The organism is Terriglobus sp. ADX1 (assembly GCF_036877645.1).
Lineage (GTDB): Bacteria > Acidobacteriota > Terriglobia > Terriglobales > Acidobacteriaceae > Terriglobus.
Map to the genome: position 1 here is coordinate 1 of NZ_JAEDXV010000026.1, position 57,671 is coordinate 57,671.

Here is a 57,671-nt window from a genome sequence, read left to right on the forward strand (position 1 = left end):
ACGCTCCCAATCCTGTTCAAACACATGGATCATCTTGTGAATGGCGGGCGCATTTTCGAAGATAACACCGATCTCTCGGCGTGCCTCCAGCTCTAGCTTGCGGAGACTCTGACTGCCTAAGAAGGCGGATTTCCCGTCGCGAATGATGACACGTGTATGAAGCCGCGTAGGCAACAGGCGAAACGGAAGCGAGTAAGCCTTCGGCGAAACGCGACCAATCACGCGCACATCAACCCCCTGCGTCACCTTATCGCGCAGCAGCGAAATGAAGTCCGGGTCGCTGATCTTCATCTCGTACATCAGGATCTGCTTCTTGGCGCCGTTAATGAAGTCCATCAATTCCTTACGCGCATTGATCGGACTCACGATTAGCTTTTTGCACGTAGAGACATATGCTGTGCGATGTACATCGCACTCAAACAACTTAATGGCTTCAGCCACGACGGCAGGAGTAGTGATGGCAACAGCAAAAGAACGGCTTAACGTGATGTCGAGATGCGTGTAGTTGAACGCAAGCAGATAGAGTTCCTTGCGATCGATAATGAACATCTTGCCGTGATAACGCACAAGATCATCCGCAGTCCGAGTAACGGTGATGCCCTTTTCGAGCAAACGCATCTCCAGCTTACGAAGATTTTTTTCTTCGCCTCGGTTTGTAAACGCGATCAGCGCCTGCACGGACACACCGCGCTCCACAGCTTCTACCAGTGCACGTTCAATCTCGCTGCGATCAAAGCGGAAGATGAGTATCTGAATACTCTTCTTCGCTTTGTGGAGCGCATCCAGGATCGGTTCGATCCCGTCTTCCGGCTGTACCATCAGCTTCACGTTTGCAGTCGTTCTCCTGCCGGCTGTCACCGGATGATTTCTCTTACATGATGAGGATGCAAATGTAACAGAGGAGGATGTTTTTTCTTACGGTTTGCGCATCTGAACTTCTATACATCCGGTTTCCAAAACCGATGGGAGAACTTTCATGCGTTTGAACCGCCTTTCCCAGTGGGCGCTGCTTTGTACTATTTCTATTGTTCCTGTGGGCTTTGCTGCCCATGCACAGGACGACGCTGCTGCCCAGACCAGCCACAGCAAGACGAAAGACGATGATAAAGACAATGATCGCGACGTTCGATCGAACGCAGCCCTATGGGCGAAGATCCAGAACCCTGTTCTGTGGCATGACCCCGGCAATATCGCCTCGCTGGACCTGTACTGGGGCGCCGGAGGAAAGGCAAAACAGCCGAAGCCACCCTTCGTATTTTTGAGCGAGGACACCAACGGAACCAACCCCAAATTTGATGCACGGGATGCCAACGGAACCAAGTGGCGCGTGAAGGAAGGCGAGGAAGCACAGCCCGAAGTGGCCGCTTCGCGCCTGCTGTGGGCAACGGGGTATTACACCAATGAGGACTATCTGATTCCGGGTGGGCAGGTGCAAAACGTCAAGATGAAGCGCGGCTCGCAAGATCTGAAGGAACGCGGAACCCTCGTCAATGTACGATTCGCACGCAAGCCGGATGGACAGAAAAAGATTGGAATCTGGGAATGGAAGACAGCTCCGTTTTACGGCACGCGTGAGTTCAACGGTCTTCGCGTGATGATGGCCGTGATCAATAACTGGGATTTGAAAGACGTGAACAATGCGGTCTTCATGGATTCCAAAAATAACCGGCAAATCTTCCTGGTAAGTGATATCGGTGCGAGCTTTGGATCGAACGGAGTCTCGTGGACGCAGTCGCGCTCCAAGGGCAACATTGATAGCTTTCGTTCCTCAGGATTTATTCAGAGCAAGACGGATTCCACGGTGAGTTTCTCCACACCGAAGAAGCCGACAGGAATGCTGCTGGCAACTATGGGTGCGACTGCAAAATCATTTGCCATGCGCAAGGATTTAGATTGGATTGGAAACGACATCCCTCTTCAGGATGCGCGATGGATCGGCCACCTGCTGGGGCAGCTCTCGCATCGACAGTTAACAGATGCGTTCCGCGCAGCGAATTTCTCTGAAGAAGAAGTGCAGGCTTATGTAGAAGTGGTGGAAAGCCGCATTGCAGAGTTGAAGAAGCTATGAGAAGGCAATGATAAGAAAGCCGGGCTTGGACGCCCGGCTTTCTTATGGAAACATTTAGGCCAGCAAGGCAGATCGTTCTTCGTCATTATTTTGGAGGTCGTTCAATTCCTGATACAAACCGCCTGCCTTCATAAGTTGATCGTGTGTTCCGCTCTCCACCACACGTCCGTCCTGAATGACATAAATGTTGTTTGCTTTGCGTACCGTTGCCAAACGATGCGCAATCACAATGACAGTCTTGTCCTGCATCAAGCGATCCAGCGCCTCAAATACAAGGTTCTCCGTGTTGGCGTCCAGCGCGGAAGTAGGTTCATCGAGAATGAGGATGCGGCTGTTGCGTACCATCGCTCTGGCAATGGCAATACGCTGCCGCTGTCCACCAGAAAGCAGAATGCCTCGTTCACCCACTACGGTGTCATACTTCTGCGGAAGATTATCGATGAATTCTGTGGCATTCGCCGCCTCCGCCGCGGCAACGATCTCCGCGTGTGAAGCCTCTGGACGTCCATAAGCAATGTTGTCCCAGATACTGCCGCTAAACAGCACAGTGTCCTGCAATACGAAACTTAACTGCTCACGAAGTGAACTCTGCTGCACCTTCGTAACATCCTGCCCATCAATGCAGATTGTGCCGCTCTGCGCCTCGTAAAATCTCGCAATCAGATTAATGATGGTCGTCTTACCCGCGCCCGTGGGTCCCACTAAAGCAATGACACAACCTGGATCGGCGTTCAGCGTAACATCGTGCAGAATTTCATGTTCGCCATCGTAGGAAAAGGAAACATGTTCAAAGCTGATCTGGCCCGCTGTTACACGTAATGGCTTTGCGCCTGGAACATCGCGCATTTCGTTGTTGTTGCCAATGATCTCCTTGATGCGCTCGTATCCGATATCTGCTTTGGAATACGAATCCATGATCTTGGAGATATCCTGCATCGGCTTGTACATACTGGCAATGTAAGCGATGAAGATATAAATCTTGCCGCCGGTCATGTCAGAATCAAGCGCTAGATTTCCACCAAAGTACAAGACAAGGCATGTACCAATGGCAGTAACAATATTGACGATGGGAACCAGCTTTGCCTTGAGAGTTCGCGCCCGCAACGCGGCATCCACAGTCTCCAGGCTCTCACCTTCCAGACGATGAAGCTCATATTCCTCGCGTGAAAATGCCTTCACCACGCGAATGGAACTAATGACCTCCTGAACGACGGAGATCATCTTGCCTTCACGCTTGCGCACCTCACGCGATGCCTTCTTCACGCGACGCGTGTAGGTGTAAACGATGGCGAAGAGAATCGGAACAACTGCGAGCGCAATCAAAGTTAATTGCCAGCTCAGATAAAAGAGCACGCCAATCATGCCCAGGATCGTAGCGATATCGACAAGGATGCTGAGCAGACCGGAAACGATGAAGCTCTGAATGGAATCGATATCAGTTGTTACGCGGCTGATCAGATCGCCTGTCTGGCTGGTGTCGTGGTACGAGAGTGAGAGGCGCTGCACCTGTGCATACAGCTTGCGGCGAAGGTCATGCGTGACCCATTGCCCGACACTGGTGGTGGTGTATTTTTCCCAATACGAGCAAAAGGCATCGACAACGGCAATGAGCACAACCGCACCGCATGCGAAGAGAAGTATCTGATGTGGCTCAGTTCCCACCGTGCGCTTAATGAGCGCAAAGAGCCAGCCATGTGACTCCTTTTTCGCGATGACGTTATCAAGAACAATCTTCAGCGGCCACGGCTGGGCAACGTCGGCAATGCTTTCGCCCGCAATAGCCGTGAGCCCCAGGATGAGAGCGCGACGATGCGGGCGCAGAAGATCCTTGATCTTCAACTGCCGGTTCGGCTGCTGGTCTTTGCCCGTTGCCATTGAGGCGTTATCTCCGTGCTGCACTTAGTTCTTCTTGATCTTGTGGCGAAGGTACTGCCGAATGTCGTCACCAAATTCTTTAAACTGCTGCGTTGCCATGCGGCTTGCGATACTGCCTAAGGAACCTGTCGCCACACGGGTCCAATCACGATCCTGCTCAGGATAAATACCATTGGCAAGAGCTTGACTGGCAACAATGCCGGTGATTAACGGAATGTTTGCCGTGTCACCGCCGCTGTCCTTATGCGTGATCAGCACCCGCTCTGCCGCATAGATCACGCGCGACTTAAATGGATGTCCTGCCCCCAGCACATAATAACGAGGATCATCTCGCAGGATTGCCGACATACCACCATTCATGATGGCCTGCGTGCTCTGGCGTGCATAGTCAGCGCCCATACGCTCACCATAGGCTGCGCTGTCGGTGCCATAGTGCGGACGCGTATCCAGCAGTTGTTGTCGTCCTGCAGTAAATGCAGCGGAAAAGACGGCCCCGAAAGTTCCCATCTTCAGAACAGAAGCAGTAATCTTCTCCTTTGCTCCCCACGGAACCGCGGTATATCCGGGCTTGATGGTGTGAGCATACTTCCTCGCGACCATTGGCGTTACTGTAGGCGTCTGCCAGTCTTTGGTATTGTCCACCGCAGCAAACGAAGATGCCGGTGCCTGTGAGCTGCTGAAGCCAGGAGAATCCGGAAGCGATTCTAGCGAGGCAGCATCCACAAGCGCATGCACCTGTGGCATGTTGCGCTGCGCGCTACACGAGAGTGAGAGAATACCCGCAAAAAGAACAGAGAACCTATATCGCAAAATTAATGACATCATTTGTTTCAAACGGATAAGACGCCACACTGCAACTGGCTGTTGCATGAGGGGCATAGAGGAATCTGGCCTTCGTGAAGTTGCCTGCGGAATATGAGAAAGCCCGCGAAATTCGCGGGCTTTCTTTATATGCTGAGAGATCTTTTACAGCGAACTCATGTTGTGCAGGAACTCCTGGTTATTGCGAGTCTTGCCCAGCTTGTCCGTGAGCAATTCCATGGCTTCCACTGGCGACAGCGGATTCAGCACCTTGCGCAGAATCCATGTGCGCTGCAGATCTTCCTTGGGGATAAGCAGCTCTTCCTTACGCGTACCGGAACGCTGAATATCAATGGCCGGGAAGACGCGCTTGTCGACCAGCTTACGGTCAAGGATGACTTCCATGTTGCCTGTGCCCTTGAACTCTTCAAAGATCACTTCGTCCATACGCGAACCGGTATCGACGAGGGCTGTTGCCATAATGGTGAGCGAGCCGCCTTCTTCAATGTTGCGGGCCGCGCCGAAGAAGCGCTTGGGACGCTGCAGAGCGTTGGAGTCCACACCGCCGGAGAGCACCTTGCCCGAAGGCGGAACGATGGTGTTGTAAGCGCGTGCAAGACGCGTGATGGAGTCCAGCAGGATAACCACGTCGCGCTTGTGCTCAACGAGACGCTTCGCCTTTTCGATGACCATCTCGGCCACCTGTACGTGGCGTGCAGCGGGCTCGTCGAAGGTGGAGGAGATAACCTCACCCTTCACGGAGCGCTGCATGTCGGTGACTTCTTCCGGACGCTCGTCAATGAGCAGAACGATCAGAACAACCTCAGGATGGTTCGCCGTGATGGAGTTCGCGATGGACTGCAGCAGCACGGTCTTACCGGTACGCGGCGGAGCAACGATCAATCCACGCTGGCCCTTACCCACGGGGGTGAGAAGGTCCATCACGCGGCCGCTGATGTTGTCGCGAACGGTTTCCATCTTCAGGCGCTCGTCAGCATAGAGCGGCGTCAGGTTGTCGAACAGAATTTTGTTGCGTGTCTCTTCCGGAGACTCAAAGTTGATCGCCTCAATCTTGACCAGCGCAAAGTACTTTTCGCCCTCGTGCGGGGGACGAACGTTGCCGGAAATGGTGTCACCGGTCTTGAGGTCGAACTTGCGGATCTGCGAAGGAGAGACGTAAATATCGTCGGGGCCGGGGAGGTAGTTGTAATCCGGCGAGCGGAGGAAGCCATAGCCGTCGGGCAGGATTTCGAGAACGCCTTCGGCAAAGATGTGGCCCTCTTTTTCGCTCTGAGCCTGGAGAATCTTGAAGATGAGGTCCTGCTTGCGCAGGGCGCTGGTGCCTTGAATTTCAAGGCCGCGTGCGAGCTTTCCGAGTTCGGCAATGCTCTTTTCTTTGAGTTCGGTAATGGTCATGGGTACCTGTGTACGTTCGTTCCGTAATGTATGGGAAGCGGTGAATCTAAGGCGGGGGTTGCGGTGCGGAAGGGTGATGCAGGCTGGTACGGGTAAAGCTTGGGTGCAGTAATTACTTCAAAACTGCAAGTTCTACGGTACAGCGATTGTATTGCAGGAGCGAGAAAACAAGGGTGCGGGGGAACCGCACGGCCAGTTAGGCCGCGCGGCGCTCCTCGATGGTCTCCAACACTGCTGCCGGCTCAGGGCCAGTCTTCAGATCGCTGGGAGCGGCCTCGCGGAAGCGATCCAGCACTTCGTTCGTGGTGTCCTGCAGACGGGTGTTCGGCTTGTGCAGCTTGCGCGTCGCCTTGCTGGCGAGCTGACAAAGCTGGTAACGGTTCTGGACGTGGGTAAGAGCGCCAAAAATCAGATCAGAGCGCATGATTCTCCTTCTTCAATCAAGTCTCGCGGTCCTTCAGGATCCGCTGACGGATAGATCGCGGCACGCTGCCGCAGCTTTACATTTTGCGCAGCATGTCCTCATTTAAGAACGAGGTACACACCACAGGTTTCCGGCACAGAACTGCGCAGCTCTTCTGGCGGCGCTTCAGGCTCCGTTACCTTCACTCTTGAATCTCAGGGACGATTCGGGATCGTTGCGCCGGCCACCCGCGCAGCTTTGAGAATCGGATGTCCCAATGTATGGGATTCACCAACGCCCGGCCTGGATGCGTCGGCAGGAGGGAGATTCGCCGGGTTTCGTTCCCAACCGGCCAAAATCGGCTCCAAAAGCACCATAATTGCTTCAACCATGATTATCAATACTTATTTTCGGAAGAAATCGCGCCAAAGCTTCCAAATTGTGGAGAAAAATTAGCCCCCTTCTGTAAGTCCTGATGACTCAGTCTCATGCCCAGTAACTGCGATCCAGGGTCCGGTACTGGATGGCTTCCGCGATATGTTTTACGGCGATGTCCTGAGCCCCTTCCAGATCGGCAATTGTGCGGGCAGTCTTGAGAATGCGGTCATGAGCACGGGCGCTCAGTCCCTGCTGCTGCATTGCGCGCTCCAGAAGCCGTTCCGCGTCGCTGGAAAGCTCACAGAACACTCGAATCTGTTGGCTGGACATCTGTGCGTTGTTGTAGACAGGGCGATGCCGTTTCGTGGTCTGCTGGTCGCCCACTTTTCCAAAGCGCGCCGCCTGGCGCTCCCGTGCGGCCAGGACGCGGTCGCGGATCTGGGCGGAGGTTTCTCCTTCACTTCCCTGCCGAAGCTCCTTGTACTGCACAGCAGGCACCTCAATATGAATGTCGATACGGTCCAGCAGGGGGCCGCTGACCTTCGAGACGTATCGCTGGATCATGGGTGGCGTGCAGGTGCAGTCGCGGCTTTTGTCGTTGAAGAAGCCGCAGGGCTGCGGGTTATCTCAGTGCCGAATCTGTCAGCTATGTCCCGCTCCCTATCAAACCCAAAAAACTCAATCCATGAGGGCAAACGCGCCACAAAGCGAAGTTGCTGATGACAAGCTGCAGCGAAAGTGAGTTCGTCGGAGAACCGTCGTACACCAGACTTGTCGCCTCGAGAGCTGAGGCCAATCGGTAACTTGCGGCCGCTGATGGTAGCAGATCGAAACGGTAGTTCTCGGGCCAGCTTCGGAAATATCGCAAAAAATTAGGTTTAGCTGAGCCGTTAGGGAGGGACAGATATGTTGTTTTCCGAATCGGAAATTACCTAATCGTAAAAATGTCTACATAAATTGTCCCCTTTCACACTTATAATTCGCCTACCCGTTTGCAGTGATTGCCTATTTGAGGTGCCGTACGATGCGCCCTGCTTTCTGCCGCATACCCAAGCCGTTTCGCCTTTCCTCTCTGCTCTTGATGAGCGTGCTTGCTTTGGGAGAGACTAACCCCGGTGACACGGCACAGACTCCGCCAAAGACGGCGGAAGCAGAAACACCAAAGGTCACTGACAAGCAAAATATTGAAAAAGGTTGCGGCTTCAATCCGGACGAAACGGACGTCAAGAAGATTCGCAAGGCCAACGCCTGTATCGAGCGGGATCTTCGCGTGCGTCAGGAGCGGCTAAGACTCAAATTGCGGCTGGACGCAATGCGCGAGGCGGAGGCGCGGCTTCTCCGCGGGGCAGCCTCCGAGCTGCCGCAACCCAAAGGCGCTGGATTTGCAGCAGAAGCAGCGGCTATTGGCAGCGATACCCCTACCGCACCAGGAGACACACCGACCAACAACTTCGTCGGCGGCTCGCTCTCCGGAACCCCTTCTACTTGTATCGTGGGCAACGGCATCAGCAATCCTGCCCTCATTCGCGTCCATCGGGAAGTGATGACGCCGCACACCACTGCCGACGACTTCGGGTATCGTCTCGGTCGGAGGTTTGTCGTCTACCAAGTCACCGTGGAAAACGGCAGCAAGGAATACCAGTTCATGCTGCAAGACGTGAGTGTCGATTTCAGCCGACTCTTCCACGCCCCTGCGGGCACCTATCGCTATAGCGCTTCTGGGCAGGATCTCGGCTTGCTGCGCGGTGTGCCCGAGAAGGGACAGGACCTAGACCCTCGCAACAAGATTCTTCACGTACTGCAGGGTGTGGGCTCTGTGGCAGGCGCGGTTAGCGGCCTAACCAGCTTCGCGGACGTGATGGGACCATCCATAGCCATCTTCAACGGCTCTTTCATTCAGGGGTACACCACCCTTGCTCCGGACCATACGGCTACCCAATTAAACCGGTTGAGCGACAATGCGTTTACCGTAAACACCGTGATCGATAAGCAGCGTGGTAAGTCCATTGCCCTGTTCATTCCGGCGGACGAGCTCATGTCGAACGACGAACAGAAGCGGTTCCGCAACGACCCATTCGAGTTCCTAGGCTTCGACGGCGCGGACGGCCGCCTGAATCAGGCCGACATCTGCGTCGATGGCACCTTCATCCAAGCGGTGACGGTGAATGCACCGACCCTCAGTACCGTGACGTTTGCTTCCGGCTCGCTCACGGCCGGAGCGAACGCCGTCTTCAATCTCACCGGCAGCAACATGATAGGCGGAGATACAGTTCTGGTGGTCGGCGGGTCCATACCTGCAACGGTGCCGGTCACCGCGATTTCAGATGGCACCCGCGCGACGGCCCAGGTTCTCCTGCCCTCCGATTTCGATCCAACCGCTACGACCTTCACGCTGAAATCGAAATCCAACCCGGCCCTCAGCAGCGGTACGGGCATCAAGCTGCAGGTGCTAGCCCCTGCTTTGACTGCGGCCCTTCTCGAGAAGAACCCTCCTCCAACCAAAGGGGCGCAGGCAACGCTGAACCTAGTGGGAGCTAACTTCGTGAACGGTGATACGACGGTCATCCTCAACGGCGCCGCACCGGTCACGGTCCCTGTTCCGGTCAATGCGGATGGGGTCTCCGCAACCTTGACGGTTACCCTTCCAGCCGATTACGCCGATGGAACGACGACCGCAACCTTACAGTCCAAGTCGGCACCCGCGTCGAAGAGTGCACCTGTCGTCGTGCACATCAAACCGTAATTCCTCAGGAGAACGACGATGGTATCTGCACTGATGCAGAGCGCACTGGCAGACGGATTCGTGAGCACTCCGGGAGGCTACCGGAAAACAAGTGACGTCCATCTTGTAACGGCCGGGCAGGCTGTAGTGAAGCGTGGCGGAGCCTCGTTTGTCATGAAACTTAGCACGGGTGCTTTGACCGGCAGCTCCAGGGAGGGCTCGTCCCGCACGCACCCGGCCTCGCAGATAGGCGCGTGGGTAACCTGGGCAAATTGGCAGAACACCACCAGCGTCGCGATTTCATCGTTCGCGACCCGTTGGGTGGTGCCTCCTCCTCCGCGGGCCTCCGGCGATCAGCTTGTTTATCTCTTCAACGGCTTGCAGGATCCCCATGGGACCGAAATCCTTCAACCCGTCTTGCAGTTGGGTGTCTCGGGGGCCCGCGGCGGTCGGTTCTGGAGCATTGCGAGCTGGCACGTTGACTCGCAGGGGCACGCATATTGCACGCCCGCTCTACCGGTACAGCCAGGCGATCAACTTAAGGGGCTAATGACCCTCGTGAGTAGTTATTCGGACGGAACCCACAACTACCGCTGTGAATTCGTCGGACGGGAGGAGACTTGCCTGATGGCCCTTGGCATTCCAGAGCTGACAGATACGGTCGAAACGCTCGAGGCTTATGGTTTGACCGAAGCTGCGGAGTATCCGGCCATGCGAGATCTGAGCATGAACGAAATCAGCGTCGAGACCGACACCGCCCCTGCTGCGCTTGCCTGGTCCAGCCACACGATGCAGAATCCGCTCTATGGGGAGGACACCGTGATCGTCAGCAACGCATCTCCCGGTGGAGAGGTTCAGATTGTGTTCTGAAGGGCTCATCCATTCATCTGGAGCAACTGGTTCGAGACCAAATTTGTGCAGAATGGCGTTCGCTACACTCGACTTGAGAGCCGGAATGCCATCCGAGGGCAAGGCCATTTCCTTGTATGCAGACTCGTTCTTATTGGTTCTATTGCCTTCACGGTTCAGCAAAAGGCGAATAAAAAGAGAAAATTATAGTATGATGACGAGAAAGATCTGTTGGGCCAAAACTGGGTGCCTTATGATTGCGAGGGCCCAGTTCTCAACCACATCCAATGCGGAACAATCAATTAAGGTTCTGCATCGAGGAGTTCAATGGCATTCTTGCAGGCAGAGCAACTGGAATCCCTGACTATCGAGCGGATGATCTTCCATGTGGTCGGGCCTGCATCGGACGAACTCGTTCTTTTGGAAGAAATTGATCCCACACCGCACGCCGACTTTTTCATCGAACGACTCCAGAGTGCCAACACTGGCATTATGTTCGACTTTCTTCCTGGATCAAGTGTCCTAGCTTCGTTGTCGTCGATCGACCAAGACCCTAAGAAGTTCCCCGAGGAAAGTAGGCGGATGGCGGCCCTCTTCAACGAGGCTCACGGGAAAAACACTAGTCGAGGAGTGTTCTTCGTTTTCTCGTTACGAACTGCGAATGAGCGATTCTATGCAGTCGTGAAATACGACCATGAAACGGTACTGTCCTACACGATCGAAGAAACCCGTACAGGTGCTCGCCCGCTGATCGAAAGGCTGCAGGACACGTTTGTGCAATCACCACAGGCGCTGCAAAAGACGGCAATCATAAAGCTGTCTAATACAGGTGGCGAGCTTTGTGTGAAGGATAGAGTCGCTCCCACTCTAGTGACAAATTACTTCAGAGGTTTCTTAGGCGCCCATCGCAGATACACCGAAGCTGACCTCACTACAACGCTCGCTGAAGTTACGAAGAAGGTTGCCAAGGAATGTTCTTCTGATCTCAGCGGGGATGCCAAAAAAGCGGTCACCCAGCGGCTGTATGACACGTTACAAACTCAGACAAGCTTCGATCCTGGAAATGCTGAGGTCTTTTTGACCTCGGTGTTTGGCCCCTTAGAAGCCGAGTCCAATCTGAGGAAGTCTTTCGAGCGTCATATGCGGGCGCGAAGAGTCGATGGCGAGGCATTCAACTTTGACCGGCAAGCCATTCCTCGGCCGTCAAAGAGACGGATCGTAACAACCGAAGGAATCCAGGTCATCTGGGACCGGGAATATAGCGACATCGTATCGGTTCAATCAATAGCTGGAGGACAAACGCGGATCACCATCACCACCGGCGGCGTCGAGGAAAATGATGACTACACCGAGTCAAATTCGCGCAGGCGCTAACACCCTTTCGAATAGCGTAGAGGGGTTTAAGAACGAGACTCTGACGACCCTTGATGCTGGAGGTATCTTCACTCCCGAAGCGCTGGAGCAATGGCGAAGCATGGCCACAGATCTTGCACAATCCGGCTATGGTGCATTGTCTGCCATTGACAGCATCGGCGAAGAAATCGATTTGACCTCTGCACAATTCGATCAAATCCCGGATGCGGTTCGGGTGAGACTCACAAAAGCTCATGTTCCTGGGGCCTTCCATTTCTTTTTCGCCTCAGCGTTAGACATTTTGTTGACCGACCGAACGGCAGCATCAGAGGCACGGCGGGTTCTTGTCGCAGAACAATTTGATCCTTTTGCGACACAAAGTTGTAGTTTCGCGATTTGGGATGAACTGGTCGATCCGCCGTCGGAAATCACTGAGGCTCCGGTTGAGCCGACTAGGCTCGTCCGAGATCTAACCGGCGATGGTGTGGTTCCGATCAATGTAGGGATATATCTCCTGAAGGGCCAGATGCCACAAGACTCCACAGTCTTTCGCCAATGGGCCCGGACAGCTGTAAACAAGCTTCTGATCTGCCTGTCGAATGAAGTTTGGCTAAGTGATAACGGACTGATGGTCAGTTTAGTGGGACCGCGTGTTCAACGCATTTCGGTCGGTGCTAAAGCGGGCTATGATCCCCAGTTGCTGCAGGCAGTGACAGAAGCGGCGAGCTGGGTTTATTCCTCTACACGCGATCTAGAGGTCAGACACACCCTTTTCACGAATGAACTAGCTCGCGAATGGCCTGAGATGGCATCGCTTGAATCTTCATTTGCAGCACGAGCCCCTCGCGCACTCGATGCAGCGAAGACAGCCTACAGAGCTCATATTCGGGAGGGCAGCAAGGAGACCCTCAAGTCTCTCAGTGAACTACGTAAGACTTTGAATGAGGAAGTCTCCAAGGTGTCTACGCAAACAAGAGATCTCATCTCAACCCTTTGGAAAGACTTCGCTATTGCGGCAACGGCGTTGCTGAGCCGTGTTGCTTTGATCTTTGCTGACAAGAAGCCGACTGCGGACTCGATGCCCATGAGGATCATTCTCCTAGGGACGGCGGCTTTCACGATTGTGAACTTGTATGTGACTCTGCAATCGAATAGCCGCTTTATGCGGATTGCTGCTGACAATCGTAGCGTTTGGAAGCAGAAACTGTTCGGTTTTCTCGCTCAGGACGACTTGCAAACTTTGGCAGATGAACCCGTCAAGAAGTCGGTGGACGCTTACAACGCAGCAAAACGGATAGTGATCGCGATCTATGCTCTCGTTATTTTGCTGCTCATTGGCACGGCCTTGTCTCCATTCCTAGCTGGCTTCATGGGCTCGATTAAGTCGTTGGTAGAGGAGATCGGAAGCTGATGGCGAGAGATTAGATCACGAAAGATGGTCAGATGTGGGCGGTCTTGTTCGACCTCGACGAAACTCTGGTTCTTAGCGCTACTCGGGTGCTCACTTCGAACCCTTGAACGAGTAGGCTGGAAGCACGTGAAGATGCGAGAAGGACCGAGGGGACGAATTCACAAAGACGCGCCCGATGCGCAAGTTAAGAACTACATCACTCCCGGCGGCCTCGACCGCCTCAAAGATGAACGCCATTTCTTACTTACGAAAGATCGTCCGGCGGTTGTTGAGGTTGTGGCTTGGGCAGCGGGTAACGGGGACCGAAGCGAAAATGCCGACTACCAATATGGCAAGCGGCGGTTACGGCAGATTGATGGACGTATTCGGTTCCTCACTAAGAGGATCGAGTGCGCGGAAGTCGTGGATCCAGCGGCACCGAGGACGGGGCAGCGGGCGACGCGAGCATTCTTCGGAGCAACGATTCGCTATGCCAATGAGTCAGGGACAGAGCGGGTCGTACGCATCGTCGGCACGGATGAAGTCGATCTTGAACGCGATCACATCAGCTGGGTCTCACCATTAGGCCGAGCGTTATTGAAAGCCAGCGCCGGCGATGAAGTTGTTCTTCGTGCGCCGCGTGGGTCCGAAACCTTATGCGTGCTTCAGGTGTGGTACGAACCCATCGCTGTGGAACCGTTCCACGAACCAACCGCGTCGCACGTTGGCCCATAGCGAACTGGACAGTATCCATGCCAATCGTTCAAGGTACTGTTCGCTTCGTGGAGAAGATGAGGATTGAGCGAGGGTATCGGAAAACGCGACGTCGAATCCCCCAACATTGTGCTTCCGTCAAGAGAGTGAACTGGGGTACTTCTGGTAGCCACTGTTGAACCTTTCAGACGCCCCCTCCGACGGTCTTAGTGCCCTACTTCAAAAGCTCATCGAAGTAGGCGTCTAACACTGTCCGAATATAAGTCAATCGTTCCGGTTCGAATGGCCATCGCGAGGTGCGGATTCGTTCTGCCAACTTGTCGACAAAATTGTCTTGGTTGACAATCACTCGTAGCTTTTCGAGTGTGCCTTCTCCTGAGATTGCGCGACCATCCTCACCAGCAAGCGCAGATCCGGCGAGATCCAGTTCGAATCCAAACTTTTCCAAGTGCGAGCTTGCGGAATCATAAAGTCTGTCCTCATTGCTAGCGTCCGCATACTTCGAAAGGATGCGAAACAGGTCGAGAGCGTCCTTGTCCGTCGTGTTCCGGTCTTGCCAGGCGAAGATCTTTAGGATCGCCAAGGAAGCCAGCGAAACGACGGGGACTGCAAGCTTGGGGGCGATCTGAACGTGCACGGAAGATTCAAGTGCATCCGTGAATCCAGCAACCGACATCACCGTATCGTGCGTTGGTGGCCAAGCGATGATCTCATTTTCGGCTAGTCCGCCAAAGGGAATCAGGTCGACTGGCATTCCGGCTTTTGCGAAGTAGATTCTATGTCCAGTTTTGTCCGGTGTGAATTGTCCCCTGCTGAGGAAAGCATCGCGCAGGCTATGGAACTGCTCCCAGTTTTCAACGGCGATGGCGAGGTCAACGTCGCGGGTAGCGCGACTCACGGGAATACCAAAGACATGGTGGAGCAAGAGATCGCGCGCAGTAGCTCCCACGACGACGTAGGGACATCTTTGCGCCATCGTAAGCTCGTCCACGATGGCAAGAATTTCAAGTAGGAGGCCAGGGATCGGACGATCCTTAGGAACGCTATAGATCTTCGAGATATCGTTCATATAGGAGGCGGGCTGTCTCGATATTACGTCCGTCTTGCGTAGCCATTAGGTCTGCATAAACCAGGAGCGGTGGCACAAGATCTGGATGTTCCTCGGCCTCAGGCAAGTCCCAGAAAACCTGGAGCAGTTCAGTATTGCCATTGAGATCTAATCGCGCTCTAGCTTCAGTGAGTACTGCCTTCGGATCATCGCGGACGTAGAGGGTAAAGTGTTCTGGCCGGAGGTATCCGGTTAGACGTGCGGCAGCGACCTCTGCTCCCCAATATGCCTTCAATTTCGTCATCTCGAGCGCAAGCAGCCGATCGACATCGCATTCGTAACGGTTTCGGACAAGCTTTGGCCTAAGCGTGTCTGGATAGCGCGCCACCCAGGCTTCTACGAGTTCGCGCGCGCCGGTGAGAGTCCTTCTTCCCTCTCGTTGTACCAGATGGCCTCGGGCTTCAAGGTCTTTGATGACGGGACCGAGGGTGCCCAGTGCGACTTTGGCGGCATGCGCTAGATCTCGGTATGTTGCGTCGGCGAGTTCCGGTTTGCATAAGAGAGCAAATGTGACTTTCATGCCCACTTCGGTATAAACCCGATATTGTGGATTCTCGGCCAAGGTGGTAGGACGGGGCTCACCCGTTATAAACACGGTCAACCCCGGAATGGCGACGTGCGCGTTCCCAGCTGTGTCGATAAAGGGGAGGTTTAGTTCCCGGCACCGTTCTGCGAGCGCACGAGTGATATAGGGTGCAACGAGCAAAGGACGCGTGTGAGGCGGGAGATGGGCATGTCTTTTTGCAATCATTCCGAGGGTAGCGAAGTTCCTGACCACTTTGATCTCCGCGACGAACTGAGCGTGAGCTGTGGGACCATTCAACTCCAAGAGGGTATCTCCGATTGGGGAAAAACCTGGAACGATTCGCAAATCTAAGTGCGCCGTTCGCTTTACGGCCTCAAGGGCATCATTCAAAATGACTTGCTGGCGATGATGATCGGGATGGGCCATGGATTGCCTCCTCTCCTGTTCGCAATTTAACACTGTTCGGACGATACGAACAACAAGGATATGCGAACAAAATCGAGACGGAGATTTACTAGTCACATTGACGACAGGTGCCTGAAAGTCTGCCGTCCTTGGCCCCCGCTCGTGTCCATCATTGGGCTGAGTTACTAAAGGTCTTGTTAGAACCGATTGGTGACATAGACAAGAAACTGTTCCACAGCCGCGTGGCTCCTGTCGCCTACATAAAAAGCGCGAGTGCGTTAGATATTCTGGCCAAGAATCACAACAACCGTCGAGACGTTTTGACGGTCGCTTATCTCGCGGCGAACTCATACGCAATCGTGAAGGTAGGAGTGTTTGAGTTAGCTCTTCCACGCAAGCATCTGCTTCTCTATGGCGTCGCCTTCATACTGTGGGGCTCTCTCATCCTATTGGGATGCAATGCCGTTTTGATGAATGGGCCGCCTGACAGTCATACCTAGGTGAAGAAAACAGGCCAATTCGCAGATTGAGTTTGGATTCTGCCCCATAAACGCCATAGCCGTAAGCGATCGCAACTTACGAAGCCGACTTGCCGTTACTAATCCTAAGTCGGTGAGTGACTCGGCGATTTGACGTAAATCCGGAGTGATGACACCGATAAGAAAAGATTCCGCAACGCCTAGTTTGCGGGTCCAAGTTAGTGCGGCTGCTCAATAGAGGTAAGCCCAAATGTATGTGGGTGATTGTGCCTAGTCGACGACGGACATTTCCTATGCGGAACCTCCTGCCGTCTAAAATCAGTACGAAATTCCGGGAGCACAGTAGTTGGCACTCTTTCCTGACGTCGTCCGACGAAGGAAAGTGCCGGAATGGGCGCCATCCACCGTCCATGTGACATGCCGATTTTGCCTCCACGCGACATTCAGGTCAGCCTGGAAATCTACGTACAACGCAGCGGCAGCCTTTCCTGCTTGCACGAGCGTTGCCGGGATCGAATAGATGCCATCTTGTCTGCTCTGCCTCCACAGCATCTCAGCGTTGGGCCAAATGACAATCCGTTGATGAGAAATCGTGACACGAAGACTTGGACGAACATCCTGGATGTTGTACGGACCTATGAAATTCGCCTCGCCAAAGTAGGCCCCTTTCGGAAACAAAGCATTGAACGTACCAAATGCGCCTTGCGTTGGGTTGTGATTGCAGCTTGCAACGCCTGCATCAAGCCCCACACGATAGTCGATCTCCCGTCCCTTTTGAGACCTGATCGTGTAGCCCGAATTGGTGGTCACTGTCTATGCTCGAATCGGGCCGGTAGGCAAATGTGCCGAACTGAAAAACTGCTTCCGAATCAGAATCCCAATGCCCTCACGTGCCTGCAAGACGGACTCCTATAATTTGCCTTTGCTCTCGCCCTGAACCAGCCTGAAAGGTCGCGTCTTTGGTACTACGCTCTTTGCAAATCTGGCCGACTCATTCCGCGCGCACTTCAACCTCTTGTCCCGATTGGACAGTGACATCCGCCCAAGTGATTGTGATACCCTCTGGCGTGATCGAGCGTTGGATAGGAGCATTGTGATCTCCAACCCTCAGCCTTGATGCTCTGCCCGCAAATTCGACGCGCCACCGCAATGACGGCCCCGAAACATTCTTCAGCCGGGTCACGTGAAGACCGTTGTGGCTTACAGTGATTTCGTTGTGCTTGATCGGGATCGCGCTCAACGTAGCCTTGTCCGACTCATGCGGCAACCTCGATAGCGTCGAGATATCGTAGGGTGCGGAGGTTGGTGCTGCAACGAGCCCCATCACGCCACTTGCGATTGCATCGACGACCGAAAAGGAAACCTCGGGATACTCTCGGCGGGCTTTCTGCGGGCCGGTGATGTCTTCAAGCACCTGATAGGCCGTCGCGATCCTTCCATACCGGAACAAGATCAAGGCAATGTACGTTTCTTCTTCAATGTTGATCTGCTTCCAATACGTTGGCGACGAGATGTAATCGAGCGCGCCACGAATCCGTTCCGGATTCTTCGTAGCTCCGAAGTACAGTACCATCGTGTCGCCCGATCCATAGGCGCTCAAATCACTACGGACCATCCCGTAGTAGTGATGTCCCTGTTCCGACCATGACACCCGTTCAAGTAAGGCTTGCATCGCTGTCGCATTTCGTTCCGTTGCTTGCAGGAGTTTGCGATCGGCAGAGACTTCCCGGAACGACTTCATGGCGCGATATTCCGCGGCAAGGAGATCGGAACCAAAAAGAAAGTCAGAAGTTCCTTCGCTGTAGCTCGGAATGCCTCTCGCATTGACGAAGCGTCCTTCGCGCAGGCGTCGGTTTGCAATGCGTGGACGATTAAGTAGTCTTCCGGGTTCAAGTTGCCAGGCCTTCAGATAGTTACTCATCGTCAGGGTTGCGAACGTCTTAAAGGCTGGATCATGTTGGTGAGGCGCATCTCCGCTCCATCGCATCATGCGAACGAACGCGTCCAGCACATCGAAGTTCGCTGGCAGGTTGAACCAGAAGTCGTCGTCGGAAACGTAGTCATCAGGAGAAGGCTTGCCTTCGCCAGTGATCTCCCAGTAGGCCGCCCAATCACGCGATTCCGCTACTGACGCTGCGAATCGTTGCAGCATATTCTCATTTGCTTCGGACAAACCTAGTACGGCCGCACCCTCCGTCTGATGAGAGACATCCCGCATGCAAAATGCATTGCGGCCGGGCAAAGCGGCCTCGTACCACGGACCGATCGAGCCGTGAGGACGTACATAGGCAAGAGCCTGTTGCTTGGCCCAACGAAAGGACTCATTCAACCATGGCGTTGAGCTGGTGAAGGCAAGCGCGGACGAGGCAGCGGATTGAGGTTGGGCAAGCGCTGTCGGTCCGAGAATAAGGGCAATTGCCAAAATGAGTCTGGTTCGCAATGGATATTCTCCTGAAAGCAGATCAACGAATCGCCAAAACAAATCCTGGCGAAGAGAGGTCCCCGCTGGACGCGGCACTGAGCCCGAACTTTCGCATGTTCGCTTCCGCAAGGTGCAAGGTGTTGCCCTTGATGGTCACCTGCGTGGTGACATCTAGGGCTGTGTCTGCCAGCAAATCTTGCACAAACACTCTTCTGTGCACAATCGAATGGGCGAAGACGAGACGGAGCGAGTTGCAGGCGCCGAAGATACCATACGGGCCCTTCGCGTCTCCAACCTGTAGTTCGATTTCGGCAGAGGGCATAAACCAGCCGTTTTGTTTGTGTGTCCGCTCCTGCACGCCGATGCCGACCGCTCCATTGGGAAACCTGGCTGCGAAAACAAACGGCTTCTCCCCGTGCGCTTCAACCTTTGGAAGTGCAATGCCACGCGCCATACACGCCGGTGCCCCTTGATACGCGACCTTCCCCACCACATCCTTATCCCAGGTCTGTCCTCGCTCGAACAGCCAATCATCGGTAAGTATCTCCTCGCTTGCAGAGAATGTCCCAAGCCCCACGCGAAAGGGAGGTGCGATCCGTTGCCACCGTAACGAACGGACGACCTCATCCATACGTCCTTTCGCCTTGCGCGGTCCGTTGAAAAACAGATCCGCATCGTTGCCCGGACGCAGGCCGACCAACGGATGCCGCAGGATTCCCATCGTGCAGCCCATTACGGCCGCCACGTAGACTTCGTCCTCCACATTGAGGAACGTTCGAAGCTCGGGACGGCCCTGGGCGCTTTGCAGCATCTCTGTCATGCGGTCCAGCGTGGTTGGAAGAGACAAGATCGACGTAACGTCGTAGGTGCGGTACACATCGGTATGGGCAAGGATCTGCTGGCGTTTTGAACCCTGCGGTTGCGCTCCAAAGCGGCCACCTCGGTGCCAGTCTCCGTTGAGCGCTGATTCTCCATGCACATGTTCGAATTGCAGGGGTAAGTGATCCGCATTGCGCGTTTCGATGAGGTGAAAGGTCGGATCGCCGATGTCGACTTTCCAGTAGTCGATTGCTGCGTCTGCGCTGATCCTTTCCAGTCGACGATCCTCCGTGCCACCGGGCGTGTTCCGACACCAGAGCGCAAGGCTACGCCAGCGTTCGTTTCGGACGGCATCGTTCAACGTGCGCAGTCTTTGGGCTGCGGAGCCGGTGTACGAGGGGAATTTTTGCTTGTCGAGTTCAAACGTGGACATGCCGCCCGACTCCCAGCCATCGTCGAGCATGAGGTATAAGTCTTCACGGACACGAGGGTAGAACGACCGCGCCCAGCCATGCGAGCCGAGAAGAACCTCCTCGTTCATGGCATCGTGCGCAAGCCGACTCCCCGAATCTCCTTCGAGGTCCTCGATGGACAACGAGGATGCGTGTTGTCCGTGCATGTAATTCTGGACCGCCCACGTGCACCAATAGTTGGGGGCTCCGCTGGGCGTCGTTGGAATGAGATTGATCGGTGTGTTGGTGGCGGCAGAGGGGGCGGGCAGCAATCCGTGAGCAGACCCCACGGTCATAGCCGCAGCTCCGCTCAAGAGAAACATCCTTCGATTCACATTTCATCCTTTGGTTCTAGGAGCAAGGGGGAAAGTCGTGGGCACCCAACGAGCGGGTGCCCAAGCGACGGAGGTCAGAAGGTGAAGTGAGCCCCAAGCTGCAACTGTCTCGGATTGCCGTTGGTCCCATTGATCTGGCCGAAGTTTGAATCCGCCAGGTTGGTATCCGGGTTGGAATAGTGGGGTGTGTTTGTCAGGTTAAACGCATCCACTTGCAGAGTTATCTTCATCTCGTCGTGGATCGCGGCTGTCTTCGACAAGGAAAGATCCGAGTTGTAGTAGCCAGGGCCATGGACCTTGCCGAATCCTGAGTTGCCAAGCTGGAACGGGGCTGGCGTCGTGAAGCAGCTTGTGTCGAACCAGCGCGATACGGAACCGATGGTGCGCACATTCGCGCACGTCACATTGGCATGGTTCGTGACACCGCTGCCGAGGTTATCGTAGGCCGCATTGAAGCTCAGAGGAGAGCCGGATTGCAGCTTGGTGACGGTGCTGAACTGCCAGCCTCCGAAGGCAAGCTCGATCGGTCTCTTCGCGTTAGGCATCCACCGTTGACCACGACCAAAGGGTAATTGGTACGTGAGGCTGGCAATAAAGTTCTGCGGAATGTTTGGGGCTTGATTCGTACCTTCGCCACGGTTCAAGCGATCGTCCAGCGGCCACCACACATTCATGTTGTCCAGTTCCTTTGACCAGGTGTAGTTGAAGCGTCCTGTGAGGGAATGAGAGAAACGCACTTTCACTTCCGTTTGCAGTGCGTGATAGATCGAAGATCCGTTCGCACCCGCAAAGCCGATGTTCGTCGCGTACTGATCGCCCGCGGCATTGAAGTACTTGTAGGGCAACCGGGAGTTGAAGGGGGTTGAGCCCGGTACGGGAGTATTCAGGTTGTAGCGACGGAAAAGGTGGAGGCCTCGCGTGCCCACGTATGTCATGCTGAAGGCCACCGCATCTGAAAGCTTCTGCTGAACGCCGAAGTTCCATGCATATGCCACGTCGGGTTGCATGTTCTTGTCCATGTAGCTGACCGAGATGCCCGGAGGTGGCGCGATGGACACATTGGTGGACGTAGGAATGTACTGCGGAAGCCCCGAGACGCTTAAAGGAGCGAGCGGGACGTTACGCTGTTGTGCTGGGCTGGTGAACACTTCAAAGAACGGATAGTTACGCTCCAGGAAGCCGCCGATGGCGCCAAAGTTTCCAGGAAAGTGAGTGACGCCGAAGGCTCCACTGACGGTGGTATTCGCACCGCCCGGCGTATAGGCAAAGCCGACACGGGGTGACCAGCCACCGTAATACGTATTCACGTTCGGAGCGCGATTGCCATCTTTCGCGAAATCGAGCAGGCCCGTTTGAAGATTGAAGTTCGACTGGCGATTGCTTTTGTCTATAGCTGGTGTGATCACATCCCAGCGGAGTGCGAGGTTCAGTGTGAGGTCGCGGCGCACCCGATACTGATCCTGCGCATAGATGCCGATAAGGTTTGCGCGGGTCGCCGGGATGGTCGCGACGAATCCGCGATCAGTGTTCGAAGGCAGGCCAAGCAGAAAGGTCGCGAACTGATTGCCGCCCGTTGGGTTCACGCAATTCGGGTCCATGGTGCAGCTGCTGGTGTAGTCCGAGATATAGGTGAAGTCGCCGTTTTTGTTTGCATCCGAGTTGGTGAGCGATGCCTGCAAGCGCCGGAAATCTTCGCCAACGGTAAACGTGTGCGGTCCCCAGATTTTTGTGAGATTATCCGTGATCTGGAACGAGTTGGTGATGCGTTTCGAATTCGTCCAGCCCTGCGAGCCGGTCGAGACCAGGTTGCCGATGCTGAAGTTGCCAAGGCCCGTGGCGCCAAAGGCCGCATTGTTACCATTCGGAATGCCAAGGGTCGTGTTTTCGTTCGTCCCAAGGTCATTGCCGAAGTCGTGCGTCGCAAACCGATTGAAGCCGAAGCGCAACTCATTGAGCATCGTTGCCGAGAAGGTGTGGTTATAGCCCAGGGCCGTATTGTGATTGCGCGATTGGGCATTGACATCATTGACCTGAACGAACGGCGTTCCCGGCGAAGGAGCCGACAGGTCGCGCCGTTGGTAGGATTCGCGACCAAACACGCGATCTCTCGACGTCAACTGATAGTCCACCTTGACGTCGAACTGATGGTTGTTGTCGGGCTCAACGGTGTTGGCCTTGTAGTTGTTGCTCGTGTTCGACTGATCGGTCGCTGCGGGCCAAATCGTATTCCCGGCGACCATCTTTGCAGAGACGGGGTCGAAACGATTGGTCGGAATCTGCCATGCAGGTCCCTGGGACGTGTTGACCGTCGCGAAGGGCTGACGCGTTTGGGGATCATAGATGGGGCCTGGGAACTGGGTTTTCAGGAATGTTCCCTGCGTCATCAGTTGTGTTGGAACGGTGAGGATATAGCTGATGCCGTTGCGAAGCAGAAGTCCCTGGTAGTCCACAAAGAAGAATGCCTTGTTGCGGATGATGGGACCACCAAGCGAAGCTCCAAACTGATTGGCGCGGTAGGGGGCTTTCTGGGTGGCTCGCCACTGGTACGCGTTCAGGGCGTCATCTCGGAAAAACTCATAAGCTGACCCGTGGAAGGCGTTCGTGCCGGATTTCACAAAAGCGTTGACCTGGGCTCCGCCATAGGTGCCAACGGTGATGTCGGCGTTATTGGTCGAAATCTTGACTTCCTGGATGGAGTCCAATGGCGGAGTCACATTGATAAACGCATTCAACAGCTCCATGTTGTTGACACCATCCAGCGTGTACGTGGTACCTCCCCACGGCATGCCATTGACGCTCGCGGTGATCGATCCGAATGAGCCTGCACCCGCTGCCGCCTCTGGCGCGCTGCCAAAACCAGCAGCGACCGACCCTGGGACCGTCTGGACGAGCTGAGAAAAGACGCGACCATTCAGAGGGAGGGTGGTTACATCCCGGCTGTCCAGAACCTCACCGAGCGAGGAGTTGCTTGGATCGATGAGGGCGTTTGTGGTGTTCACCACGATCGATTGGTTCTGCGAGCCAATCCGCAACGTGAAGGGTACTGGAGAGGTCGCATTTACGCTCACGATGATCCCTTTGGAGACGATCGTCTGCATGCCGGCAGCTTCGACCTGAACCTGATAGGTTCCGGGTGGCAGGTTATTCGCCTGGTAATCGCCGCGTGCATCGGTTGCAATTGACGTCACGATGCCGGTGTCTTGATTGGTTACCGTAACCTTGGCGTTTGGAATCGCGGCGCCTGTAGGGTCTAGAACTGGGCCGGCTATGCGGCCGGTGACGCCCTGGGCCATCGCGATCGGTGTTATCGCAAGTACAGCCGAAAGCGCCAACGTACTGCCGATGCGGCTGGATGTTGTCTGCGTCCATTTCAAGCCAGAAATGATTCTGATCATAGTGTTGCCTCCAGAACACGGCCTTGGAAGACCGTAAAACAGACGCAACCCTAACGAGCCTGTAAGAAGACCTGCTAGTTACGGGGGGATACCGTGCGGCAACATGCTCTTTTTTGAGCATTTTGACATGTGTTTCAACAAAGTTACAGCGTGTTACACGGGAGAAAATGCGGATTACACGGATTCGATTCCAGCTTGCGAGCGCGAGATCCCGTTCCAAATCCTATGTCTCGGAAGACAGGTTGGCATGGGCGAAGCAGGATCTGAGTGACCTGATCCTAGCGAGACTTTTGAGGTAATGGATGCACTGATACCAGATCGGATCCCAACACCTGGTAGCCCTTCGCGAGCCGGACATGCACGAGAGCCTGGAATTGCCCCGTAGCGGCCTTGGCCACGGATTTGTTTAGCTGATCGATGCCTGTCTTTGAGGTGGCGAACATCGTGGCCCCCTGCGTGCCTTTCGTGTCCAAGCCTCCCAGGATGATGATGCGTCGCCCGGGAACCTCTCCATTGGCCATCATGACGAGACTATAGTCGCCCAGAAGCACCTGCGTTTGCGGGTCGCGCTCCGTCTTGTAACTGCTCGCTTCGCCCTTTTGGGGGTGGGCATTGGCGATCTCCGCGCCCCAAGCGTGATGGTTTCCCAGGTTGTTAAACCGGAAGTCTCCCACGGTGAGCAGCTGTTCCACCGCCGGATTCTGGAAGGGAGAGCCAAGAAGAATCACATTGTGCTGGCTCAAATCATCGGGAGTAATGTCGCGGCTGGACTTCACAATGGGCTCGACGCCCATGTGCCCAAACAAGCGCGTAAGCATTCCAATCGACTCAAGCTCTCCTGTTCCGGTGTAGCCATTCTCGTAATAGAGCTGTTTGTTCTCAGGAAGAGCGGCAGAAGTCGAAGAAACTTCATTGGCTACGTGAGGATCGACCCGGGCACCACGACTGTCGGTTGCGCCGTGACTGAACCAAAAGAGGTCGTTGGCATCATCAAGAAGGAACACTGCGTCTGGATAGGCAATCACTGGCGCATGGTCGTTCCCCAAAAATCGGGCCCAGAAGAGCTCGACCGGATCGTCATTGACGGATGGCTTCGAGCCGGAAGCAGCCCGGCGTTCGGTGTTCCAACTGCCCAGCAGATACGACAACGCGATCAGTCCGATTACGCCAATCGCCAAAAGAAAGATTCTCCAGGATGGCTTGCGTGAATCGCTCTTCGGGGCAACGGTTAGGTTCACATCTGGCGTGATGTCGCGGTCATCCGGAATGGGTTTGGAATCATTGTCTTCGGGGTGCGGCAAGAAAACGGGCTTCGTTTCGAATCGAGGGGTATAGTGCCCCTTTGGAAGCTCGATCAGAACCGTATCTCGGCCGCCCTCGAGATCGTAGTATTCCTTGAGCTTCACTCGCAGCCGATGACTCTGGACCCGAACGATCGGATCGAGCTTCGGATCGAAATCCTGCTTACGCCCCAAGGCCTCCACGCCAATCGTGTATTCCTTCAGAACATCTGCGGAACCATTGAGCGTTCGGTCGGTGAGAAATTGAAGGAGTACCTGAAGCGTCGAAGCGTTGCGGAAGGTGGAAGAGGAGATGACACGGCGAGCCTGCTCTTTGCAGTCCTCAACTGTGGGGCCGGTGGTGCCCGAGTAAGTCGACTCCTTCCTGCTGCCGAGTTCGCTAATCAAGAATTCCTCGAAAAACAGGATCGTAGCACCCGGTTGATGTCACTCGCAAGCGCGTTGATCCTGCGTTTCCATGGTCCGGCAACAAATGATCCGAGGGCGTTTGTCCGCCGCTAAAACGAGCAACATTGTGCGGAGACCTTTAAAGCATCGCAACCCTGGCGTGCTTTGTTTGTTGACTGCGACGCACTGCACCTTCGCGACTTCATCAATATTCGTCAAAGGGTCCCCGCCCACGATGAGGGCGGAGCTTTGCCCCGCCCTCTTGGTTATTGTGTAGAGGTTCGTTAAAAATCCAATCGAAGAGCTACCGAATGGTTGTTTTTCCTCTGTGTTGACGAAGACCTGGATGGACGCGCTCCCGTTATGGGATTGGGCTCGGTTGTGAACGCGGCCCAGTAGAAGCTGTTGGAGAGCAGGAGCAGTTGCCGGAGCCGCTGTGGACTTCGCTGAATCCGAGGGAAACAGATTCTAACAGCCGTGCTGATCTTATCGCTCGGGTTCGAAACCGCTGCTTTTCCCGAAGGCAAACTAAGATACACGACTGGTGCTGTTACTGTTGCAATCGCTGCTGCTTGGCCGCGCGTAGCCCGACCGTATGCCCCATGATGCGTGGTTTCTTGGAGGCTGAGCTTTAGCTATGCTGACAGGTAGGCTCACCGCCAACAATCACGTGCTCGCCTGGTGATATCAGACCATGTGCTTATTCACGTTTGCTCAGCGAGTGCATTGGCGATTATGCGCTTACCGAGATCCATCGACGCCTACAACTCGGGCCGGCAAGCTCGCCGTTTCGAAACTCATACAACAAAGCCCATCCTTCTGGGGCAGTCACTGCATATCCTAAGGACCTTCTCAAGAATCCGCTGGTCTATGCCCGAATTCTTCTCGCTTTGTATGCTATTGGTTCAAAGTTCCAGCGCTCTAGGGACCAGGGGCTCAGGAGTTCCACAGTGCCCCCGGTCGCGATTGGCCCTGTTTCCTCGCGTTTGAGGTGGATGTCGTGCGCGATAACCAATGCAGTGAAACCTGCATTGGTTTGATGAAGCGTCAACTCAGCAGCCGTAAGAAGAATTGACTCAGCAACTGGGCTCGTAGTGCCTTTGACCTCTATCAACCACGGAACGCCGTCCCGAGTCGCGCTGAAGTCGAAGGATTCCGTCCTTGATACGTCTTTGATCTCCGTAAACCCATCATGTTCCAGTGCATGGCGTGCGAGCTCCATAGCGCGGAGCTCGATTGCAGACCGTTCAGCAGCGGAGAGACCGCGACCTTGGCCGGTAGATTTTCGCCCACGTTCCGAAATTGCATCCTGGACCTCCGCCTCAACAACTAGGACTTCAGGTTGTTCCGACAGGGGGACTTTGCCCATACGATCCTGCTCATACAGTTCCAAGAGAATTTGGCAGAGGCTAGCAGTTTCCTCCCAAAATTCCGCATCGGTGAACTGCTCAACCTGCAACATCTTCGCAAAAGCGGTAGCTCGCTCGAACTGAGTGGAGAGGTCATTGCCCTCCAGTTGAATCTCGTCATCGAAACGGTCAACTGGAATGTTCTTGGAACGTATAACAGACCGGGCCCACTCGACTTTTGCGGCTAGATCAGTCTGAGGGAGATTGAACAGGCTCCCATCGCGAAACACAGTACCTGCACAACCCACAGTGAGATATAGGTTCCGACCGTTCCGCGAGAAGTGAATCACCAGGTACCATCCCTCTCTAGCCGACGGAGACATCAGTGGATCGAACATTCTGACCCAAGGAGACTCAACTTTTCGGCCGATGCCATCAGACCCTTTTACTTCGAGGGAATAGCCGGCCGAAGTGAATAGGGGTTCAAATCGTTCGATGTTTGCTCGGAGATGAGCGGGAAGGACATTTCGAACGAGCTCACCCCTCCGCTGCATAGCGTCGGAATTACTGGACGAATAGACCGTCTGGAGTGAAAGCACCTCTGCGATAGCATCCGTAAGAGATTGGGCTACGCTACTCACCTTAGGGGTCACCGTAAAGCCGCAGCGTCGTAATGCGCGGAAACACGAGGATTCTTCGCCCCCCTTGAACGACTGCGGTCCAAATGAATCGCCCGTCATAATTCCGAGGGCAAGTCCTGCGACACGCTTTGGAGGGTACCTCTTGCCTTGGAACACTAAGTCGTAGTTGGTTGAGTCGGCGAACTGCGTCTCCGCTCCAGCATCTAATCGGTGTAGTGCGTCTGCAACATGGCCGGGTTGAAGTTGGTTTAAAAGGTCCGTGGTGGTCTGCTCAATTATGTCTGGCATTGTCTCGCGACCAACATATCACTGGGTGCTTCGGGGCGTTGGCTTCCATACAACAGGCCAGGTTGCGTTCCTCGTGCGTTTAGCTCTGCCTTCTGAACCAAGCAGGCTGAAAGAAATCAACGTGGCTACAGGAGACGTCCGTCACAAGATGTACTAGGTCATCCTACTGTGAGTGTCTAGGCGTTGTTACTCTAGCCTGTCTTCCTGCGATCCCGCAGGGGGTAAGTGGTGTGAACCGCGATTCACATGAAGGGGCTTAGGCTCGGCGAACTGAAGCGGCCCGGAAGATCAACTATTGATTCCGGGCCAATGCACTCATCGAATCTGGATTAGTCCTCATAAACTCCCTCCCGTTCATAGACTCCTGACGAAAAGCCAGGCTGTCATGGCACTTGCCATCCGCAACCCTTAGCTTCTGAGAAGCTTGGTAAGGCCTGACAATGTATCGAGCCCGCGGGACCTTACAAAAACGAGAGCTTCTTCGAGGATGTAGGGTGTGTGTTCGACAGCTCTGGTAAAGGATTGGACCGTAGACACCAGACGTGACTTTCCAAAGCTGGAGCCGTGCAGACCTGCTACCCCAGCGAGTAGCGTCGTCATCCAGGAGTAGCGAACAACTAAAAGGATGGCCTCCTCAGACATCGTGTGGGGGAAAAATCTGTTGCTCCCAGATCTGCCGAAAGGGAAGAGGTGCTGGTAAATGTAGTTCAGCAGGTAGTTTTCCAGCATGAATGGTGCCTCGCTGAGCAGCGGTTCCAAATGGTCCTGGTTCGCGTTTCGGAACCGATACACGTCTTCATCTGCTCCTGAGGAAGTGGTTGACCCGATCGCTTCAATGAAGTCCCAAAAGACATCCTTGAATCGGGTGCCACAATCTGGATCCTGGCAACGCTGAGTGCTGAGAAATATAGCAAGTTCAAGACGACATGCGATGTCGGGCGACGTCCGGTCGAACTCCGAGCCAGATCTCTGTCCCAACGAATTCCTGAAGCGCGTGACGATGTCTGAGGCGACGATCAAGTCCTGGTCAATAAGACTGTCCAAGCGAATACAAAGATCGACTATCAAGAGCAGGCGTTGCCACACAGGACGCGTCCGGTCACGGATCAGTTCGACGATCAAACCTCGAACTTGTAGATAAATCGCTCCCAGACCTTTGGTCTCACGTACTCCGAACACATTATCTGTTCGGAACTGACCGGAAAACAGATCTCCCGTTTGCTCAGTAGAATCGTCTTCCAGCAGCACTTGGCGTGCGGCTTCAGGACACGAAAGGCTAAGTGAACCTTCAAGGACTCCATCTACGACCGCGAGCGAACGAGGATATATCGAACAGGTCGAAGATAAGAGCTCGGGGCCGTACTGTTTTTGGATCGCGCACAGACGGTCTGCACCAAAGAAGGGACACGCCCCATCCTGCTTGCGAAGGATCGAACCATACCAACTGTCGTGCGGCATTCCTTCGCGCTTTATTACAAAGTGCGACACAAGAGTGCGAAGTTCTTCGGCTGGAAACTGCCGGTACTTTAAATAGGTAATCTTATCGAGCGGAATGTCCCAATCACCGCAGCATGTGTCCTCACAGTCTGAGCCGATGCAGCGGAACCTAGCCGCAAACGTCGGCCGTTGCCCCGCATTTGTTTCAAGCGGTCCATTTTGAGACGCTGTGGTATCTGATCGCTCAAACAGCATAGGATTTCGGAGCGTTTTCTTCATGGTTCGCGTGATCCTCGCGAAGGTTGTGGATCAGAGAGGGATGCCCTTACTCTGCAAGACGGATGAAGGCCAAAAGCGCTCATCTTTTTGCGAAGTAACTGGAGCGAATCTCGGCCTTGGCTTTCTACCGATAGACGCTCTTCCCTTCGGTCATGCAAAAGTTTCCAAACCGCGCTTGTTCTTCGCCGAGTTTCCAGAGAGCTTCCGGCTTTACGCCTAACCTCTTTGTCCTTATCTTTCATGAGTTATTTTGAGTGGCTCTTCAGTCCATCAATGAAAGCGGAAACACTTGGATCGTTCCAATCAGCTCCGCCTGCATGCTGGGCGGCAATTCTGCCGTCTTGGGAATAGAGAAACGTTGCCGGGTATTGGTGAAAGTACATTGAGGGCGGAATGTCTTCATCTCGCGTTACGAAGAACGGCAAGGAGTAGTGGCCGAGTCGCGCATAGTGTTCCACGCGTTGTGGCGTATCCAACCGGGAGACGATCAGAAAGATTACCTCTGGATCGTTCTTGTATCGGTCGTATAGTGCCTGCACCGTGGGCATTTCTGCTACACACTGTATGCACCATGTTCCCCAGAGATCGAGAAAGACCACCTTTCCTTTGTAGTCGCTGAGGTGCCGCGCGTGCCCATCGAGTGTTTGGAACGCGAGGTCCGGTGCTGGCAGTGATACAGCGACGAGCCCAGGTGACCGCGATTCAACGTTTCTTCGGACAGCGTGAAAGAGCAGGAACCCCGCGAGAGCCACGAGAACACACAAAACGATAAAAGTTCCGCCGATCCACTTCCACGCTCGTTTCATGTGCTCCTCGTTGAAACCGAAAATCGAATGACAATGCAGGGCAGGCACAAATGCAGGGCAAGCATATCAGTCCTGTAAAGTGGGCTTCTTCATGGGAACAGTCTGCTCCTCCTCAGGAGGACCTGCTCATCCCATTTATAGGTACCTATCGAGTCGGTGAGTGCATTGGCCTGTATTCGCCAATTGAGATCGGCTGGGCAGATTACCGACGATATGCCGACTTCTGGAGACTAATCTGTATAACCAGAGTCCAAGAATTTGCATCTGTCGACACTCACGGAGGGGCTAGGGTGAAGGAATTGAAGGATTGCGCTATCGGATGTGTCCTTGTCTTCATCGCTGCGGGCAGCACCGCGCAGTCTACGAAGGCGGTCCAGTATTCAACGCCCCAAAGAATGCCTCAAGACCGCGACATGGACTCATACGCAATCTATTCGGACCTGTTACCTGGTCATGAGATTGAATGGGGTGACGTCCCTCGAACGTTCTGGCTCCTGGAAACGACGACCAAGGCCGAACCACTCGGCACTTCCTGCTCGACTAGTGGCATGATGAACCCTCACCAAGCAATTCGAGCACCTGAGAAGGATCAATCCAGTCTTGCTGAGATGCTCGGTGATTTTGACCGGAGTTGTCACGAACGGTACCAACTTGAAGCTTCGCGCTTTCGTTTGAAGTTGCCGATTCGGTTGCTGGACGAAGAAGGGCAGAAACGGTATGCAGCGCACGTGTCGGGCTATATGCCGCCTTCTGACAACATTATGCAAGCTCCTCCGACTCCGGAGGAGTTCAAGGGTGCAGCAGGACTCCACAGCTTCACGGCCGTCTATTTCAATCGCGCGCACACGATGGCCATGACAGAGATTGGTATGTACTGCGGCGGGCTGTGCGGTAACTGGCGGTGGGTGGTGCTGGAGCGCAGGGATGGGCGATGGGTTATCTTGCCGTGGGCAGTGATGACGATGATGTCCTAAGCCGCCTGTTGTTGAAGGAGGAGGTCAGAGAGTTCGTCCTTCACATTGGTACCGAGAAACGCCGATCTCGTCATCCGAGACCTTGCTGACGATAAGCCGACTTATGAGGACTAATCCGGTTGAGAGATGCTTTTCGCCACGGCTAGGAGGCCGTCAGAATGGCGAAAAGAGCAAAGAAACCCAAGAGTGTTCTTAGACTTCCAGACCTCGACTACTCCAAATCAGCGGTTCTCAACAGCCTTGCATCTCTGAACTCACGACGGTCATACGAACATGCCATCCGCGATTTCATCGAGTGGTACTGCTCTGAACCACGCCTCGCGTTCAACAAGACAGTCGTGACGCGTTACCGCATGGCCTTGGAGCAACGGAGATACGCGCCTTCGACCATCAACTTGAGGCTCGCTGCGGTTCGCAGGCTGGCCTACGAGGCTTCGGATTGCGGACTGCTTAACCCTGACCTCGGCGCCGGCATTCGCAGGGTAAAGGGAGCGAAGCGCTTAGGCGTTCGTGTTGGCAACTGGCTGACGGTTGAACAGGCTAAGAAACTGCTCGCGGTTCATTCCGGCAAGCACCTAAGAGACTTGCGCAACCATGCAGTTCTGGCGATGCTTCTCGGTTGCGGTCTCCGCAGAGCAGAACTCATAGCAGTCAAGATTGAGCACTTTGAATTACGAGAGGAGCACTGGGTGCTTGCAGACCTTATCGGCAAAGGTCGTCACATGCGCACAATCCCTGTACCTGGCTGGGTTAAGTCCGCCGTCGATCATTGGACAAAGGCCGCAGACCTTCAGAGTGGTGTGCTGTTCCGTGCCATAGGCAAGACTGGAAGGGTTGGTAATTGTGGGTTCACGGCGAAAGTAATCTGGTCTATCGTTCGAGAAACCGCTTCGAGCTGCGATATCGGCTTAATCGCGCCCCATGATCTGCGCCGGACTTGCGCTCGACTCTGCCATCAAGCTGGAGGAGAGCTCGAACAAATTCAGTTCCTACTGGGGCACGTATCGGTTCAAACTACCGAACGCTATCTGGGGTGCAAACAGCGTCTTCAGAATGCCGTTAACGATCAGATCGGATTGGAACCGGCGTCGCCATAATAACGAGAGAAAGAATCGACATCAGGACCATTCCAAGCTCCGGGACAGGTTGTGTACTCTTGCGTAGCGAAGGTTTTAGATCGCAGAGGATATGGGATATGTCGAAAATCCAAGCATGGTTTCTCGCAGCCCTGTTTGCAACCTGTTTTCGCATGTCTCAGGCACAGGTACCCGTACCTGAGGCCCTGCCGGAACTGAAGTATCCGACGATTGCGAGGGCCGCAAAAGTTCAAGGTGATGTAGTAGTGAGTTTCCGGCTGACATCGGAAGGCCGCGCAGCCGATGTCATGCCGGTGTCCGGTCCAGCGATGCTGCAAGGAGTAGCAGTTGAAAATGTGAAGGCGTGGCGCTTCAATCCGAAAGGCGAGCTATCTCAACAGGCATTTAAGGTCACATTCCACTTTCGGCTAGACCCACCCGACGATGGATACGACGATGGTCAAGCTATGACGAAGGCTGTGATAGATCAGACAGGGCAGATTCAGGTCATCTCGATCTCTACTATTGGGTTGAATCGCTCGGAATGTCCAAGCGCCAACGATCGCGTACCGCCAGCAAGCGTGAGGAGTGGAGACTTCGTCGAACTACACCGTTGGAACGAAGAGGTGCGAGTTGGCTCAGACGGCGCTGTTATTTGGAAGCAGGGGGATGTTGTTCAGCATGGTCAACTCACATCAGCGGAGGCGCACTCCCTGTTAGAGAAATTTCGAACGGCAGGTGTCTGGAAGTTATGCGGCCGTTACGATCAGGCAGGGCTGATGGACGGCGACGCTAGTTCAATCAAGGTGCGAATCGGCGGACGAGAGAAGAGTGTCGGCGAGTATGGCGACGCGGCACCGGCGGTCTTCAGAGACGTGGAATTAGCAATCGACGTGTCTGCCAATACCCATCAGTGGCGGCATGGTGATCCGAAAACTGAAAGCATTGCGGAGATCACATTTGAATTTCTTCCCAAGCCTGGGAAGACAATGCTTATGGATGCGGCGCGGCGCGGAGACAAGAAGGCCTTCCAAGCCGCGCTGGAGGCGGGCGATAAGCTGACTGATGTTGACTCGAGCGGATGGACTCCTCTTATGTATGCCGCGAGTTCCTATGGAGATTCGCCATTGAAGGAAATCGTCAAAGTCGGAGTGGATGTAAATGCTCGCTCGAAGGGGGCGAAACGGCGCTAATGGCATCCGCAGTCACCGGTATGGCGGATGAGGACCTCCTGAAAGCAGGCGCCGAAGTGAATGCTGCCAATGACGAAGGTATGACCGCGCTTATGCTCCTAGCCCAGCGCGGAGATCCCGACGAGATCGGGACATTACTGAAAGCTGGAGCTGATGCCCGTATGAAAGACTCAGAAGGACGCACGGCTCTCGACTATCTCAATGCTGCAAACTGCGGGTCACCAGTAGTTCGCGAAAAAGATCCTCGATGGATGACCGTAGGCTATTCCGTATGCAACGTGCTCCACGATAACTATCAGAAGTCGAAAAAGTTACTCATCGACGCAGGCGCTAAAGAAACACGCATCGCCACGCCTTCTCAATAGCCGGACGGAAACTCTAGTCAAATGGTGATCCAGCGATACTCCTGATAAACGCCGTTCACGTCAGAAGAAGATCGTTTCCGATAAGCCGACATATCGGTACTAATACGAGTCAGTGAGTGCATTGGCGATTGGCGTCAATCTAGAAACTCAAAAGAAGACAAGTGCGCTACTCCGCTGTAGTCGGATCGATCCCTTAGCAAGGGGAAGGTGCAGGAGGGGGAACGAGCCTGTTACGAAACACACCGAACATCTTTTGCGGATCGAATGCTCGCGACAAGCCGCCGTATCAGGACCTGAGGGCTTTTGAACCCCTATCAAGAAGTAGGCACAGAAGGCTCGCTGCGAACAATAGGACCGCGCCCACGGCGCCTCTTTGCGCCACCAAGTTCACGATTGCGTCTGCGGGAGTCTGAATCTTGAAGAGGCGTTCGACAATCCACATGGCAGAAGCCACAGACGCGAATGCTGCTCCGGTGATCCGGAACGCTGAGTAAGCACGTGTGCGGCTCATGAGCAGCAACGATGGCAGAACGAACGCCACAACCAGCAGTTGCATCGTCTCGATGCCGAGATTGAACGACAGAATGCCCAGGACTCGATCCCACCGAGCGAGCCCGAGGCGGTCGAGCGTGGACGCAAACGCCAAGCCGTGAATAAGACCGAAAAATGCGGCGATCCACGCCTCTCGGCCAGGGAAGATAGGCCGCAAGGCATGGACTGCGGACACCAGGATGGATACGGCGATGAATACCTCCACCGGCCGCGCGGGGACGTGCACGAAGTTCATTGCTGCCAAGGTCAGGGTTAACGAATGACCGATGGTGAATGCCGTGACGATGCCGATGATGTGGAGAAGGCTTTGACGAACAGTCGCGGTCGAGGCCCAGCGTGAGCCAACTGCCAATAGCGGCGCTGGAAGCAACAAGACCAGGAGAAAAAGCAAATGGTCCGTGCCCTCTGCAATGTGGCGCATGCCAAGGCGAAAAAGGCTGGAGAACTGCAGACCATTCCACCATGCCCGAACTCCCAACCGCGTCGCTGCCACCCCGGCTTGCTCAAAGTCCAGTTCGTAGTTCGATTGCCGCGCATTCCTCTTCTGATCGACGATGCGGAGACCGCGATCCTGCGGAACCTCAACGTTGACGAGATAGACCGACCCGTCGTTCATATGGTGATTGGAAAGTGTCAGGGACCGATTGGATGAAGTGGCCGACGGAAGACCGACGTGATACTCCAGATGGATTTCACCCAAGCCATCGCGCAGTTGCAACGCTTCCGGAATAGCCAGGGAATCAAGTTGAGGCGTCGCTGCCTCGCCGTCAATCGTGATGGACAGGTCACGAAGAACGCGATCGGCATAGGCCCGCTTCTCGGCGTCAGAGAACGCCCCATCATGATCCGTGTCGATCGTCGCGATGACCGAAGGCGCAATCATGACACCGGGAATCAGGCGCATGGACGCGTGCATGCGATTCGATTCCAGCGAGAGGATCGTCGCCTGCAGATACTCGTCAATCCGATGCGCCCACGCGGGTATGCACGAAAGCAGCAGACCCGTGGCGACTGAAGCGGCCAGCTTCGGTTTCATTGCTTCGTTAGGGCGCTGCCGTAGTCGTTAGTTGGATCGCGGTACATGGTGTGCACATGGTTGCCGGGCTCATCGCTCTGCGGAGCGTATTCAATGACCAGGTGCGGCCCCTGGATGCGGTAGTACGCCGTGATATTGGTGCCGGCTTCCGCCGTGGTCGCACCGCTCCATGCGAAGTAGGTGTCGTCCAGGTCGTCCTTCATCTGGTTCAAACGCGCACTGGCGTAGGGTTCGGTCAGGATGCCGGACCACTCCGCAATGAGGTCGAGCAGCATGGCCTTTTGCTGCGCGTTCATCTTCTGCGCCTTCAGGCCTTCCGGTGTGATCTTCTTGCCGTCCTGCCCCGGTCCAAGCACAAGGTCCGCAACCTGGTAGCTCAGCACTGCTTGTTTCTGCTGCGCTTCATCCAGTGACTTCAACAGCGCCAGCGCCTTGTCGCTCTCGCGACCAACGGGACGTATGGTCTTGCCGTTGAGCTTAAATATTGCCGGTTGTGCGCCGGTCAGCGTTGGTGTTAGCACGCCCTTGCTGCCTGCGATGGTGATGTTCAACGCAAGATGATGCCCGCCAAACTGCAACATCCACGGCTGGGTTGCGGAGGGTGTTCCAAGGAACGAGAGGAAGTAGAGATCGCTGCCGAAGAGGTCTCCGCCGCCGGGAGGTCGGCCACCCGGACCACCGGGGCCACCTGGACCGCGCCCGCCGCCGCCAAACTGTGGCGGAGGTCCGCCCTGGCCGCCGCCCGGCGGTGGTCCCTGCGGACGCGGCCCGCCACCACCCGGTCCGCGCTTTGACCCGTTGGCCTTGAAGTCATCGTCGGCCTCGCGAATCTCGTTCACCTTCTCAAGCCCCATGGGGCTGAGTACGGTGCCCATCAGCTTCATGGCGGCCTGCTGCTGCTCTACAGTCATCTGCTTGAGGCTAATGCCGCCGCGCGCGACGACACCGGTTGGAAAGTTCGACCAGCGAGCCCGCTGTGTTGCATCGTCAAAGGCGTACATCACCTTCTGCTTCTGCTCTGCGGTGAGCGTTGCAAGGAAGTCATTCGCAGCGTGTACGACTGCCTCGGTTGAGCTCTTTCCCTGCGCACGGACCAGAGTTGGAACGCAGAACACTACTGCGACAGCAAGCGATAGAAGTCGTTTCATTTTGCACCCGTGAGCTTTACGCCGTAGTCGTTGGTGGGATCGCGGTAGATGGTGTGGACGTGCATCGTAGGGTCGCCGCCGACGCCCTGCGGCGAAAACTCGATAACCAATCGCGGCCCTTGGATGCGGTAGTACGAACTGCCGTTCTTGCCAGCCGCGTGGGTCACGGGTCCGCTCCACGCAAAGTAGGTGTCGTTCAGGTCTGCTTCAATCTCTGCCATGCGAGTCTTCGCATAGGCTTCGTTCACAATGCCAGCCCACTGTGCGATGACGTTCAGCAGCATGGTGCGCTGCTTCGCGCTCATGTCCGCTGCCTTCAATCCCTCCGGCTGAATCTGCTTGCCAGCCTGTCCCGGCCCAAGCACCAGATCGTTCACTTCATAGTTCAGGATGGCCTGCTTCTTCTGCTTTTCATCCAATGCGTCCAGCAGGGCGAAGGCTGTGTCGTTCTCCTGGGCAAGCACGCGAACCGTTTTGCCGCCGTGCGTGTACACGGACGGCTGCGCGCCGGTCAGCGTTGGGGTCATGGTGCCACCAGGACCTGCGATCACGATGTTCAGTGCGAGATGATGGCCCCCAAACTCGAGCATCCACGGCTTGGTCGCGCTGGGCTCGCCGAAGATGCCGATGGTGTATACGGCCTCGCCCGATGCGAAGTTGGTTCCAGCATCGGTCAGCGCCTGATCTGAACCCATAATTTCCAGCACCTTTTGGTAGCCGATGGGGCTGAGCACGGTCTGCAACAGGTGCATGGCCGCCGTCCGCTGCGGAGCGGTCAACGTGCCAAGACGAAGTCCCGGTCGCAGCACATCGCTTACTGGATAGTTCGACCATACCGCTTGGCCGTACTGCTCTCCGATGAAACCACCCGGAGGTCCGCCGCCAAAACCACCACCGCCTCCGCCGGGGCCACCAGGGCCGCCCGCTGGACCACCTTGCTTACCGCCCGGACCACCTGGGCCTCGCCCTTGACCGCCGGGGCCCCCAGGCCCACCTGGACCGCCGGGTCCGCGCCCCGGTCCACCTGAACCGGCTTGCTGCCCACCAGCAGGAGCGCCCGGTGCTACACCGCCGTCTGCCGTTCTATGAAAGGGAGCGTTGGCGCCAAGCTTCTGCGACGTGAAGGCAAACTGAACCTTCTGCTTTTGATCCGCCGTCAACGACGCAAGAAACGCAGACGTAGCGTCGACCACGGCTCGCGTCTGGCGATCTGGGGACGCGTGCGCAATGATCTTTGCTTCGACCCGTGGAAGGCTCACATAACCCGAAGCCACCGTGAGCGCGACGGCACCGGCCAGTACGATCTTTTTCCTCATGGCACTCCCATACACCGGCAACATCCATTCCGCAACATTGCGGCAATCCTTCTGTAAAGATACTGACGACGCCTTTGAGAATGAGTTTCACATGTTGAGCCAACTCTGAGTTGGCGGACCCGGTTAATCGCCCAACCGTCCGAATCGGAATGACCACTCCTCATAGACGCCGTTCACGTCAGAAGAAGATCGCTTCCGAGAAGCCGACATATCAGGACTAATCCAGCTCAATCAGTACATTGACTATTTGTCACCAATCCAGCCAAATCACTTCCGAGACGAGCAGCACATACTCAAATTTACTGCTGGCGGGACGGCCACATGAATTGCCGCAATGCTTGTTGAGCTGCGGTCTCCAGCTAGAATTTTCGTTGCACACCTATACATGGAGACCGCAGTTATGGCTTTCAAAGGGTTGTTCATTGGCATTGATAGATATACTTCCCCTGACGTTAATTGGCTAAACTGCGCTGTGCGCGACGCAACAGCCCTCCATGCTCTCTTCGAGGACAACTTTGCCGCGCAAACGACACTGTTAGGGGATGAGAAAGCCACCCGCATCAATATCCTCTCTCAACTTGAGGAGCTAGCCTCCTGCGACCGCGACGATCTCGTGGTGATTTGCTCCTCCGGACACGGGACCGAAACGCACGAACCGGTGCCATACGATCTCGATCCATCCGACTTCGAGGCTCTGCGATATCCCTGATCGAGCTTGGGGATATCTGTGCTCGCATACCCGCGAACCGCCTACTTGTCGTTTTAGATTGCTGTTTTGCCGGTGGCATGGGGGCCAAGGCTCTTGAAGTAGAAGGTCGGGCAAGAGATGTTCTATCCGTCGCGGCGAAGCTTGACAGAATAAGCGGACACGGTCGCGTCATCCTCACTGCAGCCAACCCGACAGAGCGAGCTTGGAAGAACCAACGAATCGGGCACGGCTTCCTCACCTACTATCTTCTAGAGGCATTGCTTGGTCCAGAAGAGCTTCGAAGGGGAGATCAGATTTCCGTACTCAAAATGCTGCAACACGTTGTACAGAGCGTTACAAATGCGGCGCGATCCATCCAAAGGGTTCAGAATCCTGCCGTCCGCGGTACATTCAACGATGACTACACGTGGCGTGTTCTAAAGAAAGGGCCACTGTACGACGCCTTTTCCCAGAGTTTACAAGCGCGGCGGCAACCGCTGACTTATCAAGTCTCAAGAACTTCGGTTTCCCCGACGATCTCATCGCTAGTTGGGCGGCTGAGATACCTTCACTGAATCAATTGCAGATCGATGCAATTAACGATTCCGGAGTTTTGCGGGGCGAACATTTGATCGCGTCCGCTCCGACTTCTTCTGGCAAGACCATGCTAGGCGAACTCGCGGCGATCAAGGGTGTGGTCGAACGCAAACGCGCCATCTTTCTGTTACCCATGAAGGCGCTCGTCAGCGACAAGGTTCGTCAGTTCAAGCGGGTCTATGGCTCATATGGGATCCGTACCGTCGAGGCTAGCACCACCTCGGGGCCCTCACAGGTCTGGGCAAGGAATCTCTGGATCCAGGAGTTGATCACCGTATATGAATGGCGTGGACCTATCTATTCCCGCTCGTTTAAGTTCTCCGATGGCTGATTAGTATTCCGTCCCTCTGCGATAAAGTGAATCGCGTCCGCAGCGTTGGAGATAACAACCGCGACAGATACGATTGAGGGCACATGTCCGATCAACCCGCTCCCGAGTTCATGCTTTCACTCATTCGCCTGTCCTACCGACAGAGCATGGGAGACTTTGGCTATCAGGTCTTCATTAGCAGGTTGTGGCGTGAACTCGACAAGGTCGGGACTTCTGGGCTCGGTAAAGTTCCCGAGCAGGACCGGTATCTTTACGCAGGACAGCCCTACAACTTCTCTGCAAGTTCGTATGAGGTCAAAGCCTCGGCCATTGAAGCTTACTCAAGAATCCTGCGGAGCGGTTTCGTGGTCGAGCAGCCAAGTGACAACTTCGGAACCGCTCCTCCATCCGGCCAGTGGTTCCGTTGGACGGAACGCGGCAAGATGTGGATCGAAGAAGCACACGCGGTTCCTGAAGACCCTTCTGCGTATATGCACTACCTGCGAGATCTAGTCGGCAACCTTGATCCAGTCGTTGAGCAGTACGTAAGCGAAGCGCTTGTGTCGTTCGACCGTGGGGCTGACTTCGCAGCCGCCGTCATGGTGGGTGCGGCTTGCGAAAAACTCCTCTATCTCCTTGGAGAAGCGATGGTCTCAGCCATTGCATCAACCGCAGAAAGGGCAAGGCTTGAGAAACTCTTCGAATCTCGAAGAATTGCGTCCCTGAGCGAGTTTCTAAGAGAGAAGATCGATGCAACAAAGGAAGTGCCTTACTCCGTGAAAGAAGGCATCGGAGCCTATTGGAGCGCGATGGTGGAGGCGATCCGACAACAGAGGAATGACGCCGTGCATCCCATGAATGCGAAGGCTTCCCGAGACTCCGTTCGTCTCTCCCTCTTAGCTCTGCCCGCAGTGATCAAAAGTGCAGCAAAGCTGCATAGCTGGCTGCTTGAGAACAGGGCTCGCATTTGACGTCAGCAATGGAATCCAAAACCCTTCACGTCCTCGTCGGCGTGTTCAGTGCGAGAGTCGATATCGAGCCGGTTCTGGCGTGTCTGCGGTGTGTACCTCGAGCCAATACGCTTGATGAGGGTATCGATATGGACACGTTGATCTCTGTTGAGGGAGTGCTGTGAGTCTCCTCAAACTCAACCTCTATTTCTTGCTTGGAGAGCTGGAGTGGAATGCATTCCGAGAGCTGAACGATGTTGCAGATTATGTCTATAAGTCACCTCGACTCTTGGAGCACGAGAAGGATCTTGAGCGATGGAAGTTGGCGACCTACTTTCCAGAGGGCGGCCCAACCGCCGACTTGCGCGAGCATCTTGAATCGGTGAAGCTGAACCAGACCTTCCCCCGTCTGATTGCGACAGCCAACTTGTTCTTGAGTCTTTCGGTCTTTGAAAACCACGTCTTCAGCCTACTCAGAGTCTTGCAAGAACAGAATCCGACGGTTCCGCGAGAGGGGCTGGGGCAAGGCGTTGCTGCCCATCTCAAGGCGATGAAGGCATATGGGGCGGAACCGTATCACCAGCCACAATACGAACAGGTCCTCGTCGCCCTGTCGATTAGGAACTGCCTCATGCACGCGAAGGGGTCGCTAGCTGTCTTTCGACAGGCGGAAGCTCTGAGAACTCAAGTGAACCATCGTAGGTTTCTGGGTCCGGACTTGAGAAAGAGACGTTTCGAATTGGGCCGATCCCCTGCGGAGGATGAAGTCATGATCGAAGGGACCGGCTTGGACGAGCGTCTCGTGATAACGAATAGCTATGCGCATATAGCGTGTTCAGACTTGAGAGATTATTTCTGCGCCCTTTGTGGAACGCTGAATCCAAACACTGCGCTCAGACCGATGCCGAGCTATATGCATCCCCGAGCACTCTCTACGGGCCGACGTCCGCAAGGACGCGATACACGCAAGTGATTGTGGACGTCAGCGGGCAGATCTTTGCCTGCTGTTGTCCTAGGACATGGGACCGGCTCTTCCCGTGAGCACTATGCAGACCTCTCCAAATGTTGCTACCCAATCACAGATGAGAATTTTCAATGGGTTCGGCTTTGGATGTGGCATGATTAGGCGCGCCTTTAAGTCCACAGCCAACGAGGTATCTACGGTTATGCAACGACGCGATTTTGTGAAAGCCAGTGCTGTCGCAGCCACGTCGCTGCTCCCCTTTCCGTCTTTCGCCCAAAATGTAGCGAGTTGCTGTTCGAATGTTGCGGCTGGAGGCACTCTGACACAGCTGCTTCCGATTTCAGTCGCCGTCGACTACGTCCAGCAATACGGGAGCAAACACTATCCCGAGTGGCGCTCGGAGCACAAAGCCAAGATAGAGGAAGCTCGGTCCCATTTTGCACAAGTTTGGTCATCGACGGAGTTCAAAACAGCCGTCACGGCTGTACAAGAGTTCATATGGCAGGACGATGCAACTATGTCCGGGGCCGACCTCTACTCGAAGCTGACTGGGACTCCAGAAAAGAAGATGCAGATAGCTGCGGGAAACCGGAGCAGGCGGGAACTCGCCATCTCCTACCCGGACGGAGAGACTCTTATCGAACTCCACTATCTCGACGATCCCTCCGCTCGTATCAGTGACTTCGTTCATACATTGAGCCACGAATACACTCACTACACTGCCGGTGTTGAGTCGTGGGACCGCGGACATTCTGGAGATATAACCCATTACGTTTCGTACGGAATCGGGTGCATAACGCAAAAGCTTGCGTTCCCAAACGAGCCTTGTGCATATGAGGTAGACACCAAAATCACGGGTGCTTCACCACATATGCCCAGCCCAGCAATCACCACCTACACGCTTAGGCAAGCTTTACCAAAGCGCTGAAATGGACGGACTTGTATCGGCAAGCTCCGTCGCCGGCCGCAGCTTAGTTTGGTTCCGGCCAGGTGGGAACAATCGGCTCCAAAAGTGATTTAGCTGCTACCAGTTGAGGCGGAGTGAGGGTGCTTGAGCACCTTCCGCGCCCTCGAATTTCGGTCTCTTCGCGAAAAGAGTAGACCTCTGCCCAAATCGACCTGCATGCCAATGCACGGCAGAGGTCAAGCTTTTTAGGGCGGTTTGGAGCGAGGCTGCTGGCGAGAGTGCTGAAATTCGGATTCCGCGTTTTTCCCAGTGTTTTTGAGTGCTCAAGGGTGCTGTCGTTAGCCATCAACGCCCATGAAATCTTAGATACAACCAGTTAGCGTAACTGTCACGGCGGCAGTCACCTCTTAGCCAGATTAGTAACGAGAAAACGCCACTCTCGTCAGTTGCAACCTCAACGAGTGCTAAATCGCCAATGCACTCATCCAGCCCAGATTAGTCCGCATAAGTCGGCTTCTCGTCCGCAATACTCCATATCCGATCAGAACCATTTGAATAGTTAGACCACAAACGGCTACTCTGGCACTGGATTGAACGATGGGATTCCATTTTCAAGCTCTATTGCTCGCGATTTTTGCGCCCCCCTCGCATCGATTGCACAGGCAGCCACAAACATCGAGACAACGCCCGAACTTAGCGTGATCCTCGAACCTGGGCCTTTGACCGAGGGGGTTCCTCAAGCCTTCACATTCCATCTGATCAATATCGCCAGAAAGACCTGCACATCCCCGAGCCGAACATCGATTGCGGTAATGCAACGACGAACGGGAGCGTATGGCTCAATGAGGCTTGGCTCCCCCCTCTGGGATCGGCCTAGCAAAAGGGACGGGAGTCTGTGATTTTGTAGGCTCTGGCCTTCCCTCTCCACCGATCAATGAACTTGCCCAGAAATGGCATGTTTTAAAACCAGGTGACTCCCTCTATATCCAGGCGCTCATGCAGCGCTTCATTACGACGCGAACACCACTGGCCTATACACATTCTCAGGAGTCTACCTGCCTCCTTCCTTGAGTAAGGAGCAAGTGGCTCAGTTACGCATTGCGGGGATAACGATCCCAAGTCACCGCGTTACGAGCGGCGCACTTCAGTACAGCAAGCTGTGACGATTCCCTAGTCCTGCTCTTTGTCGACATCCGATGGACGACTGTTTTCCTAAAGGCACTTGAAGCGCATACATTAAGACCGCTTCGCATTCTCCAGCCAAAGTCCAATTGCTTCCTGCATGTTGGCCTTGACCTCGTCGAGAGTGGGGCCGCTTGTCAGGATCGCAGGGAGATCGGGTACCGTTCCTCTCCAACTTCCATCAACCGCCTGTTCGAATACTGCGTTATATCCTGCGATTTTGAGATGGACCTCAGACACCACACGTCTCCGTCCTCTTAGTTAGTAACACCATTGCTCAACGCAAAACAAGCAGGTTGCAGATGCTCTTCGTCTGTGTCAAGCACTAGCTCATATGTCAGCCGCAATGGCCTTCACAGAGCGCCCCTCCCGCACGAACTCAGATGGACAGACGTGGTGCCTCCCATTCCCTAACATTACGCGCTCCATCGTTCCCCCCGCACGGCTACACCGGCCGATACGTCCTGGCACTGCTATAAGCGCAACCGATAGCGACAGCGTCGCCACAATGTTTGGCCCGCGAAGGATTGATCGATCAGGGATATACTCTGTTTCGCGTGGAAGGAGAATCACGCAAGAAAGGTTCGCCCTTTGTATTTGTTCTAGCCGCGTTCACCAGACACAGCAGCGATGATAGGAGGGCATTATGCAAAAACTACTCGTGTGGCTGTTGCTCCTCTGTTGTCATTGTGCAGCGCTGCATAGCGCTGCACAGAAGAACAGCCTTTCTTATAGCGTGGTTTCCATCAAGCCCACGCGCTTTCCGGTGGAATTCACAGGCGTAGATGAAAACGCAAATGGCGTTCACATCATTGCTACCGTCAAGTCGCTTATAGGCTATGCCGCAGGTGTCATGCCAGCGGCGATTTCATGTGACAAAAAAGTCTGCGGCGATCAGCTATACGATCTGCAGGCACAGGTAGATTCTGCAGATATTGCCGCATATCAGGGCCTAAGGAAGGAACAAAAAGGTCTTCTCTTACAGCCAATCATGAAAGAGCGCTTTGGTCTTGAGATCCATAGAAGGTCAGTATCTGTTCCCGTCTATCTTTTAGCCCCCGCTAAGGGCGGAGTGCGACTCGTAGCCCGGCCCGCAGATGCACCACGTCACACAACACGTGAAGGGGATCGCCTTCCGGACGGAATTATCGGGTTCCGTCCAAATGGGTTGCAGGGATATGGGGTTTCCCTCTGTCAACTTGCAAGGACGTTGACCGTCGGTTTCGTTGAATCGATAGGGCAACCTGTCCTCTGCGAAGGAACGGATCGTAGAATCTACGACTTTGTCTTGAGCTGGGATGATCAGGATGCGAAGAATCAAAGCAGCGGTCCATCAGAACACGGCCCAACTTGGTCACAAATCGATGCTTCGCTGAATGACCAATTAGGGCTTCACTTAGTCCCAAGCCGAAAAGAAATGGATGGTTTTGCGGTAGATCACCTTTCCCCTCTTTCGCCCAACTAGATTCAATAAACTCTATGGTTAGGTAGATACAAGGACAGCGGAACTGCCGGATTCGAGTATCAGTCCTAGTTCGGCCGGTCCTTCTCAAACAGCAGCTACCTGAACTGGCGCTGTGACCGATGAGACAACGATCCGCACCTCTGGACTGGGATAGCTGGAGATGTTTTTTGTCTTCCTAGCAATGCGCCCTCGCCTTGCGCGGGACCGATCTGTCCCATAAGCGTCGCCCATGGAGCACTTATCCCGCCGGTATAAGTACTTCATGTCAAACGATAAATAGGAGGAGCAACCCTTCCAGAGGGTAGAAGACTATTCCCACTTATCGGGACTGAGTAGTTGCAGGAGCAAGGAGTCAGGGCATCGTGCTGAAGCATCTCATTCCTCAGTTAAGGATGTCTGTTAACGGCTTTCCTTGAATGTTTGACATGGTTAGTCCGAGCAATCGTGCAATCGTCGGCCCGATATCGAGGTTGGGGATCGAAGGAATCTGTCCCTTGTTAACAATGCCGCGTCCGGAAGCGATGAAGATTGCCTGCATCAGCGGCTCCGTGTTGGGATATCCATGTTGGCCCACCTGCTCCGTTTGAGTAACGAAGGTGTCGTCTTTTCCATGGGCAAAGGCATAGTCATTCTTGGCGTAAAGAAGGAGGTCAGGAGCTTGTGTTGTCTGTGAAGGCGTTGGCCACCCCATTGCGCTGGCCTCCTCAGGTGTTAGCGCGGACAGAATTCCCTCTTGCCCGTTGAACAGTTTTTTCAATTCCAATACGGATTGGTGCGTGGCCGCCTTCTGGTAGACCAGAGCAAAACCGCCGTCCGCCATGGCGAATGTTGGATTTGCGGATCCGCTTCCCAGTCCAGCTTTAGCTAGGAGCGCTCCTGGATGGAGTTGCTTATGAACACTGGATTGACCGTGATCAGAGACAATCACGAAGGTTGTTCGTGCTGTATCCCCATTCGCCGCCACAGCATCCATTACTTCTTTGACACGATCATCCAGAAAAGCAATCGTGTTGTAATCCGCATCTGTTCCAAAACCTGTACGGTGTTCGATTCCATCCAGCGCCAGGAGGTGGAGCATCAACAAATCCGGATGGTGCCTACGCAAGATATCGACGGCAGCAGCCGTATATAAACGATCGCGCCATGCCTGACGCGGCTTACTGAAATTAGCAAGGTCTTCGCGTGTAGCCACGCCCTGAGTGATTAAGTCTTTTTCGATTGGACCATCAGGATCAGGCTTTTCGGCAAACCGCCAGTCGATAGTCGGCGCATGCATGATCGCGACCCAATCCACCTCCGCTGTTGTAAGACCCGCGTTATGCGCGATGTCGTACACCGTCGGAACGGCTACCAACTGATCTTTCGAAGCCTGCGCATCGACTTTTGGAGCGGCGTTCGTGCGTTGATCGACAATGAGACCGTTGACGAGCACGTGATGATGACTCGCATCTTGGCCGGTCACCATTGCTGTGTGGTTTGGCCAGGTAACGGTGGGATTGATGGGAAGCATCGATTGTGCGTAGGCGCCTGACTTCATTAGTGCGTGCAGTGTAGGCGCTGCGATGTTTGGATCATGAAGAGTTTCGGCGGGAAAAGCATCGAGACTGATTAAAACGACCTTGGGATGATCGGCCTTACTCTGTGCTTCGATACTCATGATCTGTGTGCAAAAGACGCACGCTACTATAGCCATCCATCTGTGGAAGGTCATTCGATCCCCTTTCAAGAACAATCAGGGCGTACCGTTCCGCCATGGAACGGTACGCAATGGAATTGATTTCAGAACAACAGCTTTGCGCCGAACTGGAGCTGACGGGGCGTGTTCGCCTGAGAAGTTATGCGCCCGAAGCTCGTGGAGTTAACACTTGTATTGGGCGAGCCAAACTGCACATGATTGAACGCATTGAATGCTTCGGCCCGCAACTGGACAGACATCTCACGATATGGGTGGAACTCTTTAAACAGGGAGAAGTCCGTGGTCACCAACTTGGGAGAAAGCAGCCTCGAGATGTAAGCGGGGCCAGTTCCCAGCGTGAAAGCTGCAGGCTGCGAGAAATCTGATGTGTCGAAATAACGTGAAAGACGTTTGTGAATATCACCACCAAGGCTTGGATTCTGACCGTTGTAGTTTGCGTATTCAATTTGCGTACTGATGCCGGCGACATTGCTCGCAGTGATCTGAAGAGGATTGCCACTTTGCAATGTCGTGATGCCATTCACTTGCCATCCTCCAACCAACGCATCGAGAGCACGTGGCATGGACGAACCAAAGTGACGGCCAATTCCCACCGGCAGCTGGTACGTATAGCCAGCGACAAAACGATGTGGCGAGTGCTGCGCAGCTACGGCATAGTCCGCCGAGGGATTGTAGCTATCCTGGTGTGTTGTGTTCGTGTCGTAGGTCTTCGAGAAGACATACGAAGCATTCACTTCCAAACCGAAGCTCGTACGCTTTTCGATCTTCGCTTGCAGAGAGTCATACTTCGTCTGCCCACCGGGGAGGAAGAGTGGAAGAACGCTGCTGAATTGCGGATAGGGACGTAGCAACTGTGCTCTTCCCACAGTCGGAGCTGCGAGCACGCCCCCCACGCCGCTTCCGTAGAACGGATTCGCTACAAGATCATTCAGATGTGATCCCAAGCTAAGGTTTGACGTCGGGAGCTGATCGAAGTCGATGCCCCCTTCGCGGCTCTGTTGTAACTGAAGCCCGTGATTGCCGACGTAACCAACTTCGAGGTGCGCTTTGCCAGGAAGCTCACGGTCGATATTGAGCAGGTATTGCTCTACGTAAGGCGACACAGTCTTGCGTAGGAAGCCTTCGATCGTGCCACCTGCTCCGGTTGCCAGCCCTTGTGCCGCTCCCGGCACTGGAGAAAATCCGCCCGGGAATGGATTGTCGAGCGTGTTGTATGGGGTGATCCCGTCGAGAGACGTGATCCAGTTGTTTTGGACACGGAACCCGTATGGTCCGATCGTGCCAGCTGCAGCCTGTGGTGAAGGGCCGTACACCAGAGCGAATCCGCCGTGGATAACCGTCTTATCGTTTACGGAATACGCTATACCAAACCGTGGCGCAAAGTTATTCGCGTCATAGTAGAACTGATGGCGATTGACTCCGTTGACACCGACGAAGACAAGGCCTCCATGAAGACCGGTGATGCCTGAGACCGCAGCCAAAGGCGATGGTGCACTCGGATCGAAGTAGTTCATCCGGTTATATCGTTCAGTGCGCGGCGAATCTAGGTCATAGCGCAGGCCAAAGCTCAGCGTCAGCTTCGGTGTAGCACGCCAATCATCCTGCACATAGGCACCGTAGTAGTAGCTCTGCGTTGCCGCGTCCTTGAAATTCTGAATGAGATCCCCGCTGCTACCGGTACCGAGAAGCAGTGAAGCCATCGCATTGCCTGCTGTCACGCTTGCGGTATTCGGGTTTGGACCCTGCGTAAACCCGGAAGTGAATGCGAAGTTTCCAGAGGTGTCACGCGTTTCGCGGTCATTCACACGGATCAAACGGGCATCAAGACCTGCTTTGATCGTGTGGTTTCCCTTAATCCAGGTGAGGCTCTGAGTAAGGCTATACGTCATGAAAGCGTTGTGACGATTGTCTCCGTTTCCCAACTGCACATAGCTGCTTGCACTCACAACGGGGAAGATGGGTAGGCCACCACCGTTCACGAGGCTGGAAGGAAGCCCTAGCTGGTCCACATGAAATCCGAGACCGGCATTCAGGTAGTCATACAGCGCGCGAGAGAATCCGAGGCGCACATCGTAGAGCAAGCTAGGCTTTGGTGCGATCGTATAGCCGACCACGAAGTTTCGCATCCAGTCGCGCTGCTCGATTCGGTTCTCCGCAATAGCCTGATCTTTCGGGAAGAAGGGCTGTGGTGTGTCGTCATAGAACCGATCGGAATAGCGTCCAAACAACGTTTGGTTGTTCGGCAGCGTATAGTCCAACCGAACATCCCAACTATCAATACGATTGTCCTCAGTTGAGGTAGCGAAGAAATTGTTCATCTGGGTGTTTGGATCGCCCGGCAGGTTTGGCGTCGGGTAATAATTCATCAGGTTCTGGCCCACCTTGCTTCGCAGCGCCGTGGGAATGGTGTTGTTGGCAAACGCATCACGGATATATCCGGTACCTGAAGGGTTAGGCCGCGTGCTGAATGGGTTGTAGATGGTGACTACAGCTCCGGTCGCGGTTCGTGTTTGTGAGAAGTCACCTTGACGCTGCAGCAGGGTCGGAACTGTGGCCGTGGTCGTAATGGCTTGCGACGAGCGCAACAATTCAGCAGAGATCAGGAAGAAGAATTTATCGCGGAGGATTGGTCCATTCAAGACGCCGCCGAACTGGTTGCGCTGAAATGCTGGCAACGGTTTTCCATTGAGATTAGAGAAGTAATCGTTGGCATCAAGAGTTGAATTTCGAGCAAATTCAAAAAGCGTGCCGTGATATCGATTTGTGCCGCTCTTGAATGCCGTGTTGAGAATGCCACCTAAACTGCGACCGAATTCTGCTGGATAGTTCTGACCCAAGACACGAAACTGATTGATCGAATCAACCGAAGGAAACACGCCAACGCCGGAGTTGCCATTGACGGTGGGGAAACCGCCCGGGATACCATCCACGAGTACATCTGTATAACCTTGGCGGCTACCATTAATGGAATAGCTGACTGAGTTGTAATTGTTTCCCACCGAGCCTGCGAAGCCGGGTGTGAGAGCGATCAAGGAATAAGGGTTGCGTGAGTTCAGTGGAAGGTTGCGGATCTCCGACCCAGTCACAACATCCGACACGGTGACATCAGCCGTATCGATTGCATTGGCGTCAGCGGCCACTTCGACGGTACTACTGGACGCACCGACCAGCATTGCGACGTCGATCTTGGCCTTCTGGGCGACATCAAGCGTGATGCCCTTCTGCACATAGTGTGAGAAGCCTGGCGCATCGATCTCGAGGCGATAGGATGCAGCTGGAAGATTGAGGATGTTGTATTCGCCTGAATCATTCGTCTTGATGGACTGGCTGACGTTGGTTCCGACGTTTGTCAGAGTCACAACGGCATTGGGAATCACTGCCCCCGTCTGGTCACGAACGATGCCACTTACAGTGGCGTTCACAGACTGAGCGGACAACGGGATCGCAAGTGCCGGAATCAGTGTCAGGGCGGAGAGATGAAGTTTAGGGCGCATAATACCTCGCGTTGCTGGGCCTGAATCAAAACACCTCTGCGAGCAGAGGCAAGATACGCTCCGTAAAAAGAGCGATGCATAGGAGCGAATGAACTGTATCTGGTAGCGCGCGTCGCACGCTCCGGTGTTTCACTGTTAAACTTCTGGTTCCTCGAAAAACAAGGCATTCGGGGCATCGTTGTAACAGTTACAACGCGAATCAATGGTGAGGTGCAGGTGTCCATCGCATTAGACAGACCGGAGATTCAACCAAATCCCGAGTCACATGTGGCCATCAACGAAACTGCGAAGCGTGTTGCTGCTTCTCAGACATTCAGCCGCTCCGATCAGCTTCGACGATTGCTGTTACATCTCTGCAAACAATCACTTGCTGGTCGGGAAGATCAGCTTCATGAACAGCAGATTGGAGTAGATGTATTCGGGCGCCCACGTGATTACGATCCGGGAATCGACGGTATCGTGCGAACACATGCGACGCGGCTCCGTCAGCGCCTTGAGCTGTATTTTAGCCAGGAGGGCGCCGACGATCCGATTCAGATCGAGATCCCGCGTGGGGGTTATGTTCCACACTTTTACGGTCACCTTCCAGGATCGAATGAATCATCAGACGTTTCTCCAGGTCCCGTAGCGCCAACTGAAATTACTCCTCAAGAACTGGGGATGTCAGAACCAGTCTCTCAAGTAGAGCAAGAACCAAAGCAACGCTTGAAATTGTTGCCGCCATTTCTTGGAGGTGTTCTGTTAGCTCTGCTTGCAGCAGGCCTCTTTTTGCACCTTCGCCAGGATTCGATTCTGAGGAAAGAACTTTCATCAGATGAACGCACAGATGTGGAGCATCATTTCTGGTCAATTCTGCTTCCCACGAAGCAGAGGACAAGAGTCATTACGGGCGATAGTGGCTTGGTAATGTATGAGACCTTCGCTGGAAGGGAGATTTCTCTTTCGGACTACCTGCAGGGCAGTTATCGGGGCACTCCGACGTCACTGACGAGAAGTCCTAAGTTGACGAGCGAAGAGCTTGCGGTGGACCTTGCAAATAGGCGTTACACCAGCGAGGTGGACTTGCGGCTGTCCTCCATGATCTCGCGTCTTCCGGAATGGAATCCCTCGCGCGATGAGCTTCTATTCGCACGGGATTTGCGGCCTTCCGACGCCAACGAATCCAATCTCATCTTGATCGGGTCGCGACAAGCAAACCCTTGGGTTTCTCTAATCGATCCCGGGATGAATTTCCTTCTGCGTCAGGACGAAACCGGTGCTTTCTACTACGTCAATAAGAACCCTCAACGTGGTGAGAACCCACGCTATGAAGTCCAGAGCAAATCCAGTGGACTGGAGGCACCCATGACCTATGGAGATGTAGCCTTCGCCCCCAATCCCAGCGGTAAGGGCATGATTCTTTCGCTGGGTGGGTTGTGGATGTCGGGCACAGAAGCTGCAGGACGCTTTGTCTTTACAGAGAAAGGGTTCTCCGAATTCTTGCGTTCCATTCAGCGCCCGGATGGTTCCATCCCCCCATTTGAGATTCTCATCGAGTCACATTCTCTGGACGGAAGCTCAACTCAATCGACGGTCGTAGCTCGAAGGGTAAAGAAGTGAGTCACTGCTTCTGCTCCTAGCAGCGATGTGATGTCGAATTTTCTTTCTTTGGCTAGCAACAATCGTTCACAGCTTAGAACCGCCGTAGCATAACAACCGTGCAGAACCTTGATCGCACTGGAAAAGCATCGTCTTCGATGAGTGGGCGAACCGCTATCCCTCATTGCCATAAACAATCGATGGTTGAACCCGATTTTCCCGCGCCAATTGATCGGTGTGTTCCGAAAACAGCCGATAGCGGATGCAATCGGCCAGTACGGACGTTGTTAGAAGGCTTATGCGTGTTCCGTTACACCCGCGGGGCGATTGCGGTACACGAGGAAGAAACCGGCTGGCACGAGAAAGACCGTTAACACAACCGATACAGCCAGACCACCAATAAGAGCTTGCGCGAGTGGAACGTATGCTTCGCTTCCCTCTGGCCCACGCACACTACCCGACCCGCACGAACTCGGCTGGAAAGACGTGGTGCAATGCCCGCCCTACAGCATCACCCGCATCATCGTGCCCTTCCACGGCTACACCGGCCGCTACGTCTGGCACTGCCACATCCTTGCACACGAAGCCAACGACATGATGCGGCCCTACCAGGTCATCGCATGAGCGATTCGCGCAGATGTCGAAGGCAAATCGCCCTTCAAGTTCAGTCATCTGATGAGGCCTCAAGAGTCCGAATTTTCACCAGCGGCTGGAATGAGCGTATCGTCCAGCCTTCACATTCCATTTAGTCAATATCGGTCAGAACGATCTGCATATCCCCGAGCCGAACATCGATTGTGGTAATGCGACCACGAACGGGAGCGTAGGCTCAATCAGGCTTGGCTGCCCCCCTCTGGGATCGAGCTTGCAAAAGGAACGGGCAGCTGTACCTTTGGGGGTCTTCCCTCTCCACCAATCACGGAACTTGCCCAGAAATGGCATGTTTTGAAACCGGGTGGTTCGCTCTACATCCAAGCGCCTCATGCAACGCTTCATTATGAGGCGAATACCTCTGGCCTGTACACATTCTCAGGACTCTACCTGCCGCCTTCCTTGTCAAAGGAGCAGGTGGACCAGCTACGAGCGGCCGGGATCACGATCCCAAGTCACCTTGTGCTCTGAGCCCCTCCTGTCGCGGAGAGAACTGCGGCGCAGAAGAAGAAAATTGCTATCACCTTGATTTTCATTTCACGCTTTCCTCGAGCCAACTCAAACATCGGGTGCCTTGTCGTGGGATAGTGTCAGTTGTGTTTCCTTTCTCCAGGCTCCCGGCGTTTGTCCTGTGAGTGCGACGACTGCCTTCGTCATATGAGCTTGATCTGAAAATCCGGAGGCTTGAGCGATCTCATCGAGTCTGACTCGCGAACACGCAGCGAGTCTTGCTGCTCTTCGGGCGCGCTGTTGTCCGCGAAAGGTCTTCGGAGAGACGTGAAACACCTTGCGGAAGCCTCGCGATACGGTTGCTTCCGCAAGACCGTATTCGAACGCCCACTCGTCTATACGCATATGGGGATCGAGCCCAATCGCCGTAGCAAGTTGATGTGGCCAATCATCGACAGCACGGCACACAGGCTGCATAGCGCGCAGGACGTACTCGAGCGCTTCTTCAACGGATGTCTCAAGAGCACGTATGGCAGCGTCAGGATCCGTCACAGTCATGGTAGCGTGCGGCCATGTTGCCCAGAAAGGCAGTAGCAGATCGACGACTTCAGCTCCAGAAGCATGATAGCGGTCGAGATGTGCCTCGTAAGGATCGTGAAGCACGACGTCGCCCTCACGTACAGAGAAGCATCCACGGTCACCGGCTTCCTCATATCCGCCGCGCAAGACAAGCGCAAGGTAGCTTCCGGTGTGCCGATGACGTTCCACCATGGTGTAGCCGCTTCGAAAGGTTCGCGTCATGATTTCAACTCAATTCTGTGATTCCCTCTCGTGCCGAGTCGAGGGAGAGTCCCCTGACTCCTGCCAATGCGAATCCAGAGCCGAACCGATTCCAACATAACGTTGGCTCTTTCCTTTGCAGAGGCGAAGGGAAGATCAACGACTTCATAGCCACATTCTTCGTATATCTGCCGCAAAAGAAATCCGGTATCGAGCGCTTCTTGAAAGTCTTGGCGCCGCTCCGCGTCGTTGCAGTAGATGTCCTGCCACGGTGGCGCGAAGAAGACCAGCCTGGCGTACCGATACCGCTTGGAGGCCTCCATGGCCGACGATTCATCAAGGCCGCACAGGCGACAATAACAAAGAGTGTCTGGAATGCCTCTGTCGCAAAAGGCGAATGAAGACCGCCCTTCTCTGCGAAAGGATTCGATCGATCGTTGAAGCATCGCATCAGCGAATAGCTTACGGTCGAGCCAAGGGAGTGCAGGACCTCTCGACTGCATTTGGTTCCGTATTAACTCGCGGGCGACTTCCGGAACGACGCGAACACCAAGCTGATTCAGTTCATCCAGAGCGGTCGTCTTGCCTGCCCCGGGCCCACCTGTAACGATGAAGAGATAAGGATGCTGTAGATTCATCGGATATTGGGTTACCTCACCGCCGATGAGTTTTCCTGCGTGGCATAGAACTTCTCAAATGCCACCCGTGCGTTCTCTACCGTTCGTTGGTACCCCACAGGATCGATCCAAACGCTCTCACCCTCCTTCGATAGCCTTGCGAGCTTTTCTAGCATTCCGAAATGTGACGCATGATCGCCAAGGAAAATGTCGCAATGAAGATTGGCGAGGAGTGCGAACGTGTGTCGAAAATCTTCTGCAATGCCTGGATAAGAGACGGGATGAGTCTTTGTTGGCACGACCTGAAAATCCGACCAGAGGGTGTAACCACCAACGATCACCACATCGCGATACCTGTCGGGCAAGTCTTGTTGCATATGAACCTTCATGGTCCATGTTGTGCAGCCCCGGGTGTGTCCCGCAGTTCGATGAGCGGTGAGCGTGAATCCTCCGAGGGTAATTATTGCGCCGTCATGAAGAACCTCATCGACCTTTGCCGGGGGATAGGTGGGCAAAGATCCTGAAGCCGCGAGGAAATCGTCCTTGCCCCCCGAACTCACGACGTTTGCATCCCCTTCCATCACTTCAAGCTTCGCGCCCGTTTCTTTGCGTATTTGCGCCGCACCAGCCGCATGGTCGAAGTGAGCTTGGGCGAGAAGGAGAAGCTTGGTGTCAGTCCAGCGATAGCCGAGCCGTTCCACGCTGGCTTTGATCTGAGGGGGCGAAGATTCGAGATTCGCATTGATCAGGATGTTTCCAGCAGGTGTGGTGATCAGGTAGGAAGCGAGGTCCCGACTACCGACATAGTAAAGATTGTCAGCGATACGGAAGGGTGCAATCGTCGCCGTCCATTCTGGATGAACCTGTGCGGACGAGGCGAGTAACGGAGCCAGAAGCAAAACCGCCGTAGTTCTCAAGGTTGAAAATAAGGACATATCTATGTAAGACCTCAGTGGAAATTTCGGGAGGAGTCTGCGATAAGTGGATGGCATGTCCAAACATCCGCCGTTGGCGGCGTCCTGTTTCACGCCTACGATTAGTTTCTGAATCCATTGGTTGGGGTCGGTTGAGGGCTGGCGACGAGCTTTTAAGCTCCCACCTGATGAGTGTCTTTCATCAAGGCGCGCGAGGTCTTGTATCTACTTGACTTTCCCCATTACTTCTCCTGTCCTTCCAACCCGAATGCGCTTACAGGGAATGATCGAGTGACGTTTTAAACGAGAGGATTCCACAAGATCTAATCCAGCTTGTTCTGATTTCATTCATTGCCTCTCGCCGCGATGGCTTGATGATCTAAGGGTCTTCATAAGTGCCGCGTCAAAGAGGCCACGGGTCTCCCGGCCTGAATCATCGCTTCGCGGTCCAGAGGCTATGCGCCTCCTGCGCGATCACGTCGGGCATCTCTTCCGGGAAAAACAGGTTTGCGCCCTCGAGGCGACGGACTCCCCGAGATCCAGTTAGCGTTTTGTCCAACCAATCAGCCCATTCCGCGCCAAAAAAGTTGTCCTGCATAGCCCAGACCATTCGAGCGGGCTTCTTCCAGCGGGACAATTTTTCGCGCATGGGTACCAGAACGTTATCGCCCAGGGCATCGGTAAAACGATCGACTTGCCGCATCCGCGTTGGAGATGAGACCAAGGGATCGAAATACATATCAATTGTGCTGTCAGCGAGAAGTTCTGGATAGGTGAACTGTGCTCCGATTCCTCTAACCGAACGTGCCAACTCTTTGTTCTTAACTTGCGGCATCAGGTATCGTTCGGCAAATAGTCCGCGTTTCGCCAATGCGACAGCAGGGTGAAAGAGGGAGGGAGGGTTATTGGTATCCACGTCGCAATTGCTGAGGAGGAGGGTGCGAACCCGTTCTGGATATGCCGCGGTCAAGAGCTGTGCGATGATCCCTCCCGCATCATTCGCGATGACGTCGACCTGACTGACCTTCAAGCTGTCCAGTAGCGATGCGATCATTCCAACTTGGGCGGTGGGCGTAAGCTCTTGATCTTCTGATATCTCGCTGTACCCCATGCCCATAAGGTCAGGCGCGATGCAACGCCTATAGGGCGAGAGTCTCTCTAGCGCTCCCCGCCACTGAAAACTGTTCAGCGGGAAGCCGTGAAGGAAGAGAGCGACTCGGGATCCGCTACCGCGATCAACATATGCGATACGGCCCATTCGCAACGCAGCGAATCGACGCGAAGTCTCGTACCAAGCTTCATCAAGCGTCGGATTATCCGAACCACGAGTCGCAGTTGACGCAACGACGGCGGACGAGAGACGAAGAAACGAGCGTCGATCCATCGTCCGATTTTGGCTGATCGAGGCCCGGTTCATCGCGCATATCCGGATGATAAGAGCACAATTCGCCTGTGAACTACCTTCGGTTGCCTCCCTGTGCCACTTGACGGATTTGCAGCGGTCGCATACCCAGAACCCGAACCATGTGTCGGGACATATGGCTCTGGTGGGAAAAGCCGACCGCAAGTGCCACTTCCGCGATTGGCAACGTGCCTTCTTGAAGCATCGCTTTGGCCCGTTCCACTCTGCGACGAATTACATGTTGGTGAACTGACAACCCCATCGACTTTCTGAACAGTGTGGTGAGATGCGAGGCACTCAGTCCGGCTGACGCTGCAATGTCGGTAAGAGACATTTCTGCGCCAAGCCTATCTTCTATATAAGACAGAACACGTTTCAGCCTATGGCCGCTCAATCCGTCGACCTCGTCGGCCCCGGGGACCAAGCCAGTGTGGTGAGTAAGAAGCCGAGAGGAGACAGCGAGACCGATACCATCCAAGTAAGCACCTCCTGACGGGCATCCGTCTTCAATCTCTCGTGCTGCTGCGACTGCAAGCGCCTCAAGAACAGGATCGCGGATTTGAAAGCGGTTCAGGACTTCGAGTGCAGGGCACACCATCTCGCTTACTGCAATGTCGAGTAGCGACTGCGGAAGAATGATTAGCACAGCTCGGTCTTCCTCTCCGACCAATTCCCAACGTGCTGCTGTTCCGGCTGGAATGATGTCAATGTCGCCATGTACAGCGGTTCCCGAGAAGTGCCGACCAGCGCGATGACAGTCCACTTTGGTGGGACTGCCTATGTGAACGCTCAGTAAGGTCTTATCTATCGGAGGCACAGTGAGCACTCCCGGGGGGTCCCTTCGAACTTGAAAGGCGAGACCGCTTGGACGCCGCGCTTGCGCGAAAATTTCGACAACTGGTGCCTGCTGCTCCATCGCTATTTACTTATTCCCTTTCCTGCTTACTCTCCAGGCCACCATCGGCTTT

44 protein-coding genes and 1 pseudogene are annotated in these 57,671 nt (G+C 54.6%); 18 read left to right on the forward strand and 27 right to left on the reverse strand.

Annotation, left to right across the window (positions count from 1 at the left end; translation table 11 throughout):
- The coding region (locus tag JAO32_RS15550; RefSeq protein ID WP_334242127.1) for a phospholipase D-like domain-containing protein at positions 1-819 on the reverse strand (819 nt) is incomplete at its 3' end.
- A gap of 157 nt (positions 820-976) precedes the next feature.
- Here JAO32_RS15550 and JAO32_RS15555 point away from each other — a divergent pair.
- Positions 977-2,068 carry a hypothetical protein gene (locus JAO32_RS15555; RefSeq protein ID WP_334242030.1) on the forward strand — a complete coding sequence of 364 codons (1,092 nt, stop codon included), beginning with the start codon at positions 977-979 and terminating at the stop codon, positions 2,066-2,068.
- A gap of 54 nt (positions 2,069-2,122) precedes the next feature.
- Here the strand turns inward: JAO32_RS15555 and JAO32_RS15560 are convergent, their stop codons facing one another.
- The 5 genes and pseudogenes from JAO32_RS15560 to JAO32_RS15580 all read right to left on the reverse strand — a co-directional run.
- Complete coding sequence (locus JAO32_RS15560) at positions 2,123-3,943, reverse strand: ABC transporter ATP-binding protein (protein WP_334242032.1); 1,821 nt, start codon at positions 3,941-3,943, stop codon at positions 2,123-2,125.
- A gap of 24 nt (positions 3,944-3,967) precedes the next feature.
- A complete protein-coding gene (locus tag JAO32_RS15565) occupies positions 3,968-4,687 on the reverse strand; it encodes a hypothetical protein (protein WP_334242034.1) in 720 nt (239 codons plus the stop codon).
- Between the two features lie 222 nt (positions 4,688-4,909).
- Positions 4,910-6,160: a transcription termination factor Rho gene (rho, locus tag JAO32_RS15570; protein WP_334242036.1), complete on the reverse strand. Its 1,251-nt coding sequence runs from the start codon at positions 6,158-6,160 to the stop codon at positions 4,910-4,912.
- 196 nt (positions 6,161-6,356) lie between these two features.
- On the reverse strand, positions 6,357-6,584 hold the full coding sequence (locus JAO32_RS15575) for a DNA-directed RNA polymerase subunit omega (protein WP_334242038.1): 228 nt from the start codon (positions 6,582-6,584) through the stop codon (positions 6,357-6,359).
- Between the two features lie 465 nt (positions 6,585-7,049).
- Positions 7,050-7,565 (reverse strand): annotated as a pseudogene (locus JAO32_RS15580) (ATP-binding protein); the annotation flags it as partial.
- Positions 7,566-7,965: 400 nt separating this feature from the next.
- On the opposite strand from JAO32_RS15580, the gene JAO32_RS15590 reads away from it, so the two are divergent.
- From JAO32_RS15590 to greB, 5 genes are all read left to right on the forward strand, one after another.
- Positions 7,966-9,684: a hypothetical protein gene (locus JAO32_RS15590; RefSeq protein ID WP_334242041.1), complete on the forward strand. Its 1,719-nt coding sequence runs from the start codon at positions 7,966-7,968 to the stop codon at positions 9,682-9,684.
- Positions 9,685-9,702: 18 nt separating this feature from the next.
- The gene (locus JAO32_RS15595) at positions 9,703-10,533 is read left to right on the forward strand and encodes a hypothetical protein (protein ID WP_334242043.1); all 831 of its coding nucleotides are present in this window, start codon (positions 9,703-9,705) and stop codon (positions 10,531-10,533) included.
- Between the two features lie 306 nt (positions 10,534-10,839).
- Complete coding sequence (locus JAO32_RS15600; protein WP_334242045.1) at positions 10,840-11,886, forward strand: nucleoid-associated protein; 1,047 nt, start codon at positions 10,840-10,842, stop codon at positions 11,884-11,886.
- Between the two features lie 100 nt (positions 11,887-11,986).
- Positions 11,987-13,276 carry a hypothetical protein gene (locus JAO32_RS15605; protein WP_334242047.1) on the forward strand — a complete coding sequence of 430 codons (1,290 nt, stop codon included), beginning with the start codon at positions 11,987-11,989 and terminating at the stop codon, positions 13,274-13,276.
- A 132-nt stretch (positions 13,277-13,408) separates the two neighbouring features.
- Positions 13,409-13,990: a transcription elongation factor GreB gene (gene greB / locus JAO32_RS15610; protein ID WP_334242130.1), complete on the forward strand. Its 582-nt coding sequence runs from the start codon at positions 13,409-13,411 to the stop codon at positions 13,988-13,990.
- A gap of 193 nt (positions 13,991-14,183) precedes the next feature.
- Here greB and JAO32_RS15615 read toward each other — a convergent pair whose 3' ends face one another.
- The 10 genes from JAO32_RS15615 to JAO32_RS15655 all read right to left on the reverse strand — a co-directional run bounded on the left by JAO32_RS15615 (position 14,184) and on the right by JAO32_RS15655 (position 30,398).
- Positions 14,184-15,038, reverse strand: coding sequence for a nucleotidyl transferase AbiEii/AbiGii toxin family protein (locus JAO32_RS15615; RefSeq protein WP_334242049.1), 855 nt, complete (start codon positions 15,036-15,038; stop codon positions 14,184-14,186).
- Positions 15,013-16,029: a type IV toxin-antitoxin system AbiEi family antitoxin gene (locus tag JAO32_RS15620; RefSeq protein ID WP_334242051.1), complete on the reverse strand. Its 1,017-nt coding sequence runs from the start codon at positions 16,027-16,029 to the stop codon at positions 15,013-15,015. Before JAO32_RS15620 ends, JAO32_RS15615 begins: the two co-directional genes overlap by 26 nt.
- A 776-nt stretch (positions 16,030-16,805) precedes the next feature.
- On the reverse strand, positions 16,806-17,297 hold the full coding sequence (locus JAO32_RS20080) for an alginate export family protein (RefSeq protein WP_443082606.1): 492 nt from the start codon (positions 17,295-17,297) through the stop codon (positions 16,806-16,808).
- Between the two features lie 181 nt (positions 17,298-17,478).
- Positions 17,479-18,639, reverse strand: coding sequence for a hypothetical protein (locus tag JAO32_RS15625; RefSeq protein WP_334242053.1), 1,161 nt, complete (start codon positions 18,637-18,639; stop codon positions 17,479-17,481).
- A gap of 310 nt (positions 18,640-18,949) precedes the next feature.
- Positions 18,950-20,494: a hypothetical protein gene (locus JAO32_RS15630; protein WP_334242055.1), complete on the reverse strand. Its 1,545-nt coding sequence runs from the start codon at positions 20,492-20,494 to the stop codon at positions 18,950-18,952.
- A 95-nt stretch (positions 20,495-20,589) separates the two neighbouring features.
- Complete coding sequence (locus JAO32_RS15635) at positions 20,590-23,910, reverse strand: TonB-dependent receptor (protein WP_334242057.1); 3,321 nt, start codon at positions 23,908-23,910, stop codon at positions 20,590-20,592.
- Positions 23,911-24,188: 278 nt separating this feature from the next.
- Complete coding sequence (locus tag JAO32_RS15640) at positions 24,189-25,598, reverse strand: hypothetical protein (RefSeq protein WP_334242059.1); 1,410 nt, start codon at positions 25,596-25,598, stop codon at positions 24,189-24,191.
- Positions 25,599-26,466: 868 nt separating this feature from the next.
- Positions 26,467-27,876 (reverse strand): MrcB family domain-containing protein, encoded by a 1,410-nt coding sequence (locus JAO32_RS15645; protein WP_334242062.1) that lies wholly within the window; start codon positions 27,874-27,876, stop codon positions 26,467-26,469.
- Positions 27,877-28,284: 408 nt separating this feature from the next.
- On the reverse strand, positions 28,285-29,592 hold the full coding sequence (gene fliB, locus JAO32_RS15650; RefSeq protein ID WP_334242064.1) for a flagellin lysine-N-methylase: 1,308 nt from the start codon (positions 29,590-29,592) through the stop codon (positions 28,285-28,287).
- Between the two features lie 245 nt (positions 29,593-29,837).
- Positions 29,838-30,398, reverse strand: a complete 561-nt coding sequence (locus JAO32_RS15655) for a TlpA family protein disulfide reductase (protein WP_334242066.1) — start codon at positions 30,396-30,398, stop codon at positions 29,838-29,840.
- Between the two features lie 290 nt (positions 30,399-30,688).
- Here JAO32_RS15655 and JAO32_RS15660 point away from each other — a divergent pair, with 290 nt between their 5' ends.
- From JAO32_RS15660 to JAO32_RS15675, 4 genes are all read left to right on the forward strand, one after another.
- Positions 30,689-31,372 (forward strand): hypothetical protein, encoded by a 684-nt coding sequence (locus tag JAO32_RS15660; protein WP_334242068.1) that lies wholly within the window; start codon positions 30,689-30,691, stop codon positions 31,370-31,372.
- A gap of 158 nt (positions 31,373-31,530) precedes the next feature.
- Positions 31,531-32,469 (forward strand): tyrosine-type recombinase/integrase, encoded by a 939-nt coding sequence (locus JAO32_RS15665; RefSeq protein WP_334242070.1) that lies wholly within the window; start codon positions 31,531-31,533, stop codon positions 32,467-32,469.
- A 98-nt stretch (positions 32,470-32,567) separates the two neighbouring features.
- Complete coding sequence (locus JAO32_RS15670) at positions 32,568-33,641, forward strand: TonB family protein (RefSeq protein ID WP_334242073.1); 1,074 nt, start codon at positions 32,568-32,570, stop codon at positions 33,639-33,641.
- Positions 33,641-34,006: an ankyrin repeat domain-containing protein gene (locus tag JAO32_RS15675; protein WP_334242075.1), complete on the forward strand. Its 366-nt coding sequence runs from the start codon at positions 33,641-33,643 to the stop codon at positions 34,004-34,006. The genes JAO32_RS15670 and JAO32_RS15675 overlap by 1 nt, the downstream gene beginning before the upstream one ends.
- A gap of 286 nt (positions 34,007-34,292) precedes the next feature.
- Here JAO32_RS15675 and JAO32_RS15680 read toward each other — a convergent pair whose 3' ends face one another.
- The 3 genes from JAO32_RS15680 to JAO32_RS15690 are packed head-to-tail and all read right to left on the reverse strand — an operon-like array spanning position 34,293 to position 38,058.
- Entirely contained in the window at positions 34,293-35,594 is a 1,302-nt protein-coding gene (locus JAO32_RS15680; RefSeq protein ID WP_334242077.1) for a HupE/UreJ family protein, read from the reverse strand.
- Positions 35,591-36,742, reverse strand: coding sequence for a DUF3500 domain-containing protein (locus tag JAO32_RS15685; RefSeq protein WP_334242080.1), 1,152 nt, complete (start codon positions 36,740-36,742; stop codon positions 35,591-35,593). Before JAO32_RS15685 ends, JAO32_RS15680 begins: the two co-directional genes overlap by 4 nt.
- On the reverse strand, positions 36,739-38,058 hold the full coding sequence (locus JAO32_RS15690; RefSeq protein WP_334242081.1) for a DUF3500 domain-containing protein: 1,320 nt from the start codon (positions 38,056-38,058) through the stop codon (positions 36,739-36,741). The genes JAO32_RS15685 and JAO32_RS15690 overlap by 4 nt, the downstream gene beginning before the upstream one ends.
- Before the next feature lie 400 nt (positions 38,059-38,458).
- Here JAO32_RS15690 and JAO32_RS15695 point away from each other — a divergent pair, with 400 nt between their 5' ends.
- The 5 genes from JAO32_RS15695 to JAO32_RS15715 all read left to right on the forward strand — a co-directional run bounded on the left by JAO32_RS15695 (position 38,459) and on the right by JAO32_RS15715 (position 42,495).
- Positions 38,459-38,767, forward strand: coding sequence for a caspase family protein (locus tag JAO32_RS15695; protein ID WP_334242083.1), 309 nt, complete (start codon positions 38,459-38,461; stop codon positions 38,765-38,767).
- Between the two features lie 406 nt (positions 38,768-39,173).
- The gene (locus tag JAO32_RS15700; protein WP_334242085.1) at positions 39,174-39,674 is read left to right on the forward strand and encodes a DEAD/DEAH box helicase; all 501 of its coding nucleotides are present in this window, start codon (positions 39,174-39,176) and stop codon (positions 39,672-39,674) included.
- 83 nt (positions 39,675-39,757) lie between these two features.
- Positions 39,758-40,624 carry a hypothetical protein gene (locus JAO32_RS15705; protein WP_334242086.1) on the forward strand — a complete coding sequence of 289 codons (867 nt, stop codon included), beginning with the start codon at positions 39,758-39,760 and terminating at the stop codon, positions 40,622-40,624.
- 160 nt (positions 40,625-40,784) lie between these two features.
- The gene (locus JAO32_RS15710; protein ID WP_334242088.1) at positions 40,785-41,576 is read left to right on the forward strand and encodes a hypothetical protein; all 792 of its coding nucleotides are present in this window, start codon (positions 40,785-40,787) and stop codon (positions 41,574-41,576) included.
- A 145-nt stretch (positions 41,577-41,721) separates the two neighbouring features.
- Positions 41,722-42,495 (forward strand): twin-arginine translocation signal domain-containing protein, encoded by a 774-nt coding sequence (locus JAO32_RS15715; protein WP_334242090.1) that lies wholly within the window; start codon positions 41,722-41,724, stop codon positions 42,493-42,495.
- Positions 42,496-43,710: 1,215 nt separating this feature from the next.
- On the opposite strand, the gene JAO32_RS20085 is transcribed toward JAO32_RS15715, so the two are convergent.
- Complete coding sequence (locus tag JAO32_RS20085; protein WP_443082607.1) at positions 43,711-43,899, reverse strand: type II toxin-antitoxin system HicB family antitoxin; 189 nt, start codon at positions 43,897-43,899, stop codon at positions 43,711-43,713.
- A gap of 403 nt (positions 43,900-44,302) precedes the next feature.
- On the opposite strand from JAO32_RS20085, the gene JAO32_RS15720 reads away from it, so the two are divergent.
- On the forward strand, positions 44,303-45,121 hold the full coding sequence (locus tag JAO32_RS15720) for a TIGR03435 family protein (RefSeq protein ID WP_334242092.1): 819 nt from the start codon (positions 44,303-44,305) through the stop codon (positions 45,119-45,121).
- Positions 45,122-45,503: 382 nt separating this feature from the next.
- Here the strand turns inward: JAO32_RS15720 and JAO32_RS15725 are convergent, their stop codons facing one another.
- Complete coding sequence (locus JAO32_RS15725; RefSeq protein ID WP_334242094.1) at positions 45,504-46,778, reverse strand: alkaline phosphatase family protein; 1,275 nt, start codon at positions 46,776-46,778, stop codon at positions 45,504-45,506.
- Positions 46,779-46,900: 122 nt separating this feature from the next.
- Entirely contained in the window at positions 46,901-50,311 is a 3,411-nt protein-coding gene (locus JAO32_RS15730; protein WP_334242096.1) for a TonB-dependent receptor, read from the reverse strand.
- Between the two features lie 216 nt (positions 50,312-50,527).
- On the opposite strand from JAO32_RS15730, the gene JAO32_RS15735 reads away from it, so the two are divergent.
- Entirely contained in the window at positions 50,528-51,910 is a 1,383-nt protein-coding gene (locus JAO32_RS15735) for a hypothetical protein (RefSeq protein ID WP_334242098.1), read from the forward strand.
- A gap of 306 nt (positions 51,911-52,216) precedes the next feature.
- Entirely contained in the window at positions 52,217-52,513 is a 297-nt protein-coding gene (locus tag JAO32_RS15740) for a multicopper oxidase domain-containing protein (protein WP_334242100.1), read from the forward strand.
- A 585-nt stretch (positions 52,514-53,098) separates the two neighbouring features.
- Here the strand turns inward: JAO32_RS15740 and JAO32_RS15745 are convergent.
- From JAO32_RS15745 to JAO32_RS20095, 5 genes are all read right to left on the reverse strand, one after another.
- Positions 53,099-53,791: a helix-turn-helix domain-containing protein gene (locus tag JAO32_RS15745; protein WP_334242103.1), complete on the reverse strand. Its 693-nt coding sequence runs from the start codon at positions 53,789-53,791 to the stop codon at positions 53,099-53,101.
- Positions 53,788-54,408: an AAA family ATPase gene (locus JAO32_RS20090; protein WP_443082608.1), complete on the reverse strand. Its 621-nt coding sequence runs from the start codon at positions 54,406-54,408 to the stop codon at positions 53,788-53,790. The genes JAO32_RS15745 and JAO32_RS20090 overlap by 4 nt, the downstream gene beginning before the upstream one ends.
- 11 nt (positions 54,409-54,419) lie before the next feature.
- On the reverse strand, positions 54,420-55,322 hold the full coding sequence (gene bla, locus JAO32_RS15750) for a subclass B3 metallo-beta-lactamase (protein WP_334242104.1): 903 nt from the start codon (positions 55,320-55,322) through the stop codon (positions 54,420-54,422).
- Positions 55,323-55,734: 412 nt separating this feature from the next.
- Complete coding sequence (locus JAO32_RS15755) at positions 55,735-56,718, reverse strand: alpha/beta fold hydrolase (protein ID WP_334242106.1); 984 nt, start codon at positions 56,716-56,718, stop codon at positions 55,735-55,737.
- 40 nt (positions 56,719-56,758) lie between these two features.
- Entirely contained in the window at positions 56,759-57,619 is an 861-nt protein-coding gene (locus tag JAO32_RS20095; RefSeq protein WP_443082609.1) for a helix-turn-helix domain-containing protein, read from the reverse strand.
- Between the last annotated feature and the right edge of the window lie 52 nt (positions 57,620-57,671).

Excerpts from the sequence above, each read along its gene's own strand:
- JAO32_RS15555 (WP_334242030.1), top strand. The coding sequence starts at position 977 with ATGCGTTTGAACCGCCTTTCCCAGTGGGCGCTGCTTTGTACTATTTCT.
- JAO32_RS15560 (WP_334242032.1), bottom strand. The coding sequence starts at position 3,943 with ATGGCAACGGGCAAAGACCAGCAGCCGAACCGGCAGTTGAAGATCAAG.
- JAO32_RS15565 (WP_334242034.1), bottom strand. The coding sequence starts at position 4,687 with ATGCCACAGGTGCATGCGCTTGTGGATGCTGCCTCGCTAGAATCGCTT.
- rho (WP_334242036.1), bottom strand. The coding sequence starts at position 6,160 with ATGACCATTACCGAACTCAAAGAAAAGAGCATTGCCGAACTCGGAAAG.
- JAO32_RS15575 (WP_334242038.1), bottom strand. The coding sequence starts at position 6,584 with ATGCGCTCTGATCTGATTTTTGGCGCTCTTACCCACGTCCAGAACCGT.
- JAO32_RS15590 (WP_334242041.1), top strand. The coding sequence starts at position 7,966 with ATGCGCCCTGCTTTCTGCCGCATACCCAAGCCGTTTCGCCTTTCCTCT.
- JAO32_RS15595 (WP_334242043.1), top strand. The coding sequence starts at position 9,703 with ATGGTATCTGCACTGATGCAGAGCGCACTGGCAGACGGATTCGTGAGC.
- JAO32_RS15600 (WP_334242045.1), top strand. The coding sequence starts at position 10,840 with ATGGCATTCTTGCAGGCAGAGCAACTGGAATCCCTGACTATCGAGCGG.
- JAO32_RS15605 (WP_334242047.1), top strand. The coding sequence starts at position 11,987 with ATGGCCACAGATCTTGCACAATCCGGCTATGGTGCATTGTCTGCCATT.
- greB (WP_334242130.1), top strand. The coding sequence starts at position 13,409 with ATGCGAGAAGGACCGAGGGGACGAATTCACAAAGACGCGCCCGATGCG.
- JAO32_RS15615 (WP_334242049.1), bottom strand. The coding sequence starts at position 15,038 with ATGAACGATATCTCGAAGATCTATAGCGTTCCTAAGGATCGTCCGATC.
- JAO32_RS15620 (WP_334242051.1), bottom strand. The coding sequence starts at position 16,029 with ATGGCCCATCCCGATCATCATCGCCAGCAAGTCATTTTGAATGATGCC.
- JAO32_RS15625 (WP_334242053.1), bottom strand. The coding sequence starts at position 18,639 with ATGCTGCAACGATTCGCAGCGTCAGTAGCGGAATCGCGTGATTGGGCG.
- JAO32_RS15635 (WP_334242057.1), bottom strand. The coding sequence starts at position 23,910 with ATGATCAGAATCATTTCTGGCTTGAAATGGACGCAGACAACATCCAGC.
- JAO32_RS15645 (WP_334242062.1), bottom strand. The coding sequence starts at position 27,876 with ATGCCAGACATAATTGAGCAGACCACCACGGACCTTTTAAACCAACTT.
- fliB (WP_334242064.1), bottom strand. The coding sequence starts at position 29,592 with ATGAAGAAAACGCTCCGAAATCCTATGCTGTTTGAGCGATCAGATACC.
- JAO32_RS15655 (WP_334242066.1), bottom strand. The coding sequence starts at position 30,398 with ATGAAACGAGCGTGGAAGTGGATCGGCGGAACTTTTATCGTTTTGTGT.
- JAO32_RS15665 (WP_334242070.1), top strand. The coding sequence starts at position 31,531 with ATGGCGAAAAGAGCAAAGAAACCCAAGAGTGTTCTTAGACTTCCAGAC.
- JAO32_RS15670 (WP_334242073.1), top strand. The coding sequence starts at position 32,568 with ATGTCGAAAATCCAAGCATGGTTTCTCGCAGCCCTGTTTGCAACCTGT.
- JAO32_RS15675 (WP_334242075.1), top strand. The coding sequence starts at position 33,641 with ATGGCATCCGCAGTCACCGGTATGGCGGATGAGGACCTCCTGAAAGCA.
- JAO32_RS15680 (WP_334242077.1), bottom strand. The coding sequence starts at position 35,594 with ATGAAACCGAAGCTGGCCGCTTCAGTCGCCACGGGTCTGCTGCTTTCG.
- JAO32_RS15685 (WP_334242080.1), bottom strand. The coding sequence starts at position 36,742 with ATGAAACGACTTCTATCGCTTGCTGTCGCAGTAGTGTTCTGCGTTCCA.
- JAO32_RS15690 (WP_334242081.1), bottom strand. The coding sequence starts at position 38,058 with ATGAGGAAAAAGATCGTACTGGCCGGTGCCGTCGCGCTCACGGTGGCT.
- JAO32_RS15695 (WP_334242083.1), top strand. The coding sequence starts at position 38,459 with ATGGCTTTCAAAGGGTTGTTCATTGGCATTGATAGATATACTTCCCCT.
- JAO32_RS15705 (WP_334242086.1), top strand. The coding sequence starts at position 39,758 with ATGTCCGATCAACCCGCTCCCGAGTTCATGCTTTCACTCATTCGCCTG.
- JAO32_RS15715 (WP_334242090.1), top strand. The coding sequence starts at position 41,722 with ATGATTAGGCGCGCCTTTAAGTCCACAGCCAACGAGGTATCTACGGTT.
- JAO32_RS15720 (WP_334242092.1), top strand. The coding sequence starts at position 44,303 with ATGCAAAAACTACTCGTGTGGCTGTTGCTCCTCTGTTGTCATTGTGCA.
- JAO32_RS15725 (WP_334242094.1), bottom strand. The coding sequence starts at position 46,778 with ATGAGTATCGAAGCACAGAGTAAGGCCGATCATCCCAAGGTCGTTTTA.
- JAO32_RS15730 (WP_334242096.1), bottom strand. The coding sequence starts at position 50,311 with ATGCGCCCTAAACTTCATCTCTCCGCCCTGACACTGATTCCGGCACTT.
- JAO32_RS15745 (WP_334242103.1), bottom strand. The coding sequence starts at position 53,791 with ATGACGCGAACCTTTCGAAGCGGCTACACCATGGTGGAACGTCATCGG.
- JAO32_RS20090 (WP_443082608.1), bottom strand. The coding sequence starts at position 54,408 with ATGAATCTACAGCATCCTTATCTCTTCATCGTTACAGGTGGGCCCGGG.
- bla (WP_334242104.1), bottom strand. The coding sequence starts at position 55,322 with ATGTCCTTATTTTCAACCTTGAGAACTACGGCGGTTTTGCTTCTGGCT.
- JAO32_RS15755 (WP_334242106.1), bottom strand. The coding sequence starts at position 56,718 with ATGAACCGGGCCTCGATCAGCCAAAATCGGACGATGGATCGACGCTCG.
- JAO32_RS20095 (WP_443082609.1), bottom strand. The coding sequence starts at position 57,619 with ATGGAGCAGCAGGCACCAGTTGTCGAAATTTTCGCGCAAGCGCGGCGT.